Here is a 57671-nt window from a genome sequence, read left to right as displayed (position 1 = left end):
GTTCCTCGCCATCGACGACAAGGCGGAAACCGAGCAGGTCGCGGCCCTCAAGGCCTGGCGTGCATCGCGTGACAGTGCGGTGGCGGCGAAGGCGCTGGCGACACTGGAAGCCGATGCCCGCGCCGGGCGCAATGTCATGGATGCCTCGATCGCCTGCGCCCATGCGGGCGTTACCACTGGCGAATGGGGCGAAACGCTGCGCCGCGTCTTCGGCGAGTTCCGTGCGCCAACGGGTGTCGCCCGGGCCAGCATCGAACAGGGTAGCGTCGCCATCGAGACTGTGCGCAATCAGGTGGATGCCGCCTCGAAGCGGTTGGGGCGGCGCATCAAGATCCTGGTTGGGAAGCCCGGCCTCGACGGTCATTCCAACGGCGCCGAGCAGATCGCGGTCAGGGCGCGGGATGCCGGCATGGAGGTAGTCTATGAAGGTATTCGCCTGACGCCGGCGCAGATCGTCAATGCGGCGCTGGAGGAAAGCGTGCATGTGGTGGGCCTCTCGATCCTCTCCGGCTCGCATATCGCCCTGGTGGGCGAGGTGATGAGCCGCATGCGCGCGGCGGGCATGGCCGACGTGCCGGTGGTGGTCGGCGGCATCATTCCGCCCGACGACGCGAAAAGGCTGCTGGAATTCGGCGTGGCGCGGGTCTATACGCCCAAGGATTACGATCTCAACGCCATCATGGCGGGGATCGTCACCCTGGTGGACCAGCACTCGCAGGCGGCATGAATCAACGGATATTCGGCGACGCATTCCGGCAGGAATTCGAGGAGCTTCTGGCCTGGCGCCGCGATGTGCGGCACTTCCGGACCGATCCCGTGCCGGCGGAACTGGTCGAGCATCTCCTGGACCTGACGTCGCTCTCGCCGTCGGTCGGCAACGCCCAGCCCTGGCGCTTCGTCAGTGTCGATGCGCCGGAGCGGCGTGCCGCCATCGTCGCCAATTTCCAGGGGGCCAACGAAGCGGCGCTCTCGAATTATGAGGGCGAACGCGCCGAACTCTATGCGCGCCTGAAGCTCGCCGGACTTCGCGAAGCGCCGCGCCATCTTGCCATTTTCTGCGACGAGACGACGCCGCAAGGGGCGGGCCTCGGCCGCCTGACCATGCCGGAAACCCTGCGCTATTCGACCGTGCTCGCCATCCATACCTTATGGCTGGCGGCGCGCGCCCATGGGCTGGGGCTGGGCTGGGTCTCCATCATCGATCCGGCCGCGGCCACGGAAACGCTCGATGTGCCCAAAGGATGGTCCTTCGTCGCCTATCTTTGCCTTGGCTACCCCGCCGAGGATCATGTGGAGCCGGAACTGCAGCGCAGAGGCTGGCAGGCGCGCGAAAGTGCCTGCCGCCAGGTATTGCAGCGTTGATCACTGCTCGAAGGTGAGCGTATCGCCCTCGATATGCAATGATTTGAGGTGCGAGAGGAACTCCATGCCGAGCAGCGAGTGGGACATTTCCGCCATGTTCACATGGGCGCGTACATCGTGCATGACAATCGGGCCCATCACCAGTTCGTCAATGCGAATCGGTGCCGAGCGGCCATAACCGTTGGCGGTCTCGGTCATCATATTGTAGGCGAGCTTGTCGAGGTTGTAGCCCAGGCGCTCCGCCGCCTGCGGTGTCAGCACGATGGCGGTTGCCCCGGTATCGACATAGAAGCTGGTCGGCACGCCATCCAGACGGGCCGTCACCTCATAGTGACCCGAACTGGCGCGGGTGAAACTGACACTATGCTCGCCGGTGGTAACGCCAGCGCGCGGACCGAGCGACCCGGCAAAGCGCTGGCCGATGGTGGCAAAATCGTCCTTGTATGAATAGGCAAGGGTAAGCCCGGCCAGCAATACCACCCAGATGGCAAGTTGGGAGAGGGCGGTGCGCGTTTCGGTCTTGAAGCGATAGAGAACGCCGCCGCCCATCAGGCAGAGCAGCATGAGGAGATAGATCAACTGCCGGGTGCCATCGACCTCGTCGAGGCTGGAAAGACTGTTGCCGATGAGCGCCAAGGCGACCACGCCACCAAGGACGATCAACGCCCAAATGGGCCAGCTGTTACGCTCCATCGCCGTTTCAATCCTTCAGTAAATGCTCTTTATAGGCGCAATTGTTCGCTATTTGATCCAAAACGGATTGCCTTGTCCACTCCTAATTCTTGGCTGCCGTCCCGTTCAAGGCCGCCACGGCGGCGAGAAGGGCGAAAGCAGGACTGGATTGCGGCGAAGTGAGAGAGATCCCGAAGCAGACCCTGTTCAGCGCCAGTTCCTGCTGCGGCCCACGGCCGTGTGGAATTTCATGCGATGTTCGTCGGCGATTCTGCCCTGCGGATTGAGTTGCGCCTTGGGAGCCGGTGGAGGCGGCAGGGTATCGACGGTGGCGAGGCCGGCGCCAATCAGTGCCAATTGCGCCGTGCCGAGGCCGGTCAGTTCGGTGCTGGCCGGAATGATGATGTTGCGCTTCAGCACGTCGGCCGCGAAGGTGCCGAAATAGCTGTTCTTGGCGAGGCCGCCGTCGATCGAGATGCGGTTGCCAATCGGCAGCAGGCGCGACATGGCGGCAATCACTTCGCCTGCACGCAAGGCAACGCCTTCGAGCAGTGCCTGCATCATGTCGGACTTGCTTGTGTCCAGGCCGAGCCCCAGCCACATGCCGGCGGCGGAACGGTCCCAATAGGGACATCCCAGGCCGCTCAGGGCCGGCACAAAAGCGATATCGCGCGAAATGGCGCTGGCGGCGGCGAAGCTGTCGATCTCGGCATAGTCGCCAAAGAGCCCCAGGCCGCGCGCCCAATTGACCGCGGAAGCGGCGTTGTAGACGCCGCCGTCCAAGGCGTAGGCAGGGGCGGCATCGCGCAGGCGCCAGGCGATGGTTGGCAACAGGCCGCTGCCGACATCGCGCAGGGGCTTGGCGCCGACCACGCACAGCGCGAAGGCGCCCGTTCCGAAGGTGATCTTGGCATCGCCCGCATGTCGGCAGCCATGGCCGAACAGGGCCGCCTGCTGGTCCACCACATTGGCGGTCACCGGCACTTTACCCACCGCGCCGAAATCATCGGCCGTCGAGCGGATGTCCGGCAGGCATTCCATCGGCACGCCGAAGAGTTCGCACAGCATCGGATCCCAGGCCAGGGTTTCGAGGTTCATCAGGCTGGTGCGGGAGGCGGTGCTGACGTCGGTGGCGAAGGTTCCCGTCAGTCGGTCCAGGAAGAAAGCGTCGCTGGTGCCCAGGCGCAGGCGGCCCTGCTTGTGCAGCTGCCTGGCAGTATCCACATGATCCAGCAGCCAGCGCAGTTTGCTGGCGGAGAAATAGGGATCGAGCGGCAGGCCGGCGCGTGCCAGGGTGGTCTCTTCGTGGCCAGCTTGCTTCAACGCGGCGATGGCATCGTTGGTGCGGGCATCCTGCCACACGATGGCGTTATGGATGGCGCGCTTCGTCTTGGCGTCCCAGGCGACAACCGTTTCCCCCTGGTTGGCGATACCGATTGCCTTGGCATTGCCGACATTGCCGATGCAGCCGTTGAGATGGCCGATCAGTTCCTCGGGATCGTGTTCGACCCACCCCGGCGCCGGCAGGATCTGGCGATGTTCGAACCCATCGAGCGTCTGGAAGCGTCCGTCGGTGTGGAGGCGATGCAGCTTGGTGCCGGTCGTGCCCTGATCGATGGCTAAGACGAAATCGGACATTGAGATCGATTACTCGCGCGGGGAAAGGTCGATGGTGAGGTGGTGTACGCCCGTGAGATCGACCGCCGGCACGCGCCAGGCGATGCGCCGTTCGGGGAGGACGCGGATCGGGCGCGACCAGATTTCCCTGCCATCGGCAAGGACGCGCAATGTGCCCTTCGTGGCGACACTGGCGCGGGCCTTGAAGAGGAGCGGATCGTAAGGGCCGCGGCCGGTAAGGCGCTGCGGATAGACATAACTGAGCGTGCCGGCGGCTTCGAGCCGGATCGGGGGGACCGGCGGCGGCAATTTGTCGGCAAGGGCTGCGTGAATCACATGCGCCGCCGACTTGCCTTCGCGGTAGCATTGGCCCGCCGTTTCGACACCGCGCAACAGGTTGCCGCCGGCAAAATAACTTGGATCGGTGCAGCGATAGAGCTGATCGATCACGGGCCCGCGCGTGCCGGGGTCGAGTTCGAGATGGCTCTGGGTGAGCAGGGCCGTCTCGGGGCGGAACTGGCCGGTGAGGACGATGCCGTCGCCCTCAAGCACGCGCATCTTGCCGTGGCGCTTGAAGGACAGGCCTTCGACCCGGTCCTGTCCGAGAATCGTGAGTTCGCTGCACCCAGTCATGACCGGCACGCCGAAGGCAACGCGCGCCACCCAATCGCCGGGGCGCCAGGCCGTGATGCGTTCGCGTTCCTCGATCATCGCCACGGCCTTGACGCCGACATGGCCGAGGGTGAGCAGCGTGGAGAAGGCCACCAGTTCGGAACCGATAACGATCGGCCGCTGGAACGGGGCCTTGCCATGGAGATAGGCGAATTGCTGGAGGGTGCCGGTATTCATGACGCCCCAAGGCCTGGTGCCGGAAACGAGGCGGGCACTGCGCGGTGTCTCGCGGGCACCCATGGCCAGCAGGACCTTCTGGGCCTGCAAGGTCTCGGGTCCGTTCGGACCGGTGACCTGGATGCGGCCATTGGGTTCCAGCTTCAGCGCCGTGTGGCCAAGCCGCAAATCGAGGTCGCTGACGGTATCGACCAGGCGCCTGGCAAAATCCGGACCCGTCATCAGCCGCCCGAATTGCAGCAGGCCATAGCCCGTATGCCCGCAATGGCGGGGGATGCCGCCGCCTTGTTGCTCGCGGTCGAGGATGACGATGTCGCGGTGGCCCAGGCGTTTCAACTCCGCGGCGGCGGAAAGGCCCGCTGGCCCGGCGCCGAGAATGACGACTTCGTGCGTTCTCATGGGATGAGCTTACCTTCGGCAAGAGCCATGACATGGGCGCAGCAATAGAAGCCCTGGCAGCGGCCCATCATGGCGCGGGTGCGCCGTTTGAGGCCGCCAACATCGCCTGCCGGGAAGGTGCCGTCGAGGGCAGTTTCAATTTCGTCCTTCGTCACCAGTTCGCAATGGCAGACGATCTCGGGGCCCAGCGGATTCTGATAGGGGCGCGGATTTTCTTCGCAGAGATTGGGGACCGGCGTCCAGATCGGCTCGGCCTGGCCCAGGCGGCCGAAGCTCGCGCCATAAAGGCCGGCAACATGCCGCGCAATGCCGAGAGCGCCGGTGAGGCCGGTGGAGCGGATGCCGGCCACGGTAATCCAGCGCCGGTCGGGCTGGGCGGTGATCTGGTAATCCTTGAACTCGGTGGCCGGGCGGAGGCCCGCATAGACAGCACTCACATCGACATTGGCAAGACCTGGCAGCATCTCGGTGCCGCGCTGCACGAGCTGGCGCAGCGCCGCCTGGTCGACGGCGGCCGTGGCGCGGTCTTCCTGATCCTCGGCTGTGGGGCCGACCAGCACATTGCCGAAAGCGGTGCGGCAGATGACGACGCCTTTGGTCCGTTCCGTGGGCACCGGCAGGATAATCGCCTTGAGGAGCCGGGCCGCAGGTTTGTCGAAAACGACGAACTGGCCCTTGCGCGGTGTGATCTTGAACGGTGCCGGCCGGTTGATCGCCTCGACGATGTCGCCCTGATTGCCGGCGGCATTGATGACGGCATCGGCGGTCACTTCGCCCTGGTTGGTCTCGAGATGCCAGACGCCGTCGAAATGGCCGCCAGTCACGCGGCAATCGCGCAGCACGATGCCGCCATGGGCGAGACCCTGGTGGATGTAGGCGAGCGGGGCGGACCAGGGATCGACGATATGTTCGCCCGGTACATGCACGCCGCCCAGGGCCTTGGGCGAGAGGAGCGGTTCCAGGCGACGCAGCTGATCGCGATCGATGCGCACGGCGTCGCCGACCGCGTTTTCATGAGCCTTGGCGACGATGCCGTCCAGTCTGGCCAGCTCTTCCTCGGTCCAGGCAACGACCACGGCACCGGACTTCACCAGCGGCAGATTGAGCTTCTCGCGGATCTCGAGATATTCGCGGTAGCCCTTCTGCATGCAGGACAGCTCCAGCGAGCCGTGCGGGGCGTCGAAGCCCGTATGGAGCAGGGCGCTATTGCCCTTGGAGGCGCCCGACAGGATGTCGCGGCCAGCCTCCAGCAGGACGGGCCGCAGCCCGCCCATGGCCAGGCGGCGGAAAATGGCGCAACCCACCACCCCACCGCCAACGATCACCACTTGGGCATGATTGGTATCGGTCAAAATCTCGTCCCCTGTTGGGGCGGAGTTTGCCACGGATAGGAAAAGAAATCACGCGCTCCGGGTGGGAGATTTGTGAATCAAATTGCCTTAAATGCTGAGGTGAGTTGGCGCTGCGTCTAGCTCTTCGCGCGGCGGCCCGTCACCCAATGCCCCCCACCCCGACCCTCCCTCTGAAGGGAGAGGGAGGTGGAGCGAGGTGACGGTGCGAACTCGATCGGAAAGCCCTCTCCCTTCAGGGGGAGGGTTGGGTGGGGGCCCTTGCCTCAGAGCTGAGTGCGGAAGTGGAACGACTTCGGCCGGGTCAACATTTCGTAGCCGACGCGCGACAGGGTAGCGCCGCGGCCGGAATTCTTGACACCGACCCAGGCCAGGGCCGGATCGAGATAATCGCAACGGTTCATGTAGACCGTGCCGGTCTCGAGCTCGTTGCCGATCTGCCGGGCCGCCTTCTCGTCCATGGTCCAGAGGGCCGCCGTGAGGCCGTACTGGCTGTCGTTCATCAGCTTCACGGCTTCGTCGTCGTTCTTCACCTTCATGATGCCGATGACCGGGCCGAAGCTTTCTTCCGACATCACCGACATGGAATGGTCGACATCGACCAGAACCTGCGGGGCCACATAGGGCGTCCCCGGCTTGTCGGCAGCAAACAGCTTGGTGTCGATGAGAGCCTTGGCACCATGTTTCACCGCATCGGCCACCTGGCCGCGTACGAATTCGGCGGCCGAGGTGCGGACCATCGGCCCGAGATTGGTGGCCGTGTCCAGCGGGTTGCCGAGCTTGTACTTCTTGGTGAGGTCGACAAAGCCGTCGACGAACTTGTCGTAAAGGCTTTCATGCACATAGATGCGCTCGATGGCGCAGCAGCACTGGCCGGAATTGAACATGGCGCCATCGACCAGGTTCTCGACGGCATGCTGGAGGTTGGCATCGGCGCGGACATAGGCCGGGTCCTTGCCGCCGAGCTCAAGTCCCAGGCCCATGAACTTGCCGAGCGCCGCCTGCTGCACGGCATGCCCGCCGGCGACCGAGCCGGTGAAGTTGCAATAGGCGACTTCGGGTGCGGCGATGACCTTGGCGGTGTCGTCATGGGTGAGAACGAGATGCTGGAACAGACCCTTGGGCAGGCCGGCGGCGTCGAAGGCGGCCTGGAAATCCTCGGCGCAAAGCGGTGTCTGGGCGGAGTGCTTGAGGATCACGGCATTGCCAGCCATCAGCGCCGGGACGACGCCGTTGACCGAGGTGAGATAGGGGTAGTTCCAGGGCGCCACGATGAAGACGACGCCCAGCGGCTCGCGATGGAGGACGCGGGTGAAGCCCGGCTTGTCGGTGAAGCTGACATCGGCCAGCGCTTCGGGCGCCAGGTTGATCATGAAGCGGGCGCGCTCTTCGAAGCCGCGCATTTCGAACGGGCTTTGCGAGATTGGCCGGCCCATCTGGCGGGTGATCTCCTCGGCGTGTTTATCCTTGCCTTTGAGGAATTCGTCGACGGCCTTATTGAGGATCCTGGCGCGCTCGGCAATCGAAACCTTGCGCCATTCCTTCTGCGCCTTGGCGGCATTCTGCAACGTGGCCGCGATTTCCGCCGGACTGTTGTAGGGGCGTTCGACATAAACGGTGCTGTCGATCGGCGTGATGGTCTTCTGCATGGCGGCCATGGGTAACCTCAGGGTGTTGAACGAAAGAAAAGCGCCTGCCTCGGTGAACGAGGCAGGCATTGTTTGGTCGATCAGATGATTTCGAAGTAGCGGGCGAGTTCCCAATCGGTGATGTGCTTGCGGAACTCGCGCTCCTCATGCTCACGCGTGCCGGCATGATGTTCGACGAAGGCATCGCCGAACAATTCGCGCGCGGCCTTCGACTTGCGCAGGCGCTGGGCGGCTTCCCACAGGGTCTGCGGCAGATCGAGCTTGGCCGGGTGCTTCATCTCGTAGGAATTGCCGACGATGGCGGGTTGCGGCTCAATCTTGTTTTCGATGCCGTAGAGGCCGGAACCGATCGCGGCGGCCAGCGCCAGATAGGGGTTACAATCGGCGGCGGCGATGCGGTATTCGACGCGCTGCGATTTCTCCGAGCCCGGAATGACGCGGAGCGCGCAAGTGCGGTTCTCGACGCCCCAGGTGGCGTTGGTCGGCGCCCAGAAACCGGGGATGAGGCGCGAATAGGAGTTCACGGTCGGCGAGACCATGCCCAGAACTTCCGGCATCAAGGTCTGCTGACCGCCGATGAACCAGCGCATCTTGTCGGAAATGTTGTGCGGCTTCTTCGGGTCGTGGAAGACCGCCTTGCCATCCTTGCCCTTCAAGGAAATGTGGATGTGGCCGGACTGGCCGGGATAGGAGTTCGACCATTTCGCCATGAAGGTCGCCATCAGGCCACGGCGCTGCGCCAGCACCTTCATGAAGGTCTTGAAGAGGGCGCCGCGATCGGCGGCTTCAAGCGCCGAGGTGACGCCGAGCGCTGCTTCGAGCACGCCGGGGCCGGTTTCGGTGTGCAGGCCCTCGATCGGCATGCGCATCTTTTCGCACATGTCGAGAATGTCCTGATAGAGTTCGGACCAGACCGAGTTGCGGATGACCGAATAGCCGAACCAGCCGGGGGTCATCGGCGTCAGGTTCTTGTAGTTCTTCTCGCGGATGCTTTCCGGCGTTTCGTCGAACATGAAGAATTCGAACTCGAGCGCCGAATAGACGTCGAAGCCCATCTTGGCGGCCCTGTCGAGGACGCGGCGCAACGTACCGCGCGCGCAGATCTCTTCGGCCTTGTTGACGAATTCGGAGAGGAAGAAGAGGCCGTTATCTTCCATGGGCAGGTCGCGGCAGGTCTCGGGGATGATGCGCGCCCAGGCGTCGGGATAGGCCGTGTGCCAGCCGGTATAGTCGAGGCCGTCGATGAGCTGGTCCTGATTGTCCCAGCCGAGCACCACGTCGCAGAAGCCGAAGCCACCTTCGAGCGCCGAAAAGAACTTGGCCTTCGACATGTATTTGCCGCGCAGGATGGCGTCGCCATCGAAGACGCCGACCTTGATATGCGTGAGACCGCGTTCCTCGACGATCTTCTTGGCCTGAGCGATGGTTTTAACCTGTTCCGGTTTCAACGGCATTTTTGTGAACCCCCTGTTCGATCGATGAATTGGAATTTAGGCCGCGCGTGATGAGGCGGCAACGATGTCTTGGCTGAGGTCAGCGGCTCCCCGACGTCGGCTTGGTGCGGCCGGCCTCACAGTCGCCGGCGAGCCCCCCTCTGTCCTTGAGACCTGAGAGATTCACTGGAAGGTTTCCAGTTTACTCCGTCGGTGAGGCGACGACGTCCGCCGCCTGCTTTCCAGAGATGTCGGTTCCGACCTGGTCCTTTTGCCTGAGAGTTTCCGGGGGCGGTTGCTCCTTCGGCGCCGGTACGCGCGAACATACCGATCTCTCCCGAGGTCGGAGGATTTTGCGGGCGGAGTGTGTGATTGAGCCTCGGAAAGGTCAAGCCATAAAAAGAAAAAGGGAGGCAGTTTGCACTGCCTCCCCAGGTGATTTGTTGATTTGCTGTGGGATCAGCCAGCGCCACCCAGCGCCGCTTCTTCCCGAGCAATCTCGGCCTGACGGGCCTTGACGTCCGCTTCGGTGAGCGGCGGGCCAGGAAACCGGCTCTTCTCAAAGGTAAACCAGATCACGATCAGCGCGGCGACGGTTCCTGCAAGGAAGTAGCCGACGAGCTGATATGGCTCCTGGAAGCCGACGAAGGCGAGGATGGCGCCGCCAATAATGGCGACGACGGCAATCGGCTTCGACCAGACGCCGAGGCTGAAGGGACCCTTCTTCGTCCAGCTCTTACCTTCGGCGAAGAGGCCCGCGCCGATCGGCATGATGTAGGAGACGTAAAGGAACACCGCGCAGCCAGATGCCAGGATGATGTAGGCCTTTTCGTTGTTGCCGGCGAGCAAGCCGAGTACGATGCAGAGCGCGGCACCAACCCAGATCGCCGCACCGGGAGTGCGGTGTTTCGGGCTGACCTGGCGCAGGAACTTCGATGCGCCCGGAATGCCGCCGTCGCGCGCGAACGCGTAGATCATGCGCGAAAGCGAGGTCATGCCGGCCAGAGCGCACAGGTAGTTCGCAATAACGATCGCGACGCCGAGAAGGCTCTTCAGCCAGGACGGCAGGCTGGTCGAATCGAGCGTCCAGTAGAACACCGACCAACCCTGCTTGGCAGCTTCCGCGGTGTCGGGCATGGCGAGCAGCACGGCGACAACGAGGAGCCAACCGAACACCGCCGACCAGAACACCGACGTCAGCATGCCGCGCGGCACGGCGCGCTGCGCATCACGGGTCTCTTCCGAGGTATGTGCGGAAGCGTCGAAACCGGTGATGGTGTAGCAGACGTGCAGCAGGCCGAGGACGAAGGCAAAGAACAGGCTGCCCGTCTGTGGCCACATGTTGGCGCCAGGCTCACCGGTATTGTTGGTGAAGGTGACGATGCGCGAGAAGTCGAGCGGCACTGACGAGCCGAACAGGAAGCCCGCGATCAGGATCACCGCCGTACCCAGGATGAGATAGCCTGAGAAATCGGTGAGGATCGTGGTCACCTTGATGCCGGCGTAGTTCAGATAAGCCTGCGTCAGCGTGATGAGAACCACCGCGATGACCAAATGGGTGCCGGTGAAGCTCTCGGGATCCATACCGAAGATGCCGACCAGAACGAGGTCGCGCAGCAGCAGATAGACACCATAGTTCACCGAGGAGACGACGAAGAGCAGGCCAAGGAGATTGATCCATGCCGTGGCCCAGCCCCAGCCCTTGCCGCCGAGGATCGAACCCCAGTGATAGAGGCCGCCCGCGGTCGGATAGGCGGAAGCAATCTGGCCCATCGCCGCAGCAACGACGAGTGCAAAGAAAGAACCGACCAGCCAGCCGATACCGACCGAGCCGCCGCCGCCGGCGCCGAACGCGACGCCGTAAGCGCCGATACCGCCGGCGAGAATGCAGATGATCGAGAACGAGATGGCGAAGTTCTGGAACCCGCCCATGCGGCGGGACAACTCCTGGGAATACCCCATGCTATGGAGGACTTTTACGTCCTCGTCATGATGACTCGGTACAGACATTTAGAAACCCCCTCAGTTTGCGGCCCAGTGCAGCGGCAAATCCCCGCCGTTGGCTCTGCACGGACCCGACCCCACTCGAATGAATGAGACCCCTTTCGACTCAGTCGGTCGATTTCCCGCCAATCGGATGGGCGAAAGTATGCGCGGCATTAAAAAAAAGTAAAGATGGCGTTAACTTTTGCTGGGGATTCAATGTGATGCGATACGCGTTTTGCATCTGCGAAGTTGACCGATTGCGCAAAATGATGCGTTCGGGCTGCGCGCGGCTACCAGTTCTGGCCCTCGCCGGCGCCCCGGGAGCGAACCGGGGCAAACCGGGTGCGACGATCGCTAATGCGCCGCGAAGTGCCGTCGGCAGAGTTCCGTGAAGGCGAGGGCTCGTTTGGTCGGACGCAGCTTTTTCAGTCGTGCAAGGCCGAGGCGGGTCGGACGCAGCTTTTCCTCGATCGGCAGGAAGACGAGGCGCCGTCCATCGAGCGACCAGTCGCTCAAGGGCCGGGAATGCATGATCGAGAAGGCGTCGGAATTGGCGACGAGGCCGCGCACCATCTCGAAGCTCGGCGTTTCGTAAGCCACGCGCGGCTGCAGGCCCAGACCATAGATGATCGAGAGGAAATAGTCGCGGCTGTGGGGCAGGCCCAGCAATATCATCGGATAGGCGATGAGGTCGGCGATGGCGGCGCTGCGGCGTCTGGCAAGCGGATGATCCTTGGCGAGAATGCTATGGAGCGGCACCTCTGTCAGCGCGTCGAACTCGATATCGTCGTCGAGGCCGAGATCGTAGGTAAGGGCGAATTCGAACTCACCGGCGCGCAAGCCGTCGAGGACGCCCTGCACGTGATGTTCGTGCAGTTTCACGCCGATTTCCGGATGGCTTGCGGCCAGCGCACCGATGAGGCGCGGCAGCACCAGGGGCGCCACGGTCTGGAAGCAGCCGATATGCAGCTCGCCCGCCACCTCCTGGCCCAGGCCCATGGCCCCCAATCGGACATCGTCGGCATGGTCGAGCAGGCTTTTCGCATCGGTCAGAAGTTCGCGGCCGGCCGCGGTGAGGGTAAGACCTTGGGCGTGGTGCCGGACGAAAAGGTCGACACCGAAGCGCGACTCAAGTTCGGCAATGGCGGCGGAGACCGATGGCTGCGAGATGTTGACCCGCTGCGCCGCCAGCGTAACCGAGCCGGTTTCGGCGGTCGCCACGAAATAACGCAATTGCTTCAGGGTAAACGGCATTGATAAATCCGATCCAATTCGAAAGATAAAAATATTTTCTCATTGCCGGGTGTTGCGAGCAAGATGTTGCGAATTGAACGCATGCCAATAATAAAAACGGGGAGTGACCTACCGATGCTGCGGACCGGTGCCCAATACCGCGACAGCCTGAAAGACGGCCGCCAGATCTGGATCAACGGCGAAAAGGTGAAGGATGTCACCGCGCATCCCGCCTTCAAGCCGATCGTCGATATCCGGGCCCGCATCTACGACATGGCGCACGAGGCCAGGACCAAGCCTGTCATGGCCTATCGCGACGAGAAGACGGGGCAGGAGAACTGCATCGGCTACAAGCTGCCGCACAACCAGGAAGACTGGCATGCCAAGCGCCAGGCGATCGACACGGTAATGCGCGACATCAAGGGTTATGCAGTCCGCATCGGCGACGAGACGGTGGGCGAGATGTGGTCGCTCTATGACGGGCGCGACATTCTCAACGAGGTCGATCCGCAATTCTCGAAGAATATCGAGAATCATATCCAGCACGTGCTGACCTCCGACACTTTCCATGTCTCGGCCAATACCGATCCCAAGGGCGATCGCTCGAAGCGGCCGCAGGACCAGGATCCGGACATGCTGCTGCACCTGGTCAAGGAAACCGACAAGGGCATCATCGTGCGCGGCGCCAAATACGAGACGGCTGCGGCCTATGCCAACCAGGCATTTGTGAAGCCGACGATCGCCAACTGGGGCGACGACAAGCTCAGCGATTACGCCCTGGGCTTCATCTGCGATATGGGTTCGCCGGGCCTCAAGCATATCTGCCGCACGGGCTTTACCGGCCGTGCCGCGGCGGACGACTATCCGCTTTCCAACCGCGCCGACGAGGTGGATACCTTGCTGGTCTTCGACGATGTGCTGATTCCGTGGGAAAACGTGCTGTTCTATCGCCACACGCGGGCGGCGGCCTTCATTCGCGGCACGCTGCACCGCTACAGCGCCTATCCCTTCGTTCTGCGGGTTCTCTATATCGCCGACATGCTGCTGGGGGCCGCGGCGTTCAACGCCAAGCAGACCGGCCTCGATGCCCAGCAGGCGGTGCGCGAGAAGCTGGCGCTTTTGATGCAGTACCGCGAGACCATAAACGCGCATCTCACAGCGGCGATCGCCACGGCGCAGAAGAGCCCGGGCGGTCTCCTCATGCCGAACCAGTCGCTGCTTTATACGGGGCGCTATGTCGCGATCTCGCAATTGCCGGCGATGATGCACCTGGCACGCGAACTCTGCGGCGGCCAGATCTGCGTCACCCCGGACAAGGCCACCTTCGACCATCCGGAAATCAAGGATTGGATGGAGAAATACTATTCCGTCAATGAGTTCTGGCAGGCCGAGGACAGGCGCAAGCTGCTGGCCTTTGCGCGCGATCTGCTCAATTCCGACCGTGCCGGGCATATGGTGACGTTCGAGCTTTTCGCTCAGTCGCCGCCCTTTGCGCATCTCAATGCCGTCTATATGAATTTCGATATGAGCAACGCGCTCTCTTATGTAAAGGATTGCGCGGGTCTCTCAGACCGTGTCCTCGACCAGTGGAAGAAGAAATAAGTCATGACCTACAGCCATGTGCGTTTGCGCAAGTTCAACACCAAGAAGACTTACCCGGAACAAAGCCTCGACAACGACCTCTCGATGTCGGTCCGCGCCGGCAATACCATCTTCCTGCGTGGCCAGGTCGGCCAGGCGCTGGACGGATCGACGGTGGGCGTCGGCGATGCGGCGGCCCAGTCCGAACAGGCCATGCGCAATGTTCGCCAACTCCTGGAAGAGCAGGGCGGCAAGCTCGCCGACATCTGCAAGATCGTCATCTATATCACCGACCCGCGCTACCGCGAGGCGGTCTATAAGGTCGTCGGCAAGTGGCTGAAGGGTGTCTATCCGGTTTCGACCGGGTTGGTCGTGCAAGGGTTGGCGCGCCCGGAATGGGTCATGGAAATCGACGCCTATGCGGTGATCCCGGAAAGTCGTATGAAGAATATTCCGGAGCCGCCCGCTGCCTTGCAATGGAAGGACACCGCCGACAAGGCGGACCGCGCCAAGAAGACGGCAAAGAAGAGGGCGGCCCGCAAGAAATAAGGATCGGGCCTTCCATGACCTTCTCGCTTGTCGGCCGCTGCGCCGAAACCGGTATGTTCGGTGTGGCGATCACCACCTCCTCGATCGCCGTGGCGTCGCGCTGTCCCTGGGCCAGGGCCGGCGTGGGCGCGGTGGCGACGCAGAACGTGACCGACCCGCGGCTCGGCAATCAGGGACTCGACCTCCTGGAAAAAGGCATGAGCGCGCCCGAGGCGATGAACGCGCTGATGGCCAAGGCCCATTCGCCGGAGCATCGCCAGGTCACGATGATCGATGCCAAGGGGCGTACCGCCTTCTGGTCCGGCGCCAAGACGCTGGGCACCAACAATGTGGCGCCGGGCGAGGATTGCGTCGGCGCCGGCAACCTGCTGCAAAACCCGGACGTTCCCGCCGTAATGGCCAAGGTCTTCGCGCAATCGAAAGGCCGGCATCTGGCCGACCGCCTGCTGCTCGGCTTGGAAGCCGGCATCGTCGCCGGCGGCGAAATGGGTCCGGTCCATTCGGCAGGGCTCCTCGTTGTCCATGAACAGAGCTGGCCATTGGTGGATCTCCGCATCGATTGGAGCGATGACAACCCCATCGTGCGCCTGAAACGCCTGTGGGAGGATTACCAGCCGCAGATGGACGCCTATATCACCCGCGCCCTCGATCCCAATGCAGCGCCCTCCTATGGCGTGCCCGGCGACATGGGCGACGAGAAATAGGGGCCGCCGAAGCAGGCTGAACCGGGACGCTGGCGACATTGCCCGCCCTGGCCGCAAGCGCTAGAGTGCCGACCGACCGCGGCGGCTGCGCCGCACGCATTCCATGGCATTGAATTATGGCGCCTTTTGACATCGTACACTCGGCCTGCCCGCATGATTGTCCTTCGACCTGCGCGCTGGAAGTCGAGCGCATTTCATCGACCCGGATCGGGCGCATTCATGGCGCCAAGGACAATAGCTATACGGCCGGTGTCATCTGCGCCAAGGTCGCGCGCTATGCCGAGCGGCAGCATCACCCGGACCGGCTCGACGTGCCGCTGCGCCGGGTCGGGGCCAAGGGTGTTGGCCGCGCGGCCTTCCAGCCCATCACCTGGGAGCAGGCGCTCGACGAGATCGCCGAACGGTTCCAGCGCGCCGAGCAGCGCTACGGCGCGGAAGCCGTCTTTCCCTATTACTATGCCGGCACGATGGGCCTGGTGCAGCGCGACGGCATCTATCGCCTGACGCACGAAAAGAAATATTCGCGGCAGAAGAGCACGATCTGCGTGTCGCTGGCCGATGCCGGCTGGCAGGCGGGCGTCGGTGTCATGCGCGGCGTCGACACGCGCGAACTGGCCCAGAGCGACCTCATCATCGTCTGGGGCGGCAATCCGGTGGCGACGCAGGTCAATGTGATGACCCATATCGCCCGCGCCAGGAAGGCGCGCGGCGCCAAGCTGATCGTGGTCGACCCCTATCGCACCGGCACGGCGGAGGTGGCGGATCAGCACCTCATGCTGCGCCCGGGCACCGATGCGGCGCTCGCCGTCGCGGTGATGCATGTGCTGTTCGCCGAAGGCCATGCCGACCGCGATTATCTCGCCCGCCATGCCGACGCACCGGATGCGTTGGAGCGCCACGTGGCCGATCGGTCACCTGAATGGGCGGAGGGCATCACCGGCGTCCCGGCGGAGACCATTCGCGACTTCGCGCGGGCATATGGCCGTACGAAAAAGAGCTTCATTCGGGTCGGTTACGGCTTTTCCCGGACCCGGAACGGGGCGGTCGGCCTTCATGCCGTTTCCTGCCTGCCGACCGTCACCGGCGCCTGGGCCGAGAAGGGCGGCGGTGCCCATTATTCCAACCGCGCAATCTATCATATCGACAACCGCCTCATCATGGGCCTCGATCTCAAGGATACGCGCGTCCGTGAGCTCGATCAGTCGCGTCTTGGCGCCGTGCTGACTGGCGACAAGCGGGACCTCGGCGACGGGCCGCCGGTTACGGCCATGATCATCCAGAATACCAATCCCATGAACGTCTGCCCCAATTCGAAACTCGTGCGCCAGGGCTTCATGCGGGACGATCTGTTCGTGGCGGTGCATGAGCAGTTCATGACCGAAACGGCGGCGATGGCCGATATCGTGCTGCCGGCCACGACATTCCTGGAGCATGACGATATCTACCGGGCGAGCGGCCACACCCATTTGCAGGCGACGCGCAAGGTGGTCGAGCCATGGGGCGAGGCGCGGTCGAACCATTATGTCCTTTCGGAACTCGCCAAGCGCCTGGGCTGCCATCATCCGGGCTTCTCTATGACCGAATGGGAGATCATCGACGAAACGTTGAGACTGTCGGGCCATCCGGATGCACAGAGCCTTTATGATGCGCATTGGAAGGATTGCGTGCTCGATTTCGAAACGACGCATTTCCTCAACGGTTTCGGTCACCCCGACAAGAAGTTCCGCTTCAAGCCGGATTGGGCCGCGATCGGGCCCGATATCGAGGGCCTACCGCCCCTGCCGGATTATGCCCCGCTCAACGATAGGGTTACGGACGAACAGCCATTGCGCCTGGTGACGGCGCCGGCGCGGCAATTCCTCAACTCGACCTTCACCCCGACCCCGACGTCGCGGGCCAGGGAAGGGCGGCCGACCTTGCTGATCCATCCGCAGGACGCGTCGCGCCACCGCATCGCCGATGGCGGCGCGGTCGATGTCGGCAACAAGCAGGCCGTCATCGGATTGCATGCGAAATTCTTCGATGGCCTGCTGCCGGGGACCGTGGTGATCGAGAGCCTGTGGGGGAATGCCGATTTCCACGGCGGATTGGGTGTCAATGCGCTCGTCTCCGACGAGCCCGGCAAGCCCGACGGCGGTGCCGTGTTCCACGACACGACTGTCTGGGTCAGGCCGGTAGTCTGAAATGGCTAGATCGGGACCGCATATCATCGTCCTTGGCAATGAAAAGGGCGGATCGGGCAAGTCGACCACGGCGATGCACCTCATCGTGGCGTTGCTGGCGGCCGGCAAACGCGTGGGGTCAATCGACCTTGACGCGCGCCAGGGCTCGCTCTCGCGCTATGTGGAAAACCGGCGCAAGACGGCCGAAGCGATGCTGACGCCATTGCCGATGCCGGAGCATATCCCGATCAATCAGAGCAAGGCCGACAGCCGCGACGCGGCGACGCGCGAGGATGAGGCCAATCTGACGGCAGCGATTGCGCAGCTTGCCGGCAACGACTTCATCGTCATCGACACGCCGGGCAGCGACAGCGCGCTCTCGCGGGCGGCGCATATCCGGGCCGACACGCTGATCTCGCCCTTGAATGACAGTTTCCTCGACCTCGATCTTTTCGGCCGCATCGAGGATGAGGGGGCGAGCATCCGCCGTCCCAGCGTCTATGCCGAGACGGTATGGGAGCAGAGGAAACGCCGGGCGATGGCCGGCGGCAAGCCGATCGACTGGGTCGTGATGCGCAATCGCCTCTCCAGTCTCGACGCGCGCAACAAACGCGACATCGGCAAATTGCTGGAACAGTTGGCCAAGCGCATTGGCTTCCGCATCGCGCCGGGTTTCACCGAGCGCGTCATCTTCCGCGAACTGTTTCCGCGCGGTCTCACCTTGCTCGATCTATCGCGCAAGGATGCCGGGGTGCAGTGGCGCATGTCCCATGTGGCGGCGCGGCAGGAAGTGCGCGAACTGCTGGAAGCCCTCAATCTGTTGCCGGTCGAGGCCGATGCTTCCTCGTCCGTTTAGTTTTCGTGAAAGTCACACCACCGGGGCACGAATCGCCGCCTTCTGTGTTCGTCTCGTGATGTTTAGGTAATATCCGCGACTTTTCGGCGCCCCCGGCTTGATGTCCGCTCGGGCGCCATGGCAGAAATGCTGCAATGCATCAAGCAAAGGGAAACGGGATGATCAAACCCCTCAAGAAGGCAATCTTTCCAGTGGCCGGTCTCGGCACGCGCTTTCTGCCGGCCACCAAATCCATGCCGAAGGAGATGCTGACCGTCATCGACAAGCCGCTTATCCAATATGCCGTGGAAGAGGCCCAGGCAGCCGGGATCGAGGAAATGATCTTCGTCACCGGCCGGGGCAAGTCGGCGATGGAAGACCATTTCGATCATTCCTATGAGCTCGAAGACACACTGAACCGCCGCGGCAAGAAGGCGGAGCTGGAACTCTTGAAAAAGATGCTGCCGCTGGCCGGCAACATCGCCTATGTCCGCCAGCAGGAGCCGCAGGGCCTGGGCCACGCGGTTTGGTGCGCCCGCCACTTCATCAAGGACGAGGCGGTGGCGGTGCTGCTGCCCGACGATCTGGTTCATGGCGAGGTCGCGTGCCTCAAGCAGATGGCCGACGTCTATCGCAAGGTCGGCGGCAACCTCATGGCCGTCATGGAGGTGGCGCAGGAGCATACCAGCCGCTACGGCATCCTGAAGCCGGGCACCGACAAGGACGGTCTGGTCGAGGTCAAGGGGCTGGTCGAGAAGCCCGCGCCCGACATCGCACCCTCGCGCCTCGCCGTCATCGGCCGCTACATCCTGCAGCCGGAAATCTTCCATCACCTTGAAGCGCAGAAGCCGGGAGCGGGTGGCGAGATACAGCTCACCGATTCCATGGCGCGGATGATCGGCGAGGTGCCGTTCCACGGCTTCCGCTTCGAAGGCAAGCGCTACGATTGCGGCGACAAAGCGGGCTTCATCGAGGCCAATATCGCCCTCGGCGTGGCGCATCCGATCCTGGGCAAGGCCGTCAGCCAGGTCGTCGCGGAGATCGCCCGCACGCTGAAGCAATAATCAGTTCGGGAAAGCTCTGATCGTTTCGGGCTTGCTAAGGATAAGCGCATAAAAATATCATTATCCCCGCCATGTAGCGGGGAAGTGATGGAAGAGATTCTCAAGGGCTTGCGGGCCTCGGCCGAGGCAACGCGGTTGCGTATCCTGGGCCTTTGCGCCCATGCCGAGCTGACGGTGAGCGATCTGGTCGAAATTCTCGGCCAGTCGCAGCCGCGCATTTCCCGGCACCTCAAACTGCTGGTCGAGGCGGGTGTCCTGGTGCGCAATCAGGAGGGCCCCTGGGCCTGGTATCGCCTGCCCGAAGAGGGTGTGGGCGGTGAATTGGCGCGTCTCATCGTCGACCTGTTGCCGTCCGATGACCGGCAGCACGCGCAGGATCTGAAGCGGCTGCAGGCCATATCGGAAGGCTGGACGTCGCGTGTCGCCGATTTCTTCCGCCAGCATGCCGGCGATTGGGAACAAATCCGCTCATTGCACGCCGATCAGGCGGCGGTCGATGCGGCATTGCTGGCAGCCCTGCCGGCAGCACCGATCGAGAGCCTGCTCGATATCGGCACCGGTGCCGGCCACGTGCTGTCGCTGGTCGGCAAGCGCGCTCTATCGGCGGTCGGCGTCGACCGCTCGCGCGAGATGCTCAATGTCGCGCGTTCCAACCTCTTCCGCGCCGGCCTCAGGCATTGCCAGGTGCGCCAGGCCGACATGTTCGCGCTGCCGTTCGAGGATGCGAGCTTTGCCGCCATCACGATGAACATGGTGCTGCATTTCGCCGACCGGCCGGACGCCGCCATCGCCGAAGCGGCGCGTGTGCTGGCGCAAGGCGGGCGGATGGTCATCGTCGATTTCGTCACGCATCGGCTGGAGCAGCTGCGCGAGGAGCAGGCGCATCGCTGGCTGGGCTTCGACGATGCGCAGGTCACTGCATGGTGCCGCGCGGCGGGATTGCTTCCCTTGCCGCCACGGCACCTCGCCGGCGACTCGCTTACCGTCGCCCTATGGGCGGCTGAACGGCCTTCATAGGATTACTCGAATCCGTATCGCGCCATGACTTCGCGCCGCAGGCGCGGAATTAGTGCCGGATCGGCGTTGAGGTGTGCTTCCTCTGAGTCCAGAATGGCCAGGAACAAGCGGCCGCGCAGCCGCTCCATATCGAGTGTGGCCATGGCACGGCTGCCGATGGCCGACGTAACGACGTCGAGGCAGCGTTCCGCGGCATTGAGGCGCCCCCAGAGAAAATCATGCTCGCGCCATGAGCGGTTGAAAAAGGCGCCAAAGCTCATCAAGGCCGTGCCGCGCAGGGTGACGTCGCCCAGGCTCCGCGCGTCGTCCGGGCTGATGCGGTCGACCAGCACCTCGTTGATCTCATCCATATCCGTCCATTGCAGGATGGGGAAGGTGATCAAGTCGAAGAAGGCGAAGCCGACATAGGCTTTCGCCACAGCCCGCCGCGCAACCGGCGGCAGAAAGGCAAAACCCATGACCGAAATAATCTCGTCGAGCGAATGATCGATGGGGATCAGGCCGAAGGCTTCCTCCATCGCGGCGAGATCGGCGCTGTCCAGCTCCCGGCCGGCCTTTGCCGCGGCGGCCAGCCGTTTTGCCGCCGCGACTGGCGTTCCGGTATATCTGGTCGGGTCCCATCTGGGCGCGGCACGCTCGATCGCCTCGTAGAGCGCGCCCTTGAGGTCATCGATTGCGGCGGAGCCGACATCGACGCCGGTCTCGTCGGCGGAGCGGTAGAGTTCGTTCAGCCGCCGGATAACGAAACGAATGCGGCGCAGGCGGAATTCGATGTCGAAGCCGCGCAGAAAGCGGATCGTCCGGGCAGGCGGCTCGGTATCGCCAGCCAGCCAGCGGTCGAAGGCGGCGCTGACGACTTCGCGGCTCACAGGTGCTTCCGGGGCGGTGGCCAGTTCCGCCACCAGTTTCGACAGACGGTCGCAGACGCCGCGTAGTTTCAGCTTCTGATAACTGAGATAGGCATAGCCGGCTCCCCGATGCGCGGCTTCATTGGCGGCGGATCGGTAGCGGCCGACCTCGGCGATCGTGGGCGGATTGTTGGGGTCGGCCTGGACGATGTCGTCGACCAGCCGTTCCACTTCCGGATCGGCGGCGGCAAGGATTTCGGCCATGCGCCGCGCCCGGCCATTCCAGGCCTCGATGCCAAGGAGATCGTCGGCGATGGGTTCGTTGCGTGGGATGACGGCGAGGGAAGCTAGGATGGTGCGGAAGAAACCCGGCGCGCCCTCGCCGGAGCGCTGGCGCCCGCCATTGCGTGGATTGGGGTCGACATAAATGATGCGGCGCACGACTTCGCGGCTCGCCGGCCGGTCGCCCAGAGCATGAATGACGGGCGAGAAAGGCTTGTTCATGACGACGCTGCCGTCGATGAAGAAGCGGTTGGCCGCAGCCTGGTCGAGATCGCCGTCGACGCCCAGCTTGTCGACCAGCAAGGCCGTTCGCGCTGGCCAGGCGCGCCCGCGCTCGGCAAGGATCCCATCCATTTCCGCTACCGTTGCCGGTACGAAAGCACCGGGGAAACAGGCCGTCGCGCGCGAGGCGAAGACGAGGGAGGGCACGTGCCCGGGGCCGAACTCGCTCTGCAATTCACCCGACAGGGCGCGGCGACAGGAGAAAGCGAGAATGCGGCGATGCTCCGTCTCCTCGACCACCGGCGGGTCGTGCAGCGCGATGAGATGATGGTGCCCGCGATAGTCGGTCACCGTGACAAAAAGATCGAGCCGATGGCCGGGCGGTAGGAGGCTGGTCCCGGTACCGGCGCCGGCATCCATATTGTCGCAGGCGTCCAGCATCCATCCCGCAAAGCGGGGGCCGGAAAAAGGCGGCGTGAACCAGCGGGCCTGTACAAAGCGGCGCACCTTGGAGAGAGTCTCGGGATCGGCCACTTGCGTTCCGAAACGGTGGGTGAGCACGTTGTCGATCATCGGACCCATGGCGGATTTGAGGGTCCGGCTCACCAGGCTGGCCGGGGCGGACAGCTGGGTCACATCGGCATTCTGCAGCCAGAGTTCCCGATGCGAATCGAGCGGCAGGTCATGGGCCAGCGCGCGGGCCAGCATCACGCCATTGATTCCACCGGCCGACGCGCCGGATATAAGGTCGATGACGATCCGTAGATCGATCTCCGGCGCCAACGATTTCAGCAGGTCGAGATAGACCGCGGTGCTGTCCGGCGCCTCCGCCGCCTCCTCGGTTTCGGCGTGCAGCAATTTGGAGGCCCGGATGAGATTGAGAAGCTCCCGCGTGACGCCATGGATATAGACGGCCAAGGATACGCCGCCATAGAGCACCACGGCCAAGCGGATCTCGATCTGCTTCATATCCCCCGACACCTGGATGGCATTTTTCGAGCTTGGTCTTTTTCGAGTCGAGGCAGTTTATCATCCGAAATCGCATATGTCCCCGATCCAACGACGGATTTGCGTCCCGGACATGCGCCCCCGGCCAATTGAACGTGCTGGCGGGCACTTGCGGCTTGCTATCCTGCCGGGCAGGCGGCGTTTGAGCCTGGAGGAGCAGCAGTCGGATGATTCCCTTTTCGGTCCTGGATCTATCGCCGATCACGCTCGGCAAGACGGCCGCCGACGCCTTGCGCAACACGACGGATTTGGCGCGCCATGCGGAAAGCTGGGGATATCACCGATATTGGCTGGCCGAGCATCACAACATGCCCGGCATCGCCAGCGCGGCCACGTCCGTGGTCATCGGCCATGTTGCAGCGGCAACGCAGCGGATCAGGGTGGGATCGGGCGGCATCATGTTGCCCAATCACGCGCCGCTGGTCATTGCCGAACAATTCGGCACGCTGGAATCGCTCTTTCCCGGGCGCATCGATCTGGGCCTTGGCAGGGCGCCGGGCACGGATCAGCGCACGGCCCGGGCCCTGCGCAGAAACCTTGCCGGCAGCGACGATTCGTTTCCCCGGGATGTCGCCGAGTTGCAGGCCTGGTTCGCACCGGTTCAGCCAGGCCAGCAGATCCGTGCCGTGCCCGGGGCCGGTCTCGACATTCCCATCTGGCTGCTGGGGTCGAGCCTTTTCAGCGCACAACTGGCGGCCGAAATGGGCCTGCCTTTCGCCTTTGCCTCTCATTTCGCACCGGACTACCTGATGCGTGCGCTCGACCTTTACCGCGCCAATTTCAAGCCGTCGGCATCCTTGCCGGCTCCCTATGTCATGGCCGGTCTCAACATCTTCGCTGCCGAGTCGGATATGGAGGCAAGGCGCCTCTTTACCTCCCTGCAGCAGCAATTCATCAACCTGCGGCGGGGAACGCCGGGCCCGCTGCCGCCGCCCCGCGACAGCATGGATGGCTATTGGTCGCCTATGGAGCAGCAGATGGTCGACCATTCCCTGGCCTATGCAATCGTGGGGTCGCCGGCAACGGTCGAAGGGGGCCTTGCCGGTTTCCTCGAAGCGACCAAAGTGGACGAGGTGATGGTGGCCGGCCAGATTTTCGATCATCAGGCGCGTTTGCACTCGTTCGAACTGGTCGCCGAGGTGCGGGCCAGGCTGGCAGCCGGTAATAAGATTGCGTCGGGGCGCTAGCGGCGCTCGAAATCGCACACTATTCTCTCCGGCAAATCATGCTGCGAGAGAGGCTTGCCATGTGCGCTAGGAAGTGGGCGGCGTCGTGACCGATTACGTCCGCCGCATTCTCGATGCCCGCGTCTATGATGTGGCGTCGCGGACACCGCTCGATGCCATGCCGCGCCTCAGCGGCCGCCTCAAAAGCGATATCCTTCTGAAGCGGGAGGATCTGCAGCCGATCTTTTCGTTCAAGATTCGGGGCGCCTACAATCGTATCGCGCGCCTGCCGGCGGAGGCCCGGGCGCGCGGCGTCATTTGCGCCTCTGCCGGCAATCATGCCCAGGGCGTGGCGCTGTCTGCACAGAAACTCGGTATCGCGGCCACGATTGTGATGCCGGTGACGACGCCGCAGATCAAGATCGATGCGGTGCGCCATTGGGGCGGTGCGGTCGTGCTGAAGGGCGACACGTTCGACGATGCCTACGCCCACGCCAAGGCGCTGGAGGCAGAGCAAGGCTTTGCCTTCATTCATCCGTTCGACGATCCGGATGTAATCGCGGGGCAGGGGACGATCGGTGTCGAGATCCTGCAACAGCATGCCGACCCGATCGAAGCGATCTTTGTGCCCATTGGCGGCGGCGGACTGGCTTCCGGCATCGCGTCGTATGTCAAGTTCCTGCGTCCGGAAATCAAGGTCATTGGGGTGGAGCCCGTCGATGCCGCGTCGATGAAGACGGCAATCGACGCTGGCGAACGGATCGTGCTGGACCGCGTCGGGCTTTTTGCGGACGGCGTTGCGGTGCGGCAGGCCGGCGCGGAGACTTTCCGGATTTGCCGTACCTTGCTCGACGATGTGCTCCTGGCAGATACCGACGAGATGTGCGCGGCGGTAAAGGACATCTTCGAGGATATGCGTGTTATCGCCGAACCGGCCGGCGCCTTGTCGCTGGCCGGGCTGAAGGCTTATACCGTGGCCAATCCCGTGCGCACCGGCGCGCTCATCGCCATCAACAGCGGTGCCAATATGAATTTCGACCGGCTGCGCCACGTTGCCGAACGCGCGGAGGTGGGCGAGGCGCGTGAAATTCTGCTGGCGGTTACGATCCCCGAGCGGCAAGGCAGCTATCGCCGTTTCGTCGAGGTCCTCGGGAATCGCAACATCACCGAATTCAACTATCGCTTCGCCGCGGGCGGTGAGGCGCATGTTTTCGTCGGCCTGAAGCTGCGCGGCGAAGGCGTGGAGAAGGCAGCGCTTCTCGCTGAACTGCGGGGGTTGGGCTATCAGGTGCTCGATATCAGTGCCAACGAAACGGCCAAACTGCATATCCGTTATATGGTCGGCGGCCGCGTACCGGGTCTGAAGGACGAGGTCGTGCTGCGTTTCGAGTTTCCGGAACGGCCCGGTGCACTGATGAAGTTCCTCAACGGCGTAGGCACGGAATGGAACATCACCCTGTTTCATTACCGCAATCATGGCGCCGATTACGGCCGCGTGCTTGCCGGATTGCAGGTGCAGCCGACCGAACGTGCCCGCTTTGCGGCGCAGTTGACCCAGCTCGGCTATCCCTACGAGGATGAGACGCTCAATCCGGTCTATCGCCTGTTTCTCGGAGATTGAGGCGTGGGGGACAGCAGGGGATATACTGAATGACACTCAGGCGCTCTCTGCCGTCGGCCAATGCCCTGTTCGTCTTCGAGGCGGCGGCGCGCCTCATGAGCTTCACGCGCGCGGCGCTCGAACTGAATGTGACGCAATCGGCCGTCAGCCGGATGATCGGGCGCCTGGAGGCGCATATCGAGTCGAAGCTGTTCATTCGGACGCCGACCGGTATCGAACTCAGCGAGGACGGGCGGGAACTCTATCATGCCGTAACCGGCAGCTTTCAGCATATCGAGATGGCGATCGAAAGTATCCGTGCGCGGCACGGCGCCGGTGGCACGGTCACGATCTCGCTCTCCGCCGCCTTTGCCATGCATTGGTTCATGCCGCGCCTCGAGCGCTTCCAGGCGGAGTTCCCATCGATCGACCTGCGCTTTCAGCTGGTGCGCGGCGAGCCGACCGGCCCGTTCGAGGATGTCGATTTCGCGGTCCGCTACAATCTGCCCGAGGATGCCAATCATCACAGCTGGCTGCTGATGGAGGAGACGGTGATGGCCGTTTGCAGCGCGGCCTATCTGGCATCGCATGGCGCGCTGGGCAGCGACGCCGATCTGTCGCGGCACACCCTGGTCCATCTGTCCGGCAGCACCCGCATTCCGTGGCAGCGTTTCCTGGCGGAGGCGAATTATCCGGCGCAGTTCGCGGGGCGGAACCTCACTTTTTCGGACTATTCGCTGGTGGTGCAGGCGGCGCTCGGCGGGCGCGGAATTGCCCTGGGCTGGGGGCATGTCGTCGCCCACGAGCTGCAGCAAAAGGAACTGGTGCAGGCGGCACCCTTCGTTCTCAAGACGGGGAACGGCTATTTCCTGGTTGCCACGGCGCGCCGGCCTCTGCGCGACCCCGCCATTCTCGTAAGAGATTGGCTCCTTTCCGAGATGCAGGAACTGAGGCACGCGCTCATGACTTCAGATCATGCGGTGTCTGATAATTGAGGAGATAGCGATCCCTTCGGAGACTGCTACCTTGGCCGATGGACACAGGGAGGCGAGGGGGGCGTGGGCTTGAGCCTCAGCGGGGCCTCCTGACCGGAAAAAGGGGGAGATCGAGACATGGACCTGCAGCTGACGCCGAAGGAGAAGGAACTTGCAGCCAAGGGGCGGGCCTTCTGCGACGAGGTACTTATCCCCCTTGAGCAAGTCACGGACGAGCATGGCGAGTTGCCGATGGAGAAGCGCCCCGCCGTGCGGCAGGCCGTCCGAGATTGGGGTCTTGCCGGTATCAACCACAGCAAGGAGCATGGCGGGCTTGGCCTTACGATGGTCGAGCAGATCGTCATCGAGGAGCAATTGGGGCGAGTCACCAACGGTCTGTGGAGTTGCGTCTGGCGGCCGCCGGTCAGCCTCAAATTCGGCACCGATGCGCAAAAGCAGGAATATCTGAGACCGTCGATCCATGGCGAGCGCCGGGGTTGTTTCGCCATTACCGAGCCCGAAGCCGGATCCGACCCGCGCCGGGTGCAGACGATTGCCACCCTGAAGAACGGCAAGTGGCATCTCAGCGGCGAGAAGTGGTTTGTGACGTCCTACAATGCATCCGATTTCATCATCGTTCATGCGCATGTCGACGGCGATCCGAACAAGCCCAGCCTGTTCCTGGTCGACAAGCCGGTCAACAACATGACGCATATCCGCTCGCCCAAGTTCATGCACAACTTCGCCTTCGACCATGCCGAACTGCGTTTCGAGGGAACGGAGATCGCCGAGGACAAATTGCTGGGGCAGATCGGGCAGGGGCTCGAAATGACGAAAGACTGGTTCGTCGAGGCCCGGCTGCAGATTGCTGCGCATGCTTTCGGTGCAGCGACGCGCGCCGCCGAAATAGCCAATGACTATGCCACGACGCGCCATCAGTTCGATCGGCCCATCCGCGATTTCCAGGGCGTCGAGTTCATGCTGGCCGATATGGCCGTCGAACTCTTTGCCGCCAAGACCATGCTCTATCGCGTGGCATGGGAGATCGACAGCGGCGCCGACCGCAGCCGCATCCACGCGCATGCCAGCGCGCTGAAACTGTTCTGTTCCGAGGTCGCCGGCCGGGTGATCGACAAGGCCCTGCAGGTCTTGGGCGGCCGCGGCTACATGCGCGAGAATCCGGTGGAACGCCTCTATCGGGACATTCGCGTCGACCGTATCTGGGAGGGCACCTCGGAAATCCAGCGCGTCGTGGTCGGCGGGCAAATACGGAAACGCGGATTCAACGTCTATACCGGTTGGCACTGATAGCTCGCCGCCCGCATGAATATGTCGCGGCAGAGCGTCTCTTCCCGCAGTGCCGATACGCGGCTGCCCGCCAGTCTGTGGGCGGCAACGGCATGTCCGGCGCCGGACTATGCCCGTCTGCGCGAAGACATGATCTGTGATACGGCGATCGTGGGTGGCGGATTCACGGGGCTCAGCACGGCCTTGCATCTCGCTTTGCGTGGGCAGCGCGTGATCGTTGCCGAGGCCGCCGAACCGGGCTGGGGTGCTGCCGGACGGAATGGCGGCCAGGTCATCGCCGGCCTCAAGACCGATCCGCTGGCATTGATCGGCCTTTTTGGCGCCGATCTTGGCGCGCGCATGGCCGGGACCATGGGAAAAGCGGCGGATCTCGTATTCGATCTCATCCAGGGATATGGCATGGATTGTCATGCGCGGCGAGGCGGCTGGCTGCAGGCGGCGCATGGGCCGAAGCCCTACCGGGATCTGATTCAGCCGCGTTATCGGCAGTGGCGGGATTTGGGCGTCGATTGCGACCTGCTGAGTGCAGCCGAAATCGGCGCCTTGATCGGTTCAGCGCCGACGGCCTATGTCGGCGGCTGGCTCGACCGGCGCGGCGGCACGCTGCAGCCGCTCAGCTATGCGCGGGGCCTCGCGGCGGCGGCGATGCGCGAGGGTGCCACGATCCTTGCCAGGACTCCGGTCCACCGATTGCGCCGCGACGAGAAGGGGTGGGAGCTTCAGGCCGATCCATACAAGATAAGCGCGAGGCGCCTGGTGTTGGCGACCAATGCCTACACCGGAATGCATGGCGACAAGCTGATTCCTGGAATCGAGCGCAGCATCGTGCCCGTTGCCAGCTTTCAGATGGCGACGCCCCCGCTTCCCGCTAAATATGATGGGATCCTTCCCGAGGGACTTGGCGTCACGGATTCGCGGCGCCTGCTGCTCTATTTCCGCCGCGACCATACCGGTCGGCTCGTCATGGGCGGCCGTTCGCCCGTCGACGATCGTCCAGACAAGGCAGATGCCGTCTCGCTGAGGCGGGCGGTGACCCGAATCTTCCCGCAGATCGAGGTGGGGGAGGTCGACTTCGTCTGGAGCGGCAAGGTCGCGATCTCGAAAGACAAGCTGCCGCACATTCACATGCCGGAGGTCGGCTTGATCTCTTTCATGGGCTGCAATGGGCGTGGTGTCGCGGTTTGCACGATGATGGGACGCATACTGGCGGACCTGGCCAGTGGCGCCGCCGCCGCGGAGGTACCCTTCCCCATAACCGCGCCGGATCATTTCCGCCTGCACGGATTGCGCAAGGCAGGCGTCTTCGCGCTCAGCAAATATTACAGCCTGTTGGACCGGCTGGAATCGCTCCAGCGCGGCTGAGGCCGCCAATCTTACTGAGCCGCCTATCTTACTGAGCAGTCTGGGCGATGCTGCTATCGGCCTTCACGACCAGACAGTCGGTCTGCTTGGCCTTCAGCTTCTTGCAGGCGGTATCCGCATCGGCCTTGCTGAGGCCGAAAACGCGGGCGCGGTAGATGCTGCTGTTGCCGCGATCGATGACGATACGCGTATCGGCAAGAAGCGTCGGAACGGCCTTGGTGGCGCGTTCGGCGGCTTTTTGCGCCGGCTTGAACTTCGAATAGGCGCCGACCTGGATCCCATACTGGTTCTTGTCGCCGCTCCAAACATTGGCCACGGCCTGCGTATCCGGCTGAGCCACTGCCGGAGCGAGGGAGACGGAGGCCATCGTGGCGATCGCGCTGCCGATCGAATCTTCCTGGGCTGGCTTCGGCGTCGGCACCAGCGTGCTGGCGACGACTGCATCGATCTCCGGCGCGGCGGCGGTGGTCACGACCGGCACTTCCTGCGCCGGACCGGCACTTCCGGGTGCCTTGGCCATCAGCACGTCGCCGATGCCGTTCCTGGCGTTGAAGCCTTCGGTGAGCAGCGCCACCATCTGCTTGTCGCGGATTGGCGCGCTGGGGCCGCCCAGGACCACGCCGACCAGGCGCCGGCCATTGCGCTCGGCGGAGGAAACGAGGTTGAAGCCGGCGGCGCGGATATAGCCGGTCTTGATGCCGTCCGCGCCAGCGAACTTCTTCATGACACGGTTGTGGCCGCCATATGTGTTGCCGCGATAGACAAAGCTGTTGCGCTTGAAATAGCCGTAATATTTCGGGTGATCGCGCAGCAGGGCCACGCCGAGCGTCGCCATGTCGCGTGCGCTCGTCACCTGACTCGGATTGGGCAGGCCATGTGCGTTGCGGAACACCGTCTTGTTCATGCCAAGCGCGCGGGCCTTGGCCGTCATCATGCGGGCGAAGGCCGCTTCGGTCCCGCCGAGGCGTTCGCCAACCGCCGTGGAAACGTCGTTGGCCGAGCGAACGACCATGGCAAGGATCGCGGTTTCGACCGTGATCGTATCGCCTGCCTTGACGTTCATGTTCGTTGCCGGCTCGCTCGCCGCGTTCTTTGAGAATGTAATCCGGTCGCTGAGCTTCACCGTACCGGCATCGAGGGCATCGAACAGCAGATAGAGGGTCATCATCTTGGTAAGCGACGCCGGATAGGTGACGGCGTCGGCGTTGGAACGCGACAGCACTTCACCTGTTTCCGCATCGACAACGATGCTGGCGGCAATCGGCTTGGCCTGCGCGGTCTGCAGGCCGAGGACGCTGGTCAGCGCCATAATCGCAAGGGTGGCGCCAAAACGGCGCAAAATGGACAGAATCGCCCCCCGCTTGGGCTGACGCGGCAGGAACATCGTGCTTTTCCCCCTAAGCCGGTGAAAAGATTTAGGCAATTTCGTGTCGATCCTACGTTAACCGTAGAATCCTGTCTATAGCCTACAGACCCCTAAAATCTGGTAAAGTGCAACAAGACGCCAACGGAATCAGGTGACTAACGGATGATCCTCACATCTCTGGGCCAAACTGCGCAAATACTCCGACTCTGCGTGGGCATGTCCTTTGCTGCCATCGGCCTTGCCGGCTGTGCCTATCAATCGGCCGGCAATCTGGGCGGCGGCAGTGGTATCGATAACCCGGTCGAGCGGAAATTCACCTGGTTCAGCTATCTCGATGCTGCCGATATTCGCAATTCCTGTGCCGCCGGCGGACCGGATCGGTATCGGCTGGTCTATAACGGCCAGTATGCGAATCATGTGCGCACTTATGAGATCACCGACGGGCCGACCCGGCAGATTGCGGCACGGGCTCGCGGCACCAGCGGCGACCTCACCGAAATGGGCTTCAACAGCTTCGACGAGTTGCTGGGGCCCTGGAATTTTCGCCGGTCGCAGACGGCGCTGAGTGAAGAGGAATGGGCAGAACTGCGCGATTTGCTGCACCGATCGGGCTTTGGCGCGGGAAACCAGGCCGGCCTGCGGCTGCACTCCCAGGACTTCTATTGGCTGGCGGCAGGCTGCGAGGGCGGCAAATTTTTCTTCAATGCCTGGGCGGACAAGCCGGGCGCATTGCCTTTGACCCGCGCGTCGTTTCTGGACTTCCTGCTGCGCCACGATGCCACGGGCGTGGCTTATGTGCCACCGCGCCCGGTCACCTATGTGGATAAGAATGACGCGAGCAAGGGGCAGGACCGGGATTACAGCGGCCATTTCGTCATTACCGTCCGCGAGGACGGAATCGGGCGGCCCGGGATATAGGGCGGGGAAGATGGGGGGTATGGGCACCCGGCCGCCGCCGAAACGAGACCCCGCATTCTTGCAGGCCCACTATTATGATGCCGCACCTTTTAACTCAGTCTTAGCATCCAATATGATACAGCCATGATAGAGATATACGGGCATCTGGAAGTGACGCGCGTGGAGGATATGGAGCTTGAAGCGGCATATCCGCTCCTGGCCTCGGCCGGCGAGGATGGCGACGACAACGATCAGGGCGGCAATGGCGGCCGGCCCGGTGTCGGCACTGTCGTCAAGGCCAAGCCGAAGACCAAGAAACCGTCCATGTACCGCGTGCTGCTGCTCAACGACGATTACACGCCGATGGAGTTCGTCGTGCACGTGCTGGAGCGCTTCTTCAACAAGAGCCGCGAGGCGGCTACCGAGATCATGCTTCATGTGCACCATCGCGGGGTCGGGGTGTGCGGGATCTACACCTATGAAATCGCCGAGACCAAGGTCTCGCAGGTGATCGATTTCGCCCGCCGCCATCAGCACCCGCTGCAATGCACGATGGAGAAGGAATAGATTTAAGCGAGCGAATTGGGGAAGTGCGTCACTGCAAGTAGATCGGATGTCACGCGGGCGGGGGCCCGTATGACGCTGGTTCGTTAGTCAAGGAAGGATGTCCCGGCCCATGCTGTCGCCCAATCTTGAACAGACCCTGCACCGTGCCCTGGCCCTGGCCAGCGAGCGACGGCACGATTACGCGACGCTGGAGCATCTGCTCCTCGCCTTGACCGACGATCAGGATGCGGTCGCCGTGATGCGCGCCTGCAACGTCGATGTCGATCGGCTGAAGCGGGACCTCGTGGACTATGTCGACAACCAGCTCGCCAACATCATCAGCAAGCAGCAATCGGAAGCCAAGCCCACCGCCGGTTTCCAGCGCGTCGTGCAGCGCGCGGCCATCCACGTGCAATCCTCGGGCCGCGAGGAAGTGACCGGCGCCAACATACTGGTTGCCTTGTTCTCCGAGCGCGAGAGCCATGCCGTCTATTTCCTGCAGGAGCAGGAGATGACGCGCCTCGACGCCGTCAACTATATCAGCCACGGCATCGCCAAGGTGGCCGGCCGCGCCGAACCCAAGCGCGTGCGCGGTGCGTCTGAAAAAGAGGAAGGCGAGGCCCAGGTGAAATCGGGCACCGAGGCGCTCGAGGCCTATTGCGTCAACCTCAACCAGAAGGCCCAGAACGGCAAGATCGACCCGCTCATCGGCCGCGATACGGAAGTTTCGCGCACGATCCAGGTGCTGTGCCGCCGCACCAAGAACAATCCGCTCTATGTGGGCGATCCGGGCGTCGGCAAGACGGCCATTGCAGAAGGCCTTGCGCGCCGCATCGTCAAGGGCGACGTGCCGGATGTCTTGAAGAACGCCACCATCTTCTCGCTCGACATGGGCTCGCTGCTGGCCGGCACCCGCTATCGCGGTGATTTCGAGGAACGCCTAAAAGCCGTGGTGAAGGAACTCGAAAACCTCGAAGGGGCCATCCTCTTCATCGACGAAATCCATACCGTGATCGGCGCCGGTGCCACATCGGGCGGGTCGATGGACGCCTCGAACCTGTTGAAGCCGGCACTGCAATCGGGGTCGCTGCGCTGCATCGGCTCGACTACTTACAAGGAATACCGCCAGCATTTCGAAAAGGATCGCGCACTGGTTCGCCGCTTCCAGAAGATCGACGTCAACGAGCCGTCGCAGGAAGATGCGGTGAAGATCCTGCGGGGCTTGAAGCCCTATTACGAAAAGCACCACAATGTGCGCTATACGGCGGAGGCGATCCGCGCCGCCGTGGAATTGTCGGCGCGCTATATCGGCGACCGCAAGCTGCCCGACAAGGCGATCGACATCATCGACGAAGTGGGTGCGGCACAGATGCTGCTCCCCGAATCGAAACGGAAGAAGACCATCACCGTGAAGGATGTCGAAGCCGTGGTGGCGATCATCGCCCGCATTCCGGCGAAGTCGGTCTCCAAGGACGACAAGGTGGCGCTGAAATCGCTGGAGCGCGATTTGAAGACCATGGTCTTCGGCCAGGATCCGGCCATCGACGCGCTTTGCGCCGCGATCAAGCTGGCCCGTGCCGGCCTCCGCGAACCGGACAAGCCCATCGGCTCCTACCTGTTCTCGGGTCCGACCGGTGTCGGCAAGACGGAAGTGGCCAAGCAGCTCGCCCGTATCATGGGCATCGAACTCGTCCGCTTCGACATGTCGGAATATATGGAGCGCCACACCGTCTCCAGGCTCCTCGGCGCCCCTCCGGGCTATGTCGGCTTCGACCAAGGCGGCCTGCTCACCGATGCCATCGACCAGCATCCGCATGCGGTGCTGCTTCTGGACGAAATCGAAAAGGCGCATCCGGACCTCTTCAACATCCTCCTCCAGGTGATGGATCACGGCAAGCTCACCGACCATAACGGCAAGGCGGTCGATTTCCGCAACGTCATCCTGATCATGACGACGAATGCCGGTGCCGCGATGATGGCCAAATCCGCCATCGGCTTCATGCGCGACAAGCGCGAGGGCGAGGACCAGGCCGAAATCGAGCGGCTGTTTGCTCCCGAATTCCGCAACCGTCTGGATGCGGTCATTCCGTTCTCGAACCTCTCGCCGGAAATCGTGGCGCAGGTCGTCGACAAGTTCGTGATGCAGCTGGAAGCGCAGCTTGCCGACCGCCACGTCAATATCGAACTCACCGACGCGGCGCGGAAGCATCTCGCCGATATCGGCTTCGATCCGCTCTATGGCGCGCGGCCCTTGAGCCGCACGATCCAGGAACACATCAAGAAGCCGCTGGCCGAGGAGTTGCTGTTCGGCAAGCTGGAGAAGGGCGGCACTGTCCGCGTCGATTTCGATACGGAGAAGCAGAAGCTCACCTTCGAAATCGTCGAATCGAAATCGAGCCCGCGCGAAGAGACGGTCGAACCCGTCGACGCGTGAGAGATATAGCCGGCAGGCTAGCCAGCGTTTTCTAGCCAATTCCTGCCTTCCACATCGGCGCCCGGTCCCTTACGATCGAGCGCCGTTTTGCGATGAAGGGAAGGCCATGAACGACCAAAGCAAGATCACGGAAGCCGACACGTTGCGCGACCTCTACGGCGAGCCGGTGCCGGCCTCGCTGGTGAAGGAAATGACTTTCCTCACGGATGCCTATGCGGCCTTCATCAAGGCCTCACCCTTCGTGGTGCTTTCGACCAGTGGCGAGGAGGGCCTCGATGCGTCCCCACGCGGCGGCCCGCCGGGCTTCGTGCGCGTCGTTGACAAGAACACCCTCATTCTCCCCGACCGCAGCGGCAACAACCGCGTCGATAGTTTGAGCAATGTGGTGGCCGACCCGCGCATCGCCATGCTGTTCCTGGTGCCGGGGGTGGGCGAAACCATGCGCGTCAATGGCCGTGCGCGCGTCTCGATCGATCCGGACCTGCTGCAAAGCTTCGTCGATCCCAACGGCAAGATTCCGCGCTCGGCACTCGTGATCACAATCGACCGAGCCTACGTGCATTGCTCGCAATCCCTCTCGCGCTCCAAGCTCTGGGACCCAGCGGCACAGATCGACCGCAAAGCGCTCCCCAGCATCGGCCAGATGCTCCAAGCCTGCCGCGCAGAGTTTGACGGGGCGGCGTATGACAAGCGCAATGAAGACGCGGGTGGTCTCATTCCGGAGGATTGAAGGCTCGCTATTTCCCGGTCAAAGCAACGACGAAGGCGACCGCTCGCCTACACTCCCTCTCCCCGCAAGCGGGGCAAGGGAACTAGAACCAGCTCACTTCGCCGCTTTCTTGACTGCCTTCTTTGCCGTCTTCGTCACCGTCTTGGCCTTGGTGGCAGTCTTGGTAGCGGCCTTCCTGGCGGGCTTTTTCGTCGCCGCCGGCTCGTCGGATTTCGCCGGCGTCTTCTTGGCGACCTTCTTCGCCGCTTTCTTCTTGCCCCCACCCCCGCCGGCCGCTTCACGGGCGGCGATCAGCTGCAACGCTTCGTCCAGGGTCACGGCGCCGGGCTCGATCGATTTCGGCAGGGTGGCGTTGATGGCGCCCATCTTCACATAGGGACCGTAGCGGCCTTCGTGCAGGGTGACAGCCTCGCCGCTTTCCGGATGCTTGCCGATTTCCTTCCCCGGCGCTGCCTGGCGGCCGCCGCGGCCCTTGCTCTCCTGGGAGAGCAATTCGATGGCGCGGTTCATGCCGATCGAGAGGACGTCGTCATCCTTGGGGATCGATTTGAATTTGCCGTCATGATTGAGATAGGGCCCGAAGCGGCCGATGCCGGCCATGATCGGCTTGCCCGTTTCCGGGTGATGGCCAACAACGCGCGGCAGGCTGAGGAGCTTTTGCGCGATCTCCAGACTGACCGCATTGGGGTCGAGGTCGCGCGTGAGCGAGACGCGCTTGGGCTTTCCGCCATCCTCGCCTTCGCCCAATTGCACATAGAAGCCGTATGGACCCTTGCGCAGCGTGATGCTGCGGCCCTGCTCGTCCTTGCCGAATTCGACCGGGCCGGCGGAACCGGCGGCGATTTCCTCTTCCGTCTGCACGGCAAGGGGTTTCGTGTACTTGCATTCGGGGTAATTGTTGCAGCCGATGAAGGCACCGTTCTTTGCGAGCTTGATGCCAAGCTCGCCATTGCCACAGGCCGGGCAGGCGCGCGGAGCCTTGCCATTGCCGAGATCGGGGAAGAAATGCGGCGCCAGCGCGTCGTTAAGCACGTCGATGACGACCGAGCGCGTGCCGATACCCTTGTCTAGGAAGGCCACGGCATCCTGCATCGAGGGCAGCTTGCCGTCATCGTCCGCTTCTTCCTGGTGGAGATGCGCGAAGTCGTTCCAGAATTCCGCCAGCACATCCTTCCAGCGGGCGCGGCCGCCGGAAATGTCGTCGAGCTTGGTCTCGAGATCGGCGGTGAAGCCGTATTGCACATAGCGGTCGAAGAAATTGGTCAGGAACGCCGTCACCAGGCGGCCGCGATCCTCCGGCACCAGGCGTTTCTTGTCGATCTTGACATAGGCCCGGTCCTCCAGCGTCTGGAGGATCGAGGTATAGGTCGATGGCCGGCCGATGCCGAGTTCCTCCAGCCGCTTGATCAGCGAGGCTTCGGAATAGCGGGGCGGCGGCTGGGTGAAATGCTGCTCCGGCTTGATCTCCTGCGGCTTCACGGCGTCGCCCTGCTTGAGGTTGGGCAGGCGCTTTCCGCTATCGTCTTCCTCGAGCGGATCGTCGCGGTCTTCCTGGTAGAGGGTCAGGAAACCGTCGAAGGTGATGACCGACCCGGTGGCGCGCAGGATCTGCCTGCCGTCGGCCGAGGCGATGTCGATCGCCACCTGGTCGAGCTCGGCGCTTTCCATCTGGCTCGCCAGCGTTCGCTTCCAGATGAGATCGTAGAGCTTCGCCTCCTCGTCGCGAAGATATCTGCGCACCTGTTCCGGGCGGCGGAAGAGGTCGGTGGGGCGGATGGCCTCGTGGGCCTCCTGGGCGTTCTTCGCCGCACTCTTATAGATGCGGGCGCTCGCTGGCAGGTATTTCTGGCCGTATTGCTCGCCGATGAGCTTGCGCCCCGCCACCACGGCTTCCTGGCTCAAGTTGACGCCGTCGGTACGCATATAGGTGATGAGGCCGACCGTCTCGCCATCGAGATCGACGCCTTCATAGAGGCGCTGGGCGATCTTCATGGTATGGGCGGCGCCGAAGCCCAGCTTGCGCGAGGCTTCCTGCTGCAGGGTCGAGGTGATGAAGGGCGGGGCCGGATTGCGGCGGACCGATTTGCGCTCGACGGCGCCGACCTTGAACGGGGCGCCGGCCTTGACCGCGGCCACCGCCGCTTCGGCCGCCGCCTTGTCACCGATGTCGAACTTGTCGAGCTTCTTGCCGTTGAGGTGGGTGAGGCGCGCGGCAAAGGCCTGGCCGTCCGGACCGGCGAGGACCGCCTCGATGGTCCAATATTCCCGCGCCTTGAAGGCTTCGATCTCCGCCTCGCGTTCGCAGACGATGCGCAGCGCCACCGATTGCACGCGGCCGGCCGAGCGGCTGCCCGGCATCTTGCGCCACAGGATGGGAGAGAGGGTGAAGCCCACCAGATAATCGAGGGCGCGCCTCGCGAGATAGGCGTCGACCAGTTCCTGGTCGATTTCGCGTGGGTTGGCGATGGCGTCGAGGACGGCCTTCTTGGTGATCTCGTTGAAGGCGACCCGGGCCATCGGCAGCTTCGAGAGCGCCTTCTTGCCACGGAGTTCCTGCTGGAGGTGCCAGGAGATGGCCTCGCCCTCGCGGTCAGGGTCGGTTGCCAGCAGCAGCTGGTCGGCCCCGGCGGCGGCGGCGGCGATTTCCTTGATCTGCTTGGCGCCGCGACCCTCGGCGTCCCAGATCATGGCGAAATCCTCGTCCGGCCGGACCGAGCCGTCCTTGGGCGGCAGGTCGCGGACATGGCCGAAGCTCGCCAGGACCTTGTACTCAGCACCCAGATATTTGTTGATGGTCTTGGCCTTGGCGGGGGATTCGACGACGACGACCTTCATGGACCCGCTTTCGGGATGAGCAAAATGTGGACACGAACCTCACGTCGGGGTCCGGTTTGCCGGATATAGAGGTGGTCAAGCGACCTTGGCGAGCAGCGAAACCCGGTTGCCGGGGTGACGTTCCAGGCGGCCCGCTAAGTCCAATTCCAGCAGCACCATTCCCATGACGGGAGCGGAGCAATGACACTGCCGAAGCAGTTCGTCAACCTCCACCGGGCTCGGTCCCAGCAAGTTCAGAATTTCGGCACGCGGATCCGTGATGTCATTTTCTATTTCAGAATCAATATCGTGTGCGTTGAGATTAAAGTTGTCCGAGAGTGTCGGTTTTAGGCTGGAAGTCCCATCCAAGGCCTCCAGCACCTGTGTCGCATCCTCGACCAGCAGGGCGCCTTCGCGGATCAGGCGGTTAGTGCCCCGGCAACGGGGGTCGAGCGGGGAGCCCGGAACTGCCATCACCTCGCGCCCCTGCTCGTTGGCAAAGCGGGCGGTAATAAGGGAGCCGGATTTGAGCGCCGCCTCGATGACGACCGTGCCGAGTGAAAGGCCGGAGATGATCCGGTTGCGGCGCGGGAAAAGCCTGGCGCCGGGTTCGGTGCCGGGTGGCATCTCGGCGACGATCAGCCCGTCCCGCGCCAGCAGGTCGTAAAGGTCGGCATGTTCGGGCGGATAGAGCACATCCACCCCGCCGGCAAGAACGGCGATGGTCCCGCCCTTCGCGGCGAGCGCCCCGGCATGGGCCGCCCCATCGATGCCGCGGGCGAGGCCAGAGACAACGACGAAGCCGGCGCCGGAGAGCTCCCGCGCCATGTCATGCGCAAAGCGGCGCCCGTTGGCCGAGGCATTGCGGGCGCCGACCATCGCGACCTGACGCGGCCGGGTCAGCAGATCGAAGCGGCCCCGCGCGGTGATGATGGGTGGCGCATCCTCGACAGCGCGCAAGGGGGCCGGATAGTCTGGCTCGACCCAGGCGATGGCGCGGCCGCCGAAACTGGCCAGTCGGTCCAGCTCCTCGCGCGCCTTGGCAACTGGACAGGGACGATAAATGCGCTGCCCGCCGCGCTTGGCGAGATCGGGCAGGTGCTCAAGCGCCAGCTTGGCCGAGCCGAAGCGTTGCATCAGGCGGCGAAAAGTGGCCGGCCCCACATTCTGACAGCGCGCGAGGCGCAGCCAGTCCAGGCGTTCGTCATCGTTCAGTTGGTGCAGTTTCTGGTTCATGGCGCCAGAGCCTATGAGAGGATCGCGCGAGAATCAACCGTGAACAGACAACCGATAGAGGCGCCTATTCCGGCTTCTTCTTGCCGATGCGCGGCTCGGTGCCGTTGAGCAGGCGGGCAATATTCTCGCGGTGGCGGATCCAGACCAGGGCGGCGGCGAAGGCCGCGAACGCGACCTGCGGGCCGGTTCCCAGGATATAGGCATAGAGCGGCGCGAGGGCGACCGCGACCAGGGCCGAGAGGGAGGAAACGCGAAAGCCGAATGCCACTGCGAGCCAGGTGAGGCAAGCGGCAACGCCCACCATCCAGTTGACGGCGAGCAGGGTTCCCAACGTGGTGGCGACGCCCTTGCCACCTTTGAAGCCAAGCCAGACCGGGAAGAGGTGTCCGAGCAAAGCCGCGCCACCGGCAATGACCGCGAGCGCCGGGGAATATTGCGCGGCAATCAGTGCGGCGATCGCACCCTTGCCGCCGTCCAGCAGCAGGGTCGCGAGCGCCAGCGGCTTGTTGCCTGTCCGCAGGACATTGGTGGCGCCGATATTGCCCGAACCGATCTTGCGGATGTCGCCGAGACCTGCGGCCTTGGTGAGCACGAGACCGAAGGGGATCGAGCCCAGCAGATAGCCGAGGATGGCTGCCACCGTGTAGGACCAGATTGGGAGATCGGCTACCGGTTCCATCAGGCTTGCCCATCCGCCGCGAAGACGATGCGGCCGTCGACGAAGGTCTTCAGCACCATGCCCTGCACGGGCCGGCCGTCATAGGGCGAATTCTTCGACTTGCTCTTGAAGCTCGCGACATCGATGCGCTGCGGCTTGTCGAGGTCAATGAGGACCATGTCGGCCGGCGCGCCCTTGGCAAGGCGGCCCTGGGGCAGGCCCAGGATTTCCGCCGGCCGGCTGGTCAGGCATTTGAGCAGATCGAGCAGCGACAGCGAACCCTTGTGATAAAGCTCCAGGCTCACCGGCAGCAATGTTTCCAGGCCGATGATGCCGGCAGCCGCCTGCACGAAGGGCACGCGCTTGCTCTCGACGTCATGGGGCGCGTGGTCGCTGGCGATGCAATCGATGACGCCCTCGGCGACGGCGGCCGCGACGGCGCGCCGGTCGCTCTCGCCGCGCAAGGGCGGGGACAGTTTGGCGAAAGTGCGGTAGTCGCCGATTTCGTTCTCGTTCAACGAGAAGTAAGGCGGGGCCGTGTCGCAGGTGACGCGCAACCCCTCGCGCTTGGCCTGGCGGATGGCCTCGACGGCGGCGGCGGTCGATACATGCGCCACGTGATAGCGGGCGCCGGACATGCGCACCAGATGCAGGTCGCGCTCGATCATCATGACTTCGGCGCAAGGCGGTATGCCGGGCAGGCCGATGCGTGTCGCCAGCTCGCCATTGTTCATGGCACCGCCGGCCGCAAGGCTCGGTTCTTCCGGGTGCTGCACGATGAGGAGGTCGAAGGTGCGCGCGTAATAAAGGGCGCGCCGCATCACCTGGGCGTCGGCAACTGCGGCCAGCGCGTCGGTAAACCCGAGCGCGCCGAATTCCGACAGCATGCCCATTTCCACGAGGTCGCGGCCGTTGAGACCGCGGGTGAGGGCGCCGTAGCAATAGATCTTGGCGCGCCTGGTCTCTCGCGCGCGCCTGGCGATGTACTCGACGCCGGAAACGTCGTCGATCACGGGATGCGTGTTGGGCAGGCAGACCATGCTGGTGACACCGCCCGCCGCCGCGGCGAGGCTGCCGGTGGCGATCGTCTCCTGATGCTCCTCGCCCGGCTCGCGCAGCTGCACGCGCATGTCGATGAGGCCGGGGATCAGCACATGGCCGGCGCAATCGACGATCTCGGCTTCCGCCGGCGCGTTCTGTTTGGCAACCTGCGGACCGATATCGGCGATGATGCCGCCATCCACCAGCACGCCGCCGCGCTCATCGCGATTGGCGGCCGGGTCGACGATGCGGGCATTCACCAGCAGCAGCGGCCGGTTCGATTTCTTCCGCTCCGAAGTCATCGGTTCTGTCCCACGATGCCACGGGTGAGCGCGTCGAGGCAGGCCATGCGCACGGCCACACCCATCTCGACCTGTTCGCGGATGACCGAGCGGTTGATGTCGTCGGCGACCTCCGAATCGATTTCGACCCCACGATTCATCGGACCCGGATGCATGATGAGCGCATTGGGCTTCGCCACGGCGAGCTTCTCGTAATCGAGGCCGAAGAAATGGAAATATTCGCGCACCGACGGCACGTAGGCGCCCTGCATGCGCTCGAGTTGCAGGCGCAGCATCATGACGATGTCGACATCCTTCAAGCCCTTGCGCATGTCGGTGAAAACCTCGACCCCCATGCGGTCGATATTCGACGGCAGCAGCGTGGTGGGCGCGATGACCCGCACCCGCGCGCCCATCTTGGTGAGGAGATGGATGTTCGAACGCGCGACGCGGCTGTGCAGGATATCGCCGCAGATGGCGACCAGCAGTCCCTGCAGCTTGCCGAGACGCCGGCGGATGGTCAGCGCATCGAGGAGGGCCTGCGTCGGATGCTCATGACGCCCGTCGCCGGCATTGATCACGGCCCCGTCCACTTTTTGCGACAGCAGGTTGATGGCGCCCGAATCCGGGTGGCGCACGATCATGACATCCGGCCGCATGGCATTGAGCGTCATCGCCGTGTCGAGCAGCGTCTCCCCCTTCTTGACCGAGGAGGTTCCGACCGACATGTTGGTGACATCGGCGCCCAGCCGCTTGGCGGCCAGTTCGAAGCTGGTCTGCGTCCGGGTGGAGTTCTCGAAAAAGACATTCATGACCGTGCGGCCGCGCAACAGGGCACGGGCGGTCGAATCGTCCTTCGACATGTCGGCGTAACGGTTGGAAAGATCGAGCAGCCGCTCGATTTCGGCGGCGGAAAGCCCCTCGATTCCCAGCAAATGCCTGTGGGGGAAGAAAGGGTTAGGCGTGCGAGGTTCAGCGCTCATTTGAGCGCGCATCATAGTGCCACGGGGGCCCTCGTCAACGATTCTGGTGAGGCGATCTTGCACTATCCAAACGGTCAAAATGCGTCCCGGATCGTCATCCCCGGGCATGACGCGGTGGAGTGCATTTTTTGCATCGTCATCCCCGGGCTTGACCCGGGGATCTGCTTCGACCGCCAAGCCGTGGCAAGTCCGTCTTCGGCAACTACGCAATCTCTCAAATGATCTTCTTCGCCCGCAACGCCGCAATCTCATCATCACCCATTGAGAGCAGTTCCCGCAGGACCGCATCCGTGTCCTGGCCGCAAACAGGAGGCGCCAAGCGATAGTCGACCGGGGTCTCCGAAAGCTTGATCGGGCTGCCGATGAGATCGACATGGCCGGAACCGGCGGCGGCGTGTGGCATCGATATCTTCATCTCGCGCGCCAATACCTGCGGGTCCTTGAAGACCTGGTCGATGTTGTTGACCGGGCCTACCGGCACGCCCAACGCATTGAGGCCGTCGATCCAGTATTGCTGCGGCTTCTTCTCGGTCAGTTCGTTGACCATCTGGTAGACGAGCACACGGTTGCGCACACGCGCCGGGTTGGTGGCAAAGCGCTCATCCCTGGCCCAGTCGGGGACACCGGCGAACTGGCAGAACTTTTCGAACTGGCTGTCATTGCCGACCGCCAGAATGAAGAAACCGTCGGAGCAGCGCACCACGGAATAGGGCACGATATTGGGATGTTCGTTGCCCAGCCGCTTCGGCACCTCGCCGGAGGTGAGGTAGTGGAGGCCGATATTGGCGAGATAGCCCACTTGCGAATCAAGGAGGCTCATGTCGCAGAACTGGCCGCGCCCCGAAACGGCGCGGTGGTGCAGGGCGGCGAGGATCGCCACGGTCGAATAGATGCCGCAGACGATATCGGTGATGGCGACGCCGACCTTGGTGGGCTGCCCGCTGGGATCGCCGGTGACGCTCATGATGCCGCCCATGCCCTGCGCCAGGAAATCGTAGCCGGCAAGCGGTGCATAGGGGCCGGTCTGGCCGAAGCCGGTGATCGAGCAATAAATGAGGCGCGGAAAGTCGTATTTGATCTGGTCGTAGGCAAGACCATAGCGCGCCATGTCGCCGACCTTGAAATTCTCGACGAAGATATCGGAGCGCGCGATCAGCCGCTTGGCGATTTCCTGCCCCTCGGGCTTCGCCACGTCCAAGGTCACCGAGCGCTTGTTGCGGTTGATGGAGAGGTAGTAACCGCTTTCATGCGTGTCCTTGCCGTCCTTGTCCTTGACGAAGGGCGGCCCCCATTTTCTCGTATCGTCGCCGGCGCCCGGCCGTTCGATCTTGATCACGTCGGCCCCGAGATCGCCCAGAATCTGCGTCGCCGTCGGCCCGGCGAGAATGCGACTGAGATCGAAAACGCGAATACCGGCGAGCGGTCCTGACATGCTAATCCCCGACACTGATGTTTGAGGTCAATGTCGTGGGCAACAGGGGCAAAAGCAAGCCGGAAGTGCTTGGCCTCACGCCTTCTTCGAGACGATCCGATAAGCGCAGCAGCGGTCGCCGCCCAGCATGTGCTGTATGCGCGTGACGCGGGCGCTGTTGCCGAGGACCTCCTGAAACAGCTTGAGCTCCGCGCCGCAGAGCCCGGAGCACGCCTTTGCCGCCTGCGCGATGGGGCAATGGTTTTCGATCAACAGCCAGCCGCCATCGTCATGCTGCCGGCACTCCGCCATATATCCGTCAATGCGGCGCAGATCGGTGAGGCGCTGCACGCGTTCCGCGATGCCGCCGCCTTCGCCGAGCGCTGACCGATAGCGCTGCACCTGCTGTGCCTCGCGCGCGGCAAGGATGCTGGCCAGGCCGTCATCGCCGTGAGTGCGGACGATGGCGGCCAGCAATTCGCTGGCGAGATCCCGGTGGCGGTCGTCGAAATGCGCGTGGCCCTGCTCGCTCAACGACCACAAGCGCTGGGGCCGGCCGATTCCCTGGCGCCGATCCTCGAAAGTGACGAGCCCGGCCGCGCAGAGCCGGTTGAGATGCTGGCGCGCACCCACCGCCGTCATGTCGAGATGGCGGCCGATATGCGAAGCGGTGAGGGCGCCCTCCGCCTTCAGAACCTCGAGCACGCGTGTCGGACCGAAATCTGCCATGCCGGAAAAATATCGCAGTGCAGGCAATTTAGAAAGCATTTACTTTTCAAAATAAGCGACCTAGGGTCCGCTCCATGACAGCCATCGAAGCCATCTCCGCCGACGCGCCGCCGCGTCTTTTGCAACGCGCCAACATCGCGCCGCTGGCGCTCGTCAATCTCGGCGTCGGGCTGCATGCGACCATCTGGTATCTGGCCTCGACCGCCATGCCGACGGCCATCGGCGAAGTCGGCGGGGCGGAATATCTGAGCTGGGTCGGCAGCCTCTATCTCGTCACCACCATTGTCGGCGGCGCGGTCACGGCGATGCTGAAGGGGCATTTCGGCGCCCGCAACGCCATGCTGGGCGCCGGTTTCGTCGTGATGGTCGGCGGGCTCGTCTCGGCCATGGCACCGGGCGTCATGCTCATCCTGGCCGGCCGCGCGATCCAGGGCCTGGGCGAAGGCGTGCTCATCGCCATGTCCTATGTCATCACGCGCGAACTGTTCGACAACCGGCTGGTGCCGCGCGTGTTCGGGACTCTGGCGGCGACTTGGGGCGGTGCGGTCTTCCTTGGTCCGCTGATCGGCGGGGTGCTGACGGAAGCGTTCTCCTGGCGCGTGGCCTTTTTCGGCGCCGCCCTGCTGCCGCTGCCGATGCAGGCGATCGCCTACATGATCCTGCGCGACAAGCACGCGCGCGTTCATGTCGGCAAGCCGCCGCTGCTGCGCGTTTTCCTGCTGGGTGCGGGCGTTATCGGCATCGCCGTGGCCGATCGGTTGGGCAGCGCCGTGCTCGGCGCGGCGGCCATCTGCGTCGGCATTGCCGCCGTGGCCCTCGCGCTCAAGATCGACCGGCATGCCGGAACGCATCTCATCACGACCGCCTTCCCAAGCCTGCGTCACCGCGTCTCGCTGGGCTTGTGGATTCTCATCCTGATGCCGCTGGGCGAGGCGGGGGTCTTCGTCTATGCACCCTACCTGCTGCAGCTCGATCGCGGCCTCACGCCGACCTGGGCGGGCTATTTCGGCGCCATTCATGCGCTGACCTGGTCGTTGTCGGCGCTTTGCGTCGCGTCGGTCAATCCGCGCTGGCACGGCGCTTTGATCCTCGCGGGGCCGGCGACCTTGGCGGCCGGCCTGGCCTTGCAGGGGTTCACCATGACCGGGGCGCCGCTCTTCTATGTATCGATCGCGCTCGGCCTGGTCGGGGTGGGCTTCGGCATTTCCCATTCCTTCGTCAACCAGCGCATCATGGCGGCAGCGCCGGAGGGGCAGGAGGATGCCACCGCCACGGCCATCCCGACGCTGGAATGCCTGGGGGGCGCCATCGGGGCAGCGGCGGCCGGCCTGATCGGCAATGCCGCCGGATTCGCGGGGGCGCTGACGCCGGAGGTTGTCCGGCAAGGGTCGCTGGGTGTATTTGGCGGCGGCGCAATGATGGCGGCCCTGGCGGTCGCCGCCGCCATCTTCTTTCTGCGCTCTCGCCACGCACCAGATTTGCCGCGGAATAGAAAAACTTGATCCAAACATTAGACGAATTCGATTTCCTAAATACCTTCCCCTGCGGCAGACTGTCGCCCATGATCGATTTCAATGTTAAGGAATCGCGATGGGAAGGATCGAATTGATGGCCAAGGTTCAGGTCGAGAGCAGCGCGGAACCGTTCGACAGTGTCGATGTCGACACTTTCGTCGGCGCCATGCGCGTGCAGGCGACCGCGGTCAATCTGGTAACCTCGGATGGCCCGGGCGGCCGCACGGGTGTCACGGTCAGTGCGATGACCTCGGTTTCGGCCGAGCCGCCCTTGCTGCTGGCTTGCGTCAACCGCCGCAGCCCGTCTGTCGCCGTCATCCGGCAGAATGGCGTCTTTTGCATCAACGCCTTATCCGCCGAGCAGAGCGAGTTGGCCAACACCTTCGCTGGCCGCCCCAGCAGCGGTGAGCCGTTCGACTTTGCCGCCGCCGAATGGACCACGCTAACGACGGCGGCGCCGGTCCTGGTCGATGCCGTGGCCAATCTCGATTGCATTGTCCACGATATCGTCGAGGCTGGATCGCATACGATCTTCATCGGCCGCGTCGTCGGTGCCGCGCATCGCAATGTCAAGCCACTGGTCTATTGCGACCGCACCTATCTCGCTCCCGGCCCGCTCACTGACTGACCGCTCCTACCGGTCGCATTCCCAAGGCGTATAAGAAATGGCGCGAGATCCGCGTTACGACATTCTGTTCGAACCGGTGAAGATCGGTCCGGTCACCGCGAAGAATCGCTTCTACCAGGTGCCGCATTGCAACGGGCAGGGCTATCGCGACCCTTCCGCCGTCGCCAGGATGCGCGGCAACAAGGCGGCAGGCGGGTGGGGCGTGCTGTGCACCGAGCAGGCGGAGATTCACCATACGTCTGAGATCACGCCTTTCATCGAGCTGCGCCTGTGGGACGATCGCGATATCCCGCAATTGCGGAAGATGAGCGACGCGATCCATGCCGAGAATGCCTTGGCCGGCATCGAATTGGCCTATAACGGGCCCAATGGCTCCAATCTCTACACGCGCGAAGTGCCGCTGGGCCCGTCGCATCTGCCCATCGCCACTTTCTACTACGATCCGGTTCAGGCGCGGGCGATGGATCTTTCCGATATCAGGAATCTCCGCCGCTGGCACAAGAATGCGGCGGTGCGTGCCAAGCGCGCCGGCTTCGACATCGTCTATGTCTATGCCGCGCATGGTTTCTCGATCATCCAGCATTTCCTGTCGCGCCGCTTCAACCAGCGCGCGGACGAATATGGCGGCAGTCTCGAAAATCGCATGCGCCTGCTGCGCGAGATCACCGAGGATACCAAGGATGCCGTCGGCGACACAGCGGCTGTTGCCGTGCGCATCGCGGTTGACGAATTGATGGGCGAGACCGGCCTGCACAAGGCGGAGGTCGAGGATATCATCGGCCGCATGGCGGAAACGCCGGACCTCTGGGACGTGACGCTCTCCGATTGGAGCAACGATTCCCGCACCTCGCGCTTCACCGAGGAAGCGGCGGAGGAGGAGTTCGTGCGCGGGATCAAGCGCCTGACGACACGGCCGGTCGTCGGAGTGGGCCGCTTCACCTCGCCCGACCTCATGGTGCGCCAGGTCAAGAGCGGCATCCTCGACCTCATCGGCGCGGCGCGGCCCTCGATCGCCGACCCGTTCCTGCCCAACAAGATCGACGAGGGCCGCCTCGACGATATCCGCGAATGCATCGGCTGCAACATCTGTGTCTCCGGCGACATGACCATGTCGCCCAGCCGCTGCACGCAGAACCCGGCGATGGGCGAGGAATGGCGCAAGGGCTGGCACCCGGAATTCATCCGCGCGCGCGAAAGCGAGGCGCGGGTCCTGGTGGTCGGCGGCGGTCCGGCCGGACTCGAAGCCGCCCGCGCGCTTGGCCAGCGTGGCTACGAGGTGGCCCTGGCCGAGGCTGGGAAGGAACTGGGCGGGCGCGTCGCGCGTGAATGCCGCCTGCCGACCTTGAGTGCCTGGGGTCGGGTGCGCGATTGGCGGGTGGGGCAGATCAACAAGCTGGCCAATGTCAGCGTCTATCTCGACAGCAGGCTGGATGCCGATCAGGTGCTGGAATTCGGCTTCGACCATGTGGTGGTGGCGACCGGCAGTTCCTGGCGCCGTGACGGTGTCGCGCACTATCACCTGGCGGGGATGGCCAATGCCGGCATGCCGGTGCTGACGCCGGATGATCTGATGGCCGGCGCGCGGCCCCAGGGGAGCCGCGTCGTGCTATTCGACGACGATCACTATTACATGGGCGGCATCTGCGCCGAATTGCTGGTGAAGGCCGGTCATCACGTCACCTTCGTGACGCCGGCGGCGGAGGTTTCGACCTGGACCCGCAACACGCTGGAACAGGACAAGATCCAGGCACGCCTCATTAATATGGGCGTCGATATCGTCGTCAGTCATGCCGTCGCGTCGGCGCAAGCCGGCGAGGTGGAGTTGGCCTGCACCTTCACCGGCAAGGCCAAGGCGCGGGCCTGCGACGATCTCGTCCTGGTCACGGCGCGCTTGCCGCGGGATCGGCTCTATCTCGACCTCAAGGCGCGCGAGATGGAATGGGGCGACATCAAGAGCGTGCGCGGGATCGGCGATTGCTGGGCGCCTTCGACGATTGCCGCCGCCGTCTATGCCGGCCGCCGCTATGCCGAGGAATTCGACGCGCCGGATATCGGCGATGCCGTGCCCTTCAAGCGCGAACTGGCCGAACTGCTGGCATGATCGTCGCGACGCTTCAGGAACTCGTCCAGCTGCTGCCGCGCCATGGCCGGTTGATGGGGCTCGACCTGGGAGAAAAAACGATCGGAATAGCCGTCGGCGATCCCGGCCACATGATCGCAACGCCTGTCGCCACCATCCGCCGCAAGAAGTTCACGGAAGATTCCAGGCAACTCCTCAAGCTGATCGATGAACGGCAGGTGGGCGGGCTGGTTGTCGGCCTGCCTCTCAACATGGACGGGTCGGAAGGGCCGCGCTGCCAGTCGGTGCGCCAGTTCGGCAACAATCTGGCCAAATTGCGCGACCTGCCGATGCTGTTCTGGGACGAGCGCCTGTCGACCGTGGCGGTCACTAGGGACATGATCTTTGCCGACCTTTCCCGCGCGAAAAGAGCCAGGATCGTCGATGAATCGGCGGCAGCCTTCATCCTGCAGGGAGCGCTCGACGGCCTCAAGCGGTGAGCTGTCGTCACAGCTTCACGTCAGAGTCACCGTTTCGCCACATCTCATTGTTACGCGGGTCATCGGTTTGATGATGCTGACAGGGAGATAGGTCATGACGAGGTTTGCACGCCGATTTGGCATGGTATCGTTGTTTACGCTCATGTTGTCGGGATTTGCCCAGGCGGAAGGGCCGGAGATTTTCAGCAGCGACGATCCCGCCTTGCCGTTGGGCACGGTGAAGACGGGTCCCACGGAACTCAAGCTCAGCCGCGGTGTCGGCAGCGCCCTCTTTCACATGCCGGGCGATCCCGACAATGTCTTCTACTCGGTGACCGATCGCGGCCCGAACATCGACTGTGCCGAGGCACAGGAGCTGATCGGCGCCGATTTCAACGCGATGTGCGCGGGCGATGAAAAGGCGAAAATCTTCCCGCAGCCTGATTTCGTGCCGTCGATCCAGCGCTTGGAGCTTGGGAGCGACGGGAAGTTCGCACTCAAGGAGCTTATCGAGATCAGCGATGCCAGCGGCAAGCCGATCACCGGCCTGCCCAATCCCCTGAAAGGCGCCAAGACCGAGCACGCCTTCGACAAGGACGGCAAGCCGGTCGAATTCGATCCCAATGGCCTGGACACCGAAGGCCTGGTACGCATGAGCGACGGTAGCTTCTGGCTGTCGGACGAATATGCGCCGAGCCTGGTGCATGTCGCCGCCGACGGCAAGATTATCGAGCGGCTGGTGCCGCAGGGCCTGGAAGGCGACTATTCCGGGGCGAGCTACAAGGTCAGCGGCACCTTGCCCGCCATCTTCGCCAAGCGCCAGCTCAACCGCGGCATGGAAGGCGTCGCCCTCTCGCCGGATGAGAAGTTCCTCTATGGCCTGATGCAGAACCCGCTCGCCAATCCGGATGCGGATGCCTACAAGAAGGCGAACGCGACGCGCATCCTCAAGATCGACGCCGCGACCGGCCAGCCGGCGGCCGAATTCGTCTACCAGCTCGATGCGCACACGACCTTCAAGGCCGACAAAAAGGCGGAGAAGCAATCCGACGTGCGCTTGTCGGAGATCACCGCCGTGGGTCAGGACAAGTTGGTCATCCTGGAGCGCATTTCAAAAACCGCCAAGCTGCATCTGGTCGATCTTTCGACGGGCACCGACATTCTCGGCACGGGATGGGACGATCCCAAGACCAGCCCCAGCCTGGAACAGGCCGATCTCGCTGCAAGCGGGGTGAAGCCGCTGACGAAGACGCTTTGGTTCGACAGCAGCGATCATGAAGGCCTGCCTTCCAAGATCGAAGGCGTCGCCATCGTCGCGCCGGACATGCTCGTCATCATCAACGACGATGATTTCGGTATCGACGGCAAGAGCACGACGAAGATCATCCGCCTGAAGCTTGCATTGCCATCGATGTAAGTCGCACATCACCGACACAAGTAAAAGCCCGCCCGGTGCTGCACCGGGCGGGCTTTCAGTTTGTGGTACGATCCGGCGTCAGAGCCCGAGATCCTTCGCCGTGGCATCGAGTGCCACCTTGGCGAGCTTCATGAACTCGTCGATATGGCCCGTGGTCCACATCAGGGGCGGCGAGAGCAGCATCGTGTCTCGTGTCGCCCGCATGATGAGGCCGTTCTTGACGCAATGATCGCGGCAGATCGTGCCCACCTTGCCGAGAGGCTCGAAGGTCTTGTGTGTCTTCTTGTCCTTGACCAGCTCGATCGCGCCGACAAAGCCCATCGACCGGACTTCGCCGACCAGGGGATGGTCGCGGAATTCCTCCAGGCGCTTGGCGAGATAGGGGCCGGTCACGTCATGGACGTTCTCGACCATCTTCTCATCGCGCAGGATACGGATGTTCTCGATCGCCACGGCGCAGGAGACAGGGTGGCCGGAATAAGTGAAGCCGTGATTGAACTCGCCGCAGGAATTGAGCACTTCGGCCACGCGGTCGGCCACCATGATGGCCGAGAGCGGCATGTAGCCGGAGGTCAGGCCCTTGGCCAGGGTCATGAAATCGGCCTCGATCTTGAAGGGCTCCGAGGCGAACATGTAGCCGGTGCGGCCGAAGCCGCAGATGACCTCGTCGGCGATCAGCAGCAGGTCGTACTTCTTGCAGATCTTCTGCACCTCCGGCCAATAGGTGGCCGGCGGAATGATGACCCCGCCCGCACCCTGGATCGGTTCGCCGATGAAGGCCGCGACGTTATCCGCGCCGAGTTCGAGGATCTTGTCCTCCAGCGCCTTGGCGGCGGCAAGGCCGAATTCGTCCGGGCTCATCGATCCGCCGTCGCCATACCAATAAGGCTGCTTGATATGCGCATGGCCGGGCAGCGGCAGGTCGGCCAGCTCGTGCATATAGGTCATGCCGCCGAGGCTTGCCGCCACCATGGTCGAGCCGTGATAGCCGTTCCAGCGGCTGATGATGGTCTTCTTCTTCGGCTGCTTCTTCAGGTTCCAGTACGAACGGACCATGCGCACGATCGTGTCGTTCGCATCCGACCCGGAAAGGCCGTAGAAGACGTGATTGAACTGCCTGGGCGTCATCTCGACCAGCAGCTTGGAAAGCTCGGCCACCGGCGGATGCGTCGTCTTGAAGAAGGTGTTGTAATAAGGCAGCTCCAGGAGCTGGGCATGGGCCACGTCGGCAATGCTCTTGCGGCCATAGCCGATATTGACGCACCACAGGCCGGCAAAGGCATCGAGCATCTTGTTGCCGTCGGAATCGAACAGATATGTGCCTTCCGCCTTGGCGATGACGCGGGCGCCGATCTTGCCGAGTTCGGCATTGTCCGTGAACGGATGCAGATGCTGACGATCCTGGGCCTGCCATTCGGCCGTGCTGTTGCGCTTCATTTGTGCGGTCATGATGAAAATCCTCTGATTGAAACGATTCGTAGGTCGGCTTTTGCGCGACATCCACGGTCAGGGATTGAAATTGACCCGCGCCGTCAGAATGAGGATTTCCTTGCGGCGCGAAAACCGGTTCGCCGCCGCCTCGATCGAGGCGGCGGTGCTGACCAGTATCTTGCCGTTGGTCCGCGTCATGCTCAGACGTTGAGCAGCAGATGCTCGCGTTCCCACGAGCTGATGACGTTCTGATAGGCCTCGAGTTCGGCCATCTTCACGATCCACAACGCCTTGACGAACTTCTCGCCCAGCAGCGGCCGGATCGGCTTGCAACCCATGAAACGCTGCAAGGCCTCCTGAGCGGTTTTCGGCAGGGTGTGCGCCATGCGATAGGCGCTGCCGGTGATCTGATTGCTGGGTTTCAGCCGCTCGGTCATGCCGAGATAGCCCGCCACAAGCGAAGCCGCCATGGCGAGGTAGGGGTTGGCATCGGCACCGGCAAGGCGGTTCTCGACACGCCGCGCCGGGCCGCTCGAGACCGGCACGCGCAGGCCGCAGGAGCGATTGTCGACACCCCATTGCACATTGATCGGGGCGTCGAATTGCGGCCGCAGGCGGCGGTAGGAATTGACGTTCGGCGCCAGCATCGGGATAAGCTGCGGCAGATAGCGCTGCAGCCCGGCCACATAGGCGCGGAACATCGCCGAATCCCGGCCCTTCGAATCCGCGAACAGATTCTTGCCCGACCGCTTCTCGACCACCGATTGGTGGATATGCATCGAGGAACCCGGCTGGTTGGCCAGGGGCTTCGACATGAATGTCGCATAGACCCCGTGCTTCATCGCCGCCTGGCGCACCGTGCGCTTGAACAGGAATGCCTGATCGGCCAGCTCCAGCGGGTTGCCATGGTTGAAGTTGATCTCCATCTGCGCCGAGCCGGATTCATGGACCAGCGTATCGACGTCAATCTCCGAACGTTCGCAGTAATCGTAAACGTCCTCGAAGATGTGATCGAAATCGTTGACCGCATCGATGCCATAGGCCTGACTGCCGGTTTCGGCGCGGCCTGACTTGCCGATCGGCGGCAGAAGCGGCAGATCGGGGTCGGTGTTGACCTGGACCAGGTAGAACTCAAGCTCCGGCGCCACGATCGGCTTCCAGCCTTTGTCGTCATAGAGTTCCAGCACCCGCTTCAGCACATAGCGCGAGGCGTGCTCGACGGGCTTGTCGTTGACATCGTAGCAATCGTGGATCACCTGCGCCGTCGGATCGGCATACCAGGGTACGATGCGGATCGTGTTGGGGTCCGGGCGCAGATAGACGTCCGGATCCTGGAAGGAGCCGATATCGTCCTCGTCGATGTCCGGATAGTCGCCGGTCACGGTCTGCAGGAAGACGGAGCTGGGCAGGCGCAGACCGTCATCGCGCACACCCTTCATGAACTTCGTCGCCGGCAGGATCTTGCCGCGCGGAATGCCGTTCATGTCCGGGACGAGGCATTCGACCTCGTCCACTTTCCGTTCACCAATCCAATCGTCTATATACTTCATGATAAAGAACCGTATTTCGCAAATGTGATGGTCGCATATGACCTTGGGCGCCGATCGAAAGGATCGGCAATGCGAGGCAGAAACTAGCCTAAACAGGCTATTTTGTCCAAGCCGGGCCGCCATGCGCGCCGCGCAACGCGAAAGGCGAGTTAACTTTCCAACCGTGAAGGAAGAAAGCGATGTCAATGCGACCGCGAATCAGCCTCATCACCCTGGGCGTCGACGATCTCGCACGCGCGAGACGGTTTTACGAAAGCGGATTGGGCTGGACAGTCTCCGGTGCCAGCAATGACGATGTCGTCTTCGTTCAATTGGGCGGTGGGGTGGCCCTTGGCCTCTTCAGCCGCAAGTCGCTGGCCGAGGATGCGCATCTCAGCGATTCCGGTACTGGCTTTGGCGGCATCACCCTGGCGCAGAATCTGGAATCGAAAGCGGCGGTCGATCGTGCGATGCAGGCCGCGCTCGCCGCCGGCGCGAAGGTTCTGAAGGCGCCGGAGGATGTATTCTGGGGTGGCTACTCGGGATATTTTTCCGATCCCGACGGACATGTGTGGGAACTGGCGTGGAACCCGTTCTTTCCGCTCTCCGCGGATGGTGGAATAGCACTGCCCTGAAACAGGAATGGCGGAGTCCGAAGACCCCGCCATTCCCGCTCATCCGCTCGTTCCGCTTAGAGGCCGAGGGCCTCGGCCGCCGGCACGTACTTCTTCTTCAGATCGTCAGCCACGGCCTTGTAGGTGATCTTGCCTTCATGAACGTTGAGGCCGTTCATGAGATGCGGATCATCGGCCAGCGCCTTCCTGGCGCCCTTGTCGGCCAGCGCCAGCGCGAAGGGCAGGGTGGCGTTGTTGAGGGCGAAGGTGGAGGTGCGGCTCAAGCCCCCCGGCATGTTGGCGACGCAATAGTGAATGACACCGTCCACCACATAGACCGGATCGGCATGCGTCGTGGCCTTGGAGGTTTCGAAGCAGCCGCCCTGGTCGATGGCGATGTCGACCACGACCGAGCCGGGCCGCATCTGCTTGATCATCTTGCGGGTGACGAGCTTCGGGGCGGCGGCGCCCGGCACCAGCACGGCGCCGATGACGAGGTCGGCATTCACGACATGCTCTTCGATCGCATCGAGGGTCGAGTAGCAGGTATAGACCTTGGCTCCGAATATCTCGTCGAGCTGACGCAGACGGTCGACCGAACGGTCGATGACGGTGACATGCGCTTCCATGCCCATCGCCATGCGCACGGCGTTGGTGCCGGAAACGCCGCCGCCGATGACGACGACCTTGGCCGGAGCAACGCCCGGCACGCCGCCCAGCAGGATGCCTGCGCCGCCCTGGGCCTTTTCAAGATAGTGCGCGCCGACCTGGACCGACATGCGGCCGGCGACTTCCGACATCGGCGCCAGCAGGGGCAGGCCGCCGCGGGGGCTGGTGATGGTTTCATAGGCGATGGCCGTGCAGCCGGACTTGATGAGGCCTTCGGTCTGCACCGGATCGGGCGCCAGATGCAGGTAGGTGTAAAGGATCTGGCCCTTGCGGAGCATCTTGGTCTCCTTGGGCTGCGGTTCCTTCACCTTGACGATCATGTCGGACTTGGCGAAGACGTCTTCGGCGCTCTTGGCGATGGTGGCGCCGGCGGCCTTGTAGGCGCGGTCGTCGAGGCCGATGCCTTCGCCGGCGCCGGTCTGGACCAGCACCTTGTGGCCGTGATGGATGAGTTCGCGCACGCTCGCGGGCACCAGGCCGACGCGATATTCGTGATTCTTGATTTCCTTAGGAACGCCGATAAGCATGGGTCTTCTCCAATAAGAAACGCACCGGCCGGTCCACCTTGGACCCGCCGGTGCGCCAGATTCGCAGTTAGTCGATCGATTTCAGGACGTCGGCCATGATCGAGACGGCCTGGTCGATATGGCTCTTCTCGACGATGAAGGGCGGCGACATGGCGATGATGTCGCCGGTGACGCGGATCAGCATGCCCTTTTCATAGGCCTTGAGGAACGCGTCCATGGCACGCGCGCCGGGTTTGCCCGGACGCGATTCCAGTTCGATCGCGCCGACGAGGCCGATATTGCGGAGGTCGATGATGTGCTTGGTGCCCTTCAGGCCGTGAATGGCGTTCTCCCAATAGGGAGCCAGTTCCTTCACCCGGTCGAACAGGCCTTCATTCTTGTAGATGTCGAGCACGGCGAGGCCGGCGGCGCAGGCAACCGGATGGGCCGAATAGGTGTAGCCGTGGAACAGCTCGATTGCGTTCTCGGCCGAGGTGTTCATGAAGGTGTCGTAGATTTCCTTCGAGACGATGACGCCGCCCATCGGGATCGAGCCGTTGGTGAGGCCCTTGGCGCAGGTGATGAGGTCCGGCGTCACGCCGAAATAGTCGGCGCCGAAATTGGTGCCGAGACGCCCGAAACCGCAGATGACTTCGTCGAAAATCAGCACGATGCCGTGCTTGGTGCAGATCTCGCGCAGCTTCTCGAGATAGCCCTTGGGCGGAATGAGCACGCCGGTGGAGCCGGCGACCGGCTCGACGATGACGGCGGCGATGCTGCTCGCATCGTGGAGTGCCACCAGGCGCTCGAGATCGTCGGCAAGGTGCGCGCCCCAGGCCGGCTGGCCCTTGCTATAGGCCATCTCCTTGGCGTTGTAGGTGTGCGGCAGGTGATCGACGCCGCCAAGCGCCGTGCCGAACCATTTGCGGTTGTTGACCATGCCGCCCACGGAGATGCCGCCGAAGCCGACACCATGATAGCCGCGCTCGCGACCGATAAGGCGCGTCCGCGTGCCCTGACCCTTGGCGCGCTGGTAGGCCAGCGCGATCTTCAGGGCGGTGTCGACCGATTCCGAACCCGAATTGGTGAAGAAGACATGATCGAGGCCGGTCGGCGCCAGGGCGGCCACGCGCGAGGCGAGCTCGAAGGCGGCCGGATGGGCCATCTGGAAGGGCGGCGCGTAATCCATCTCCTGGATCTGGCGCGAGACGGCCTCGGAAATTTCGCGGCGGCCGTGGCCGGCATTGACGCACCACAGGCCGGCGGTGGCGTCGAGCACCTGCTTGCCTTCGATGTTGGTGAAGTGCATGCCCTCGGCCTTCACGAAGAGGCGCGGATTGGCCTTGAAGTGCCGGTTCGAGGTGAACGGCATGAAGAAAGCTTCGAGATTGTTCGGCGTCGGCTTGAACTGAGTCGCCTCGAACGACTTCGTGGTGCGGTTGGACATGGCTGGTTTCCTTCAGCTTTCCGGGCGGTGGGAGGGGCCGGGTCAATGGTGGGCGGACATTAGCACGCTTAAGAAAATAAACAAGCGGCAGGCAGATCAATTCAATTGGTACAAAGATATCGGCCAAAACGATTGATTCCGTGATTTATGTGATTAATATACTTATCAGGCGCGGGTGTCTGTTAAGCCAAATTGAGAGGCCGGCATGGACGAGAATCACGGATTCGATCTGGGTGCCCGCCTCAAGGCTCTCAGGGAATCGCACAACCTCTCGCAGCGCGAACTGGCCAAGCGGGCCGGGGTCTCGAATGCCATCATTTCCATGATCGAGCAGAACCGCTCGTCCCCCTCGGTGGGCATGCTGAAGAAGCTCCTCGACGGTTTCCCCATGAGTCTCGCCGAATTCTTCGCCGACGACCTCAAGCCCCGCCCGCAGATTTTCTTTGCGGCTTCGGAACTGATCGAGCTGGCCGGCGGACCGGTTTCCTACCGCCAGGTCGGGCGCGATATGTCCGGCAAGGCCATCCAGTTGATGCACGAGCGCTATCAACCCGGCGCCGATACCGGCGCCCAGATGCTCAGCCACGAAGCGGAAGAGGGCGGCGTCATCATCCGCGGGAAACTGGAAGTCACGGTCGGCGACCAGATCCGCGTGCTGGGACCGGGCGACGCCTACTATTTCGACAGCCGCACCCCGCACCGCTTCCGCAATGTCGGCGGCGAGGAGTGCGAAGTCGTGACGGCAAACTCCCCGCCGAGTTTTTGAGCGGCGGATTCCGGGCGTTTTTCGCTTGGCGCCCCCTCTCCCCGACCCTCCCCCACGTTGGGGGGAGGGAGCTCACCGAGCTCGCTGCAGTGTTTGCGTGCAAGCTGGCTACAGTTCCCTCCCCCCAACGCTACGATGTTCACACATCTCGTGGGACTTGCGGATTGGCTCGGAAGCTGACTCTCTATAGCGGTGCTTCGGCTATGGGAGAAGGTGATGGAACTGAGCCTAGGAGAGTTTGGGGACGCTCGTCTG

46 protein-coding genes, 1 pseudogene and 1 riboswitch (1 of these 48 running past the window's edge) are annotated in these 57671 nt (G+C 63.3%); of the genes and pseudogenes, 25 read left to right on the top strand and 22 right to left on the bottom strand.

Features of this window, described 5'->3' with window-relative positions:
* A protein-coding gene (locus tag ACE3TY_RS16045) for a methylmalonyl-CoA mutase family protein (protein WP_374654754.1) crosses the window boundary here: on the top strand, window positions 1-727 show its 3' portion. The gene continues 1271 nt to the left of window position 1, outside the view; 727 of the gene's 1998 nt are visible here — the last part of the coding sequence; its start codon lies beyond the left edge, outside the window; the stop codon is at window positions 725-727.
* Entirely contained in the window at window positions 724-1362 is a 639-nt protein-coding gene (gene bluB / locus ACE3TY_RS16040; protein ID WP_374654752.1) for a 5,6-dimethylbenzimidazole synthase, read from the top strand. The genes ACE3TY_RS16045 and bluB overlap by 4 nt, the downstream gene beginning before the upstream one ends.
* Here the strand turns inward: bluB and ACE3TY_RS16035 are convergent, their stop codons facing one another.
* The 8 genes from ACE3TY_RS16035 to ACE3TY_RS16000 form a co-directional block, all read right to left on the bottom strand.
* On the bottom strand, window positions 1363-2055 hold the full coding sequence (locus ACE3TY_RS16035; RefSeq protein ID WP_374654750.1) for a TIGR02281 family clan AA aspartic protease: 693 nt from the start codon (window positions 2053-2055) through the stop codon (window positions 1363-1365).
* Between the two features lie 186 nt (window positions 2056-2241).
* Complete coding sequence (locus ACE3TY_RS16030) at window positions 2242-3672, bottom strand: FGGY family carbohydrate kinase (RefSeq protein ID WP_374654748.1); 1431 nt, start codon at window positions 3670-3672, stop codon at window positions 2242-2244.
* Between the two features lie 9 nt (window positions 3673-3681).
* Window positions 3682-4899: an NAD(P)/FAD-dependent oxidoreductase gene (locus ACE3TY_RS16025; RefSeq protein WP_374654746.1), complete on the bottom strand. Its 1218-nt coding sequence runs from the start codon at window positions 4897-4899 to the stop codon at window positions 3682-3684.
* Entirely contained in the window at window positions 4896-6251 is a 1356-nt protein-coding gene (locus ACE3TY_RS16020) for an NAD(P)/FAD-dependent oxidoreductase (RefSeq protein WP_374654744.1), read from the bottom strand. The genes ACE3TY_RS16025 and ACE3TY_RS16020 overlap by 4 nt, the downstream gene beginning before the upstream one ends.
* Before the next feature lie 263 nt (window positions 6252-6514).
* A complete protein-coding gene (locus tag ACE3TY_RS16015; RefSeq protein ID WP_374654742.1) occupies window positions 6515-7906 on the bottom strand; it encodes an aldehyde dehydrogenase family protein in 1392 nt (463 codons plus the stop codon).
* 71 nt (window positions 7907-7977) lie between these two features.
* Complete coding sequence (locus ACE3TY_RS16010; protein WP_374654740.1) at window positions 7978-9351, bottom strand: glutamine synthetase family protein; 1374 nt, start codon at window positions 9349-9351, stop codon at window positions 7978-7980.
* A 233-nt stretch (window positions 9352-9584) separates the two neighbouring features.
* Window positions 9585-9680: riboswitch (glycine riboswitch) on the bottom strand.
* A 109-nt stretch (window positions 9681-9789) separates the two neighbouring features.
* Entirely contained in the window at window positions 9790-11262 is a 1473-nt protein-coding gene (locus ACE3TY_RS16005; RefSeq protein WP_374654738.1) for an amino acid permease, read from the bottom strand.
* A 408-nt stretch (window positions 11263-11670) separates the two neighbouring features.
* Entirely contained in the window at window positions 11671-12570 is a 900-nt protein-coding gene (locus ACE3TY_RS16000; RefSeq protein WP_374654736.1) for a LysR family transcriptional regulator, read from the bottom strand.
* 114 nt (window positions 12571-12684) lie between these two features.
* Between ACE3TY_RS16000 and ACE3TY_RS15995 the strand changes: the two genes are divergently transcribed.
* The 7 genes and pseudogenes from ACE3TY_RS15995 (at window position 12685) to ACE3TY_RS15965 (ending at window position 20461) form a co-directional block, all read left to right on the top strand.
* Entirely contained in the window at window positions 12685-14151 is a 1467-nt protein-coding gene (locus tag ACE3TY_RS15995; RefSeq protein WP_374654734.1) for a 4-hydroxyphenylacetate 3-hydroxylase family protein, read from the top strand.
* A gap of 3 nt (window positions 14152-14154) precedes the next feature.
* Window positions 14155-14553, top strand: a pseudogene (locus ACE3TY_RS15990) (RidA family protein); the annotation flags it as partial.
* 140 nt (window positions 14554-14693) lie between these two features.
* Complete coding sequence (locus ACE3TY_RS15985; protein WP_374654732.1) at window positions 14694-15383, top strand: DUF1028 domain-containing protein; 690 nt, start codon at window positions 14694-14696, stop codon at window positions 15381-15383.
* 116 nt (window positions 15384-15499) lie between these two features.
* On the top strand, window positions 15500-17566 hold the full coding sequence (locus tag ACE3TY_RS15980) for a molybdopterin-dependent oxidoreductase (RefSeq protein ID WP_374654730.1): 2067 nt from the start codon (window positions 15500-15502) through the stop codon (window positions 17564-17566).
* A 1-nt stretch (window position 17567) separates the two neighbouring features.
* Window positions 17568-18401: a division plane positioning ATPase MipZ gene (locus ACE3TY_RS15975; protein ID WP_374654728.1), complete on the top strand. Its 834-nt coding sequence runs from the start codon at window positions 17568-17570 to the stop codon at window positions 18399-18401.
* A 158-nt stretch (window positions 18402-18559) separates the two neighbouring features.
* Window positions 18560-19444, top strand: coding sequence for a UTP--glucose-1-phosphate uridylyltransferase GalU (gene galU, locus ACE3TY_RS15970; protein ID WP_374654726.1), 885 nt, complete (start codon window positions 18560-18562; stop codon window positions 19442-19444).
* A gap of 87 nt (window positions 19445-19531) precedes the next feature.
* Window positions 19532-20461 (top strand): ArsR/SmtB family transcription factor, encoded by a 930-nt coding sequence (locus ACE3TY_RS15965; protein WP_374654724.1) that lies wholly within the window; start codon window positions 19532-19534, stop codon window positions 20459-20461.
* A 2-nt stretch (window positions 20462-20463) separates the two neighbouring features.
* Here ACE3TY_RS15965 and ACE3TY_RS15960 read toward each other — a convergent pair whose 3' ends face one another.
* Window positions 20464-22782 carry a patatin-like protein gene (locus ACE3TY_RS15960; RefSeq protein WP_374654723.1) on the bottom strand — a complete coding sequence of 773 codons (2319 nt, stop codon included), beginning with the start codon at window positions 22780-22782 and terminating at the stop codon, window positions 20464-20466.
* 206 nt (window positions 22783-22988) lie between these two features.
* Here ACE3TY_RS15960 and ACE3TY_RS15955 point away from each other — a divergent pair, with 206 nt between their 5' ends.
* The 5 genes from ACE3TY_RS15955 to ACE3TY_RS15935 all read left to right on the top strand — a co-directional run bounded on the left by ACE3TY_RS15955 (window position 22989) and on the right by ACE3TY_RS15935 (window position 29231).
* On the top strand, window positions 22989-24008 hold the full coding sequence (locus ACE3TY_RS15955) for a luciferase-like monooxygenase (protein ID WP_374654721.1): 1020 nt from the start codon (window positions 22989-22991) through the stop codon (window positions 24006-24008).
* A gap of 85 nt (window positions 24009-24093) precedes the next feature.
* Window positions 24094-25608 carry a threonine ammonia-lyase, biosynthetic gene (ilvA, locus tag ACE3TY_RS15950; RefSeq protein ID WP_374654719.1) on the top strand — a complete coding sequence of 505 codons (1515 nt, stop codon included), beginning with the start codon at window positions 24094-24096 and terminating at the stop codon, window positions 25606-25608.
* 29 nt (window positions 25609-25637) lie between these two features.
* On the top strand, window positions 25638-26582 hold the full coding sequence (locus tag ACE3TY_RS15945) for a LysR substrate-binding domain-containing protein (RefSeq protein ID WP_374654717.1): 945 nt from the start codon (window positions 25638-25640) through the stop codon (window positions 26580-26582).
* Window positions 26583-26699: 117 nt separating this feature from the next.
* On the top strand, window positions 26700-27869 hold the full coding sequence (locus ACE3TY_RS15940) for an acyl-CoA dehydrogenase family protein (protein ID WP_374654715.1): 1170 nt from the start codon (window positions 26700-26702) through the stop codon (window positions 27867-27869).
* A 15-nt stretch (window positions 27870-27884) separates the two neighbouring features.
* Window positions 27885-29231, top strand: coding sequence for an NAD(P)/FAD-dependent oxidoreductase (locus tag ACE3TY_RS15935; RefSeq protein ID WP_374654713.1), 1347 nt, complete (start codon window positions 27885-27887; stop codon window positions 29229-29231).
* 28 nt (window positions 29232-29259) lie between these two features.
* Here the strand turns inward: ACE3TY_RS15935 and ACE3TY_RS15930 are convergent, their stop codons facing one another.
* On the bottom strand, window positions 29260-30615 hold the full coding sequence (locus tag ACE3TY_RS15930; RefSeq protein ID WP_374654711.1) for a serine hydrolase: 1356 nt from the start codon (window positions 30613-30615) through the stop codon (window positions 29260-29262).
* Window positions 30616-30813: 198 nt separating this feature from the next.
* Here ACE3TY_RS15930 and ACE3TY_RS15925 point away from each other — a divergent pair, with 198 nt between their 5' ends.
* From ACE3TY_RS15925 to ACE3TY_RS15910, 4 genes are all read left to right on the top strand, one after another.
* Window positions 30814-31515: a hypothetical protein gene (locus ACE3TY_RS15925; RefSeq protein ID WP_374654709.1), complete on the top strand. Its 702-nt coding sequence runs from the start codon at window positions 30814-30816 to the stop codon at window positions 31513-31515.
* 168 nt (window positions 31516-31683) lie between these two features.
* Window positions 31684-32061 carry an ATP-dependent Clp protease adapter ClpS gene (clpS, locus tag ACE3TY_RS15920; RefSeq protein ID WP_374654898.1) on the top strand — a complete coding sequence of 126 codons (378 nt, stop codon included), beginning with the start codon at window positions 31684-31686 and terminating at the stop codon, window positions 32059-32061.
* A 109-nt stretch (window positions 32062-32170) separates the two neighbouring features.
* On the top strand, window positions 32171-34474 hold the full coding sequence (clpA, locus tag ACE3TY_RS15915) for an ATP-dependent Clp protease ATP-binding subunit ClpA (RefSeq protein WP_374654707.1): 2304 nt from the start codon (window positions 32171-32173) through the stop codon (window positions 34472-34474).
* Window positions 34475-34580: 106 nt separating this feature from the next.
* Window positions 34581-35204, top strand: a complete 624-nt coding sequence (locus ACE3TY_RS15910; RefSeq protein ID WP_374654705.1) for a pyridoxamine 5'-phosphate oxidase family protein — start codon at window positions 34581-34583, stop codon at window positions 35202-35204.
* Between the two features lie 93 nt (window positions 35205-35297).
* On the opposite strand, the gene topA is transcribed toward ACE3TY_RS15910, so the two are convergent.
* The 7 genes from topA to ACE3TY_RS15875 all read right to left on the bottom strand — a co-directional run bounded on the left by topA (window position 35298) and on the right by ACE3TY_RS15875 (window position 44357).
* Window positions 35298-38039: a type I DNA topoisomerase gene (gene topA, locus ACE3TY_RS15905; RefSeq protein ID WP_374654703.1), complete on the bottom strand. Its 2742-nt coding sequence runs from the start codon at window positions 38037-38039 to the stop codon at window positions 35298-35300.
* Window positions 38040-38114: 75 nt separating this feature from the next.
* Entirely contained in the window at window positions 38115-39254 is a 1140-nt protein-coding gene (dprA, locus tag ACE3TY_RS15900) for a DNA-processing protein DprA (protein WP_374654701.1), read from the bottom strand.
* Window positions 39255-39318: 64 nt separating this feature from the next.
* Window positions 39319-39933 carry a glycerol-3-phosphate 1-O-acyltransferase PlsY gene (plsY, locus tag ACE3TY_RS15895; protein WP_374654699.1) on the bottom strand — a complete coding sequence of 205 codons (615 nt, stop codon included), beginning with the start codon at window positions 39931-39933 and terminating at the stop codon, window positions 39319-39321.
* A complete protein-coding gene (locus tag ACE3TY_RS15890) occupies window positions 39933-41255 on the bottom strand; it encodes a dihydroorotase family protein (protein WP_374654697.1) in 1323 nt (440 codons plus the stop codon). The genes plsY and ACE3TY_RS15890 overlap by 1 nt, the downstream gene beginning before the upstream one ends.
* A complete protein-coding gene (locus tag ACE3TY_RS15885; RefSeq protein ID WP_374654695.1) occupies window positions 41252-42217 on the bottom strand; it encodes an aspartate carbamoyltransferase catalytic subunit in 966 nt (321 codons plus the stop codon). The genes ACE3TY_RS15890 and ACE3TY_RS15885 overlap by 4 nt, the downstream gene beginning before the upstream one ends.
* 214 nt (window positions 42218-42431) lie before the next feature.
* A complete protein-coding gene (locus ACE3TY_RS15880; RefSeq protein ID WP_374654693.1) occupies window positions 42432-43649 on the bottom strand; it encodes a CaiB/BaiF CoA transferase family protein in 1218 nt (405 codons plus the stop codon).
* Window positions 43650-43724: 75 nt separating this feature from the next.
* Window positions 43725-44357, bottom strand: coding sequence for a helix-turn-helix transcriptional regulator (locus ACE3TY_RS15875; RefSeq protein WP_374654691.1), 633 nt, complete (start codon window positions 44355-44357; stop codon window positions 43725-43727).
* Between the two features lie 74 nt (window positions 44358-44431).
* On the opposite strand from ACE3TY_RS15875, the gene ACE3TY_RS15870 reads away from it, so the two are divergent.
* The 5 genes from ACE3TY_RS15870 (at window position 44432) to ACE3TY_RS15850 (ending at window position 50454) form a co-directional block, all read left to right on the top strand.
* On the top strand, window positions 44432-45859 hold the full coding sequence (locus ACE3TY_RS15870) for an MFS transporter (RefSeq protein ID WP_374654689.1): 1428 nt from the start codon (window positions 44432-44434) through the stop codon (window positions 45857-45859).
* Between the two features lie 106 nt (window positions 45860-45965).
* Window positions 45966-46499, top strand: a complete 534-nt coding sequence (locus ACE3TY_RS15865; protein ID WP_374654687.1) for a flavin reductase family protein — start codon at window positions 45966-45968, stop codon at window positions 46497-46499.
* Window positions 46500-46536: 37 nt separating this feature from the next.
* Entirely contained in the window at window positions 46537-48600 is a 2064-nt protein-coding gene (locus ACE3TY_RS15860; RefSeq protein WP_374654685.1) for an FAD-dependent oxidoreductase, read from the top strand.
* Complete coding sequence (ruvX, locus tag ACE3TY_RS15855) at window positions 48597-49058, top strand: Holliday junction resolvase RuvX (protein WP_374654683.1); 462 nt, start codon at window positions 48597-48599, stop codon at window positions 49056-49058. The genes ACE3TY_RS15860 and ruvX overlap by 4 nt, the downstream gene beginning before the upstream one ends.
* 94 nt (window positions 49059-49152) lie before the next feature.
* Window positions 49153-50454 carry an esterase-like activity of phytase family protein gene (locus tag ACE3TY_RS15850; RefSeq protein WP_374654681.1) on the top strand — a complete coding sequence of 434 codons (1302 nt, stop codon included), beginning with the start codon at window positions 49153-49155 and terminating at the stop codon, window positions 50452-50454.
* Window positions 50455-50532: 78 nt separating this feature from the next.
* On the opposite strand, the gene ACE3TY_RS15845 is transcribed toward ACE3TY_RS15850, so the two are convergent.
* From ACE3TY_RS15845 to ACE3TY_RS15835, 3 genes are read right to left on the bottom strand one after another with little or no spacing between them, the layout of a single operon-like run.
* A complete protein-coding gene (locus tag ACE3TY_RS15845) occupies window positions 50533-51903 on the bottom strand; it encodes an aspartate aminotransferase family protein (protein ID WP_374654679.1) in 1371 nt (456 codons plus the stop codon).
* 57 nt (window positions 51904-51960) lie between these two features.
* A complete protein-coding gene (locus ACE3TY_RS15840; RefSeq protein WP_374654677.1) occupies window positions 51961-52083 on the bottom strand; it encodes a hypothetical protein in 123 nt (40 codons plus the stop codon).
* A 2-nt stretch (window positions 52084-52085) separates the two neighbouring features.
* Complete coding sequence (locus ACE3TY_RS15835; protein ID WP_374654676.1) at window positions 52086-53435, bottom strand: glutamine synthetase family protein; 1350 nt, start codon at window positions 53433-53435, stop codon at window positions 52086-52088.
* A gap of 179 nt (window positions 53436-53614) precedes the next feature.
* On the opposite strand from ACE3TY_RS15835, the gene ACE3TY_RS15830 reads away from it, so the two are divergent.
* On the top strand, window positions 53615-54049 hold the full coding sequence (locus ACE3TY_RS15830; RefSeq protein ID WP_374654675.1) for a VOC family protein: 435 nt from the start codon (window positions 53615-53617) through the stop codon (window positions 54047-54049).
* 56 nt (window positions 54050-54105) lie between these two features.
* Here ACE3TY_RS15830 and ald read toward each other — a convergent pair whose 3' ends face one another.
* Window positions 54106-55224 carry an alanine dehydrogenase gene (gene ald / locus ACE3TY_RS15825; RefSeq protein ID WP_374654674.1) on the bottom strand — a complete coding sequence of 373 codons (1119 nt, stop codon included), beginning with the start codon at window positions 55222-55224 and terminating at the stop codon, window positions 54106-54108.
* A gap of 67 nt (window positions 55225-55291) precedes the next feature.
* Entirely contained in the window at window positions 55292-56650 is a 1359-nt protein-coding gene (locus ACE3TY_RS15820) for an aspartate aminotransferase family protein (protein WP_374654673.1), read from the bottom strand.
* A gap of 205 nt (window positions 56651-56855) precedes the next feature.
* Between ACE3TY_RS15820 and ACE3TY_RS15815 the strand changes: the two genes are divergently transcribed.
* On the top strand, window positions 56856-57416 hold the full coding sequence (locus tag ACE3TY_RS15815; protein WP_374654671.1) for a cupin domain-containing protein: 561 nt from the start codon (window positions 56856-56858) through the stop codon (window positions 57414-57416).
* Window positions 57417-57671 lie beyond the last annotated feature (255 nt).

It is taken from the genome of Dongia sp. (assembly GCF_041918875.1).
Lineage (GTDB): Bacteria > Pseudomonadota > Alphaproteobacteria > Dongiales > Dongiaceae > Dongia.
The sequence above is the reverse complement of the archived record's forward strand: the minus strand, read 5'-3'. Positions and strand labels throughout refer to the sequence as shown.

What these genes read in the sequence shown, in the direction of transcription:
- bluB (WP_374654752.1), top strand. Translation starts at nt 724, where the DNA reads ATGAATCAACGGATATTCGGCGACGCATTCCGGCAGGAATTCGAGGAG.
- ACE3TY_RS16035 (WP_374654750.1), bottom strand. Translation starts at nt 2,055, where the DNA reads ATGGAGCGTAACAGCTGGCCCATTTGGGCGTTGATCGTCCTTGGTGGC.
- ACE3TY_RS16030 (WP_374654748.1), bottom strand. Translation starts at nt 3,672, where the DNA reads ATGTCCGATTTCGTCTTAGCCATCGATCAGGGCACGACCGGCACCAAG.
- ACE3TY_RS16025 (WP_374654746.1), bottom strand. Translation starts at nt 4,899, where the DNA reads ATGAGAACGCACGAAGTCGTCATTCTCGGCGCCGGGCCAGCGGGCCTT.
- ACE3TY_RS16015 (WP_374654742.1), bottom strand. Translation starts at nt 7,906, where the DNA reads ATGGCCGCCATGCAGAAGACCATCACGCCGATCGACAGCACCGTTTAT.
- ACE3TY_RS16010 (WP_374654740.1), bottom strand. Translation starts at nt 9,351, where the DNA reads ATGCCGTTGAAACCGGAACAGGTTAAAACCATCGCTCAGGCCAAGAAG.
- ACE3TY_RS16005 (WP_374654738.1), bottom strand. Translation starts at nt 11,262, where the DNA reads ATGGGCGGGTTCCAGAACTTCGCCATCTCGTTCTCGATCATCTGCATT.
- ACE3TY_RS16000 (WP_374654736.1), bottom strand. Translation starts at nt 12,570, where the DNA reads ATGCCGTTTACCCTGAAGCAATTGCGTTATTTCGTGGCGACCGCCGAA.
- ACE3TY_RS15995 (WP_374654734.1), top strand. Translation starts at nt 12,685, where the DNA reads ATGCTGCGGACCGGTGCCCAATACCGCGACAGCCTGAAAGACGGCCGC.
- ACE3TY_RS15985 (WP_374654732.1), top strand. Translation starts at nt 14,694, where the DNA reads ATGACCTTCTCGCTTGTCGGCCGCTGCGCCGAAACCGGTATGTTCGGT.
- ACE3TY_RS15980 (WP_374654730.1), top strand. Translation starts at nt 15,500, where the DNA reads ATGGCGCCTTTTGACATCGTACACTCGGCCTGCCCGCATGATTGTCCT.
- ACE3TY_RS15975 (WP_374654728.1), top strand. Translation starts at nt 17,568, where the DNA reads ATGGCTAGATCGGGACCGCATATCATCGTCCTTGGCAATGAAAAGGGC.
- galU (WP_374654726.1), top strand. Translation starts at nt 18,560, where the DNA reads ATGATCAAACCCCTCAAGAAGGCAATCTTTCCAGTGGCCGGTCTCGGC.
- ACE3TY_RS15965 (WP_374654724.1), top strand. Translation starts at nt 19,532, where the DNA reads ATGGAAGAGATTCTCAAGGGCTTGCGGGCCTCGGCCGAGGCAACGCGG.
- ACE3TY_RS15960 (WP_374654723.1), bottom strand. Translation starts at nt 22,782, where the DNA reads ATGAAGCAGATCGAGATCCGCTTGGCCGTGGTGCTCTATGGCGGCGTA.
- ACE3TY_RS15955 (WP_374654721.1), top strand. Translation starts at nt 22,989, where the DNA reads ATGATTCCCTTTTCGGTCCTGGATCTATCGCCGATCACGCTCGGCAAG.
- ACE3TY_RS15945 (WP_374654717.1), top strand. Translation starts at nt 25,638, where the DNA reads ATGACACTCAGGCGCTCTCTGCCGTCGGCCAATGCCCTGTTCGTCTTC.
- ACE3TY_RS15940 (WP_374654715.1), top strand. Translation starts at nt 26,700, where the DNA reads ATGGACCTGCAGCTGACGCCGAAGGAGAAGGAACTTGCAGCCAAGGGG.
- ACE3TY_RS15935 (WP_374654713.1), top strand. Translation starts at nt 27,885, where the DNA reads ATGAATATGTCGCGGCAGAGCGTCTCTTCCCGCAGTGCCGATACGCGG.
- ACE3TY_RS15930 (WP_374654711.1), bottom strand. Translation starts at nt 30,615, where the DNA reads ATGTTCCTGCCGCGTCAGCCCAAGCGGGGGGCGATTCTGTCCATTTTG.
- ACE3TY_RS15925 (WP_374654709.1), top strand. Translation starts at nt 30,814, where the DNA reads ATGTCCTTTGCTGCCATCGGCCTTGCCGGCTGTGCCTATCAATCGGCC.
- clpS (WP_374654898.1), top strand. Translation starts at nt 31,684, where the DNA reads ATGGAGCTTGAAGCGGCATATCCGCTCCTGGCCTCGGCCGGCGAGGAT.
- clpA (WP_374654707.1), top strand. Translation starts at nt 32,171, where the DNA reads ATGCTGTCGCCCAATCTTGAACAGACCCTGCACCGTGCCCTGGCCCTG.
- ACE3TY_RS15910 (WP_374654705.1), top strand. Translation starts at nt 34,581, where the DNA reads ATGAACGACCAAAGCAAGATCACGGAAGCCGACACGTTGCGCGACCTC.
- topA (WP_374654703.1), bottom strand. Translation starts at nt 38,039, where the DNA reads ATGAAGGTCGTCGTCGTCGAATCCCCCGCCAAGGCCAAGACCATCAAC.
- dprA (WP_374654701.1), bottom strand. Translation starts at nt 39,254, where the DNA reads ATGAACCAGAAACTGCACCAACTGAACGATGACGAACGCCTGGACTGG.
- plsY (WP_374654699.1), bottom strand. Translation starts at nt 39,933, where the DNA reads ATGGAACCGGTAGCCGATCTCCCAATCTGGTCCTACACGGTGGCAGCC.
- ACE3TY_RS15890 (WP_374654697.1), bottom strand. Translation starts at nt 41,255, where the DNA reads ATGACTTCGGAGCGGAAGAAATCGAACCGGCCGCTGCTGCTGGTGAAT.
- ACE3TY_RS15885 (WP_374654695.1), bottom strand. Translation starts at nt 42,217, where the DNA reads ATGAGCGCTGAACCTCGCACGCCTAACCCTTTCTTCCCCCACAGGCAT.
- ACE3TY_RS15880 (WP_374654693.1), bottom strand. Translation starts at nt 43,649, where the DNA reads ATGTCAGGACCGCTCGCCGGTATTCGCGTTTTCGATCTCAGTCGCATT.
- ACE3TY_RS15875 (WP_374654691.1), bottom strand. Translation starts at nt 44,357, where the DNA reads ATGGCAGATTTCGGTCCGACACGCGTGCTCGAGGTTCTGAAGGCGGAG.
- ACE3TY_RS15870 (WP_374654689.1), top strand. Translation starts at nt 44,432, where the DNA reads ATGACAGCCATCGAAGCCATCTCCGCCGACGCGCCGCCGCGTCTTTTG.
- ACE3TY_RS15865 (WP_374654687.1), top strand. Translation starts at nt 45,966, where the DNA reads ATGGCCAAGGTTCAGGTCGAGAGCAGCGCGGAACCGTTCGACAGTGTC.
- ACE3TY_RS15860 (WP_374654685.1), top strand. Translation starts at nt 46,537, where the DNA reads ATGGCGCGAGATCCGCGTTACGACATTCTGTTCGAACCGGTGAAGATC.
- ruvX (WP_374654683.1), top strand. Translation starts at nt 48,597, where the DNA reads ATGATCGTCGCGACGCTTCAGGAACTCGTCCAGCTGCTGCCGCGCCAT.
- ACE3TY_RS15850 (WP_374654681.1), top strand. Translation starts at nt 49,153, where the DNA reads ATGACGAGGTTTGCACGCCGATTTGGCATGGTATCGTTGTTTACGCTC.
- ACE3TY_RS15845 (WP_374654679.1), bottom strand. Translation starts at nt 51,903, where the DNA reads ATGACCGCACAAATGAAGCGCAACAGCACGGCCGAATGGCAGGCCCAG.
- ACE3TY_RS15840 (WP_374654677.1), bottom strand. Translation starts at nt 52,083, where the DNA reads ATGACGCGGACCAACGGCAAGATACTGGTCAGCACCGCCGCCTCGATC.
- ACE3TY_RS15835 (WP_374654676.1), bottom strand. Translation starts at nt 53,435, where the DNA reads ATGAAGTATATAGACGATTGGATTGGTGAACGGAAAGTGGACGAGGTC.
- ACE3TY_RS15830 (WP_374654675.1), top strand. Translation starts at nt 53,615, where the DNA reads ATGTCAATGCGACCGCGAATCAGCCTCATCACCCTGGGCGTCGACGAT.
- ald (WP_374654674.1), bottom strand. Translation starts at nt 55,224, where the DNA reads ATGCTTATCGGCGTTCCTAAGGAAATCAAGAATCACGAATATCGCGTC.
- ACE3TY_RS15820 (WP_374654673.1), bottom strand. Translation starts at nt 56,650, where the DNA reads ATGTCCAACCGCACCACGAAGTCGTTCGAGGCGACTCAGTTCAAGCCG.
- ACE3TY_RS15815 (WP_374654671.1), top strand. Translation starts at nt 56,856, where the DNA reads ATGGACGAGAATCACGGATTCGATCTGGGTGCCCGCCTCAAGGCTCTC.